56 protein-coding genes, 1 tRNA gene and 2 pseudogenes are annotated in these 54,419 nt (G+C 49.2%); 21 read left to right on the forward strand and 38 right to left on the reverse strand.

Annotated elements, in window-relative coordinates:
• The 9 genes and pseudogenes from C7B65_RS18270 to C7B65_RS18310 form a co-directional block, all read right to left on the reverse strand.
• Positions 1-495: pseudogene (locus C7B65_RS18270) on the reverse strand (hypothetical protein); the annotation flags it as partial.
• Positions 496-841: 346 nt separating this feature from the next.
• Positions 842-1,168, reverse strand: a complete 327-nt coding sequence (locus C7B65_RS18275) for a DUF5615 family PIN-like protein (RefSeq protein WP_073074120.1) — start codon at positions 1,166-1,168, stop codon at positions 842-844.
• Positions 1,152-1,376, reverse strand: a complete 225-nt coding sequence (locus C7B65_RS18280; RefSeq protein WP_073074121.1) for a DUF433 domain-containing protein — start codon at positions 1,374-1,376, stop codon at positions 1,152-1,154. Before C7B65_RS18280 ends, C7B65_RS18275 begins: the two co-directional genes overlap by 17 nt.
• Positions 1,377-1,482: 106 nt before the next feature.
• On the reverse strand, positions 1,483-1,953 hold the full coding sequence (locus C7B65_RS28435; RefSeq protein WP_219898639.1) for a hypothetical protein: 471 nt from the start codon (positions 1,951-1,953) through the stop codon (positions 1,483-1,485).
• Positions 1,954-2,228: 275 nt separating this feature from the next.
• Positions 2,229-2,753 (reverse strand): DUF421 domain-containing protein, encoded by a 525-nt coding sequence (locus C7B65_RS18290; protein WP_073074122.1) that lies wholly within the window; start codon positions 2,751-2,753, stop codon positions 2,229-2,231.
• A 201-nt stretch (positions 2,754-2,954) separates the two neighbouring features.
• Complete coding sequence (locus C7B65_RS18295) at positions 2,955-3,329, reverse strand: type II toxin-antitoxin system VapC family toxin (protein ID WP_244913234.1); 375 nt, start codon at positions 3,327-3,329, stop codon at positions 2,955-2,957.
• A gap of 4 nt (positions 3,330-3,333) precedes the next feature.
• Complete coding sequence (locus C7B65_RS18300; RefSeq protein ID WP_073074124.1) at positions 3,334-3,561, reverse strand: hypothetical protein; 228 nt, start codon at positions 3,559-3,561, stop codon at positions 3,334-3,336.
• A 45-nt stretch (positions 3,562-3,606) separates the two neighbouring features.
• Positions 3,607-4,122 (reverse strand): hypothetical protein, encoded by a 516-nt coding sequence (locus C7B65_RS18305; protein WP_073074125.1) that lies wholly within the window; start codon positions 4,120-4,122, stop codon positions 3,607-3,609.
• A 216-nt stretch (positions 4,123-4,338) separates the two neighbouring features.
• On the reverse strand, positions 4,339-4,827 hold the full coding sequence (locus C7B65_RS18310) for a hypothetical protein (protein WP_073074126.1): 489 nt from the start codon (positions 4,825-4,827) through the stop codon (positions 4,339-4,341).
• 450 nt (positions 4,828-5,277) lie between these two features.
• Here C7B65_RS18310 and C7B65_RS18315 point away from each other — a divergent pair, with 450 nt between their 5' ends.
• The 7 genes from C7B65_RS18315 to mltG all read left to right on the forward strand — a co-directional run bounded on the left by C7B65_RS18315 (position 5,278) and on the right by mltG (position 12,321).
• Positions 5,278-6,240, forward strand: coding sequence for an integron integrase (locus C7B65_RS18315; protein ID WP_073074127.1), 963 nt, complete (start codon positions 5,278-5,280; stop codon positions 6,238-6,240).
• A 295-nt stretch (positions 6,241-6,535) separates the two neighbouring features.
• Complete coding sequence (locus C7B65_RS18320) at positions 6,536-6,907, forward strand: hypothetical protein (RefSeq protein WP_073074128.1); 372 nt, start codon at positions 6,536-6,538, stop codon at positions 6,905-6,907.
• Between the two features lie 330 nt (positions 6,908-7,237).
• Positions 7,238-8,464, forward strand: coding sequence for a F420-0:Gamma-glutamyl ligase (locus C7B65_RS18325; protein WP_223257441.1), 1,227 nt, complete (start codon positions 7,238-7,240; stop codon positions 8,462-8,464).
• A gap of 4 nt (positions 8,465-8,468) precedes the next feature.
• Positions 8,469-9,857, forward strand: coding sequence for a GNAT family N-acetyltransferase (locus C7B65_RS18330; RefSeq protein ID WP_244913235.1), 1,389 nt, complete (start codon positions 8,469-8,471; stop codon positions 9,855-9,857).
• Positions 9,835-10,332 carry a Holliday junction resolvase RuvX gene (ruvX, locus tag C7B65_RS18335; protein WP_317615833.1) on the forward strand — a complete coding sequence of 166 codons (498 nt, stop codon included), beginning with the start codon at positions 9,835-9,837 and terminating at the stop codon, positions 10,330-10,332. Before C7B65_RS18330 ends, ruvX begins: the two co-directional genes overlap by 23 nt.
• Positions 10,333-10,460: 128 nt before the next feature.
• Entirely contained in the window at positions 10,461-11,024 is a 564-nt protein-coding gene (locus C7B65_RS18340) for a DUF3727 domain-containing protein (protein WP_073074131.1), read from the forward strand.
• Positions 11,025-11,211: 187 nt separating this feature from the next.
• Entirely contained in the window at positions 11,212-12,321 is a 1,110-nt protein-coding gene (gene mltG / locus C7B65_RS18345; protein ID WP_073074132.1) for an endolytic transglycosylase MltG, read from the forward strand.
• 62 nt (positions 12,322-12,383) lie between these two features.
• On the opposite strand, the gene frr is transcribed toward mltG, so the two are convergent.
• The 3 genes from frr to C7B65_RS18360 form a co-directional block, all read right to left on the reverse strand.
• Complete coding sequence (gene frr, locus C7B65_RS18350; protein WP_073074133.1) at positions 12,384-12,932, reverse strand: ribosome recycling factor; 549 nt, start codon at positions 12,930-12,932, stop codon at positions 12,384-12,386.
• Positions 12,919-13,647 (reverse strand): UMP kinase, encoded by a 729-nt coding sequence (gene pyrH, locus C7B65_RS18355; protein ID WP_073074134.1) that lies wholly within the window; start codon positions 13,645-13,647, stop codon positions 12,919-12,921. The genes frr and pyrH overlap by 14 nt, the downstream gene beginning before the upstream one ends.
• Positions 13,648-13,781: 134 nt before the next feature.
• Positions 13,782-14,330: a thioredoxin family protein gene (locus C7B65_RS18360; RefSeq protein ID WP_073074135.1), complete on the reverse strand. Its 549-nt coding sequence runs from the start codon at positions 14,328-14,330 to the stop codon at positions 13,782-13,784.
• A 152-nt stretch (positions 14,331-14,482) separates the two neighbouring features.
• Between C7B65_RS18360 and C7B65_RS18365 the strand changes: the two genes are divergently transcribed.
• Positions 14,483-15,376, forward strand: coding sequence for an alpha/beta fold hydrolase (locus C7B65_RS18365; protein ID WP_073074136.1), 894 nt, complete (start codon positions 14,483-14,485; stop codon positions 15,374-15,376).
• Here the strand turns inward: C7B65_RS18365 and pyrE are convergent.
• Positions 15,373-15,987, reverse strand: coding sequence for an orotate phosphoribosyltransferase (gene pyrE, locus C7B65_RS18370; RefSeq protein WP_073074137.1), 615 nt, complete (start codon positions 15,985-15,987; stop codon positions 15,373-15,375). The two genes, C7B65_RS18365 and pyrE, sit on opposite strands and share 4 nt — an antisense overlap.
• 119 nt (positions 15,988-16,106) lie before the next feature.
• Between pyrE and C7B65_RS18375 the strand changes: the two genes are divergently transcribed.
• Positions 16,107-16,499, forward strand: coding sequence for a hypothetical protein (locus C7B65_RS18375; protein WP_143162080.1), 393 nt, complete (start codon positions 16,107-16,109; stop codon positions 16,497-16,499).
• Positions 16,500-16,524: 25 nt separating this feature from the next.
• Here the strand turns inward: C7B65_RS18375 and C7B65_RS27920 are convergent.
• A tRNA-Ile gene (locus tag C7B65_RS27920) sits at positions 16,525-16,597 on the reverse strand.
• 142 nt (positions 16,598-16,739) lie between these two features.
• Here C7B65_RS27920 and C7B65_RS18380 point away from each other — a divergent pair.
• Positions 16,740-17,396 (forward strand): hypothetical protein, encoded by a 657-nt coding sequence (locus C7B65_RS18380; protein ID WP_073074139.1) that lies wholly within the window; start codon positions 16,740-16,742, stop codon positions 17,394-17,396.
• A gap of 81 nt (positions 17,397-17,477) precedes the next feature.
• Entirely contained in the window at positions 17,478-18,944 is a 1,467-nt protein-coding gene (locus C7B65_RS18385; RefSeq protein WP_073074140.1) for a hemolysin family protein, read from the forward strand.
• Between the two features lie 23 nt (positions 18,945-18,967).
• On the opposite strand, the gene C7B65_RS18390 is transcribed toward C7B65_RS18385, so the two are convergent.
• Positions 18,968-19,624 (reverse strand): TMEM165/GDT1 family protein, encoded by a 657-nt coding sequence (locus tag C7B65_RS18390; RefSeq protein ID WP_073074167.1) that lies wholly within the window; start codon positions 19,622-19,624, stop codon positions 18,968-18,970.
• 481 nt (positions 19,625-20,105) lie between these two features.
• Here C7B65_RS18390 and C7B65_RS18395 point away from each other — a divergent pair, with 481 nt between their 5' ends.
• From C7B65_RS18395 to C7B65_RS18405, 3 genes are all read left to right on the forward strand, one after another.
• Entirely contained in the window at positions 20,106-20,603 is a 498-nt protein-coding gene (locus tag C7B65_RS18395) for a GNAT family N-acetyltransferase (RefSeq protein WP_073074141.1), read from the forward strand.
• A gap of 186 nt (positions 20,604-20,789) precedes the next feature.
• The gene (locus tag C7B65_RS18400) at positions 20,790-20,978 is read left to right on the forward strand and encodes a DUF6888 family protein (RefSeq protein ID WP_073074142.1); all 189 of its coding nucleotides are present in this window, start codon (positions 20,790-20,792) and stop codon (positions 20,976-20,978) included.
• Positions 20,965-21,216 carry a DUF6887 family protein gene (locus C7B65_RS18405; protein WP_073074143.1) on the forward strand — a complete coding sequence of 84 codons (252 nt, stop codon included), beginning with the start codon at positions 20,965-20,967 and terminating at the stop codon, positions 21,214-21,216. Before C7B65_RS18400 ends, C7B65_RS18405 begins: the two co-directional genes overlap by 14 nt.
• 8 nt (positions 21,217-21,224) lie before the next feature.
• Here the strand turns inward: C7B65_RS18405 and C7B65_RS27925 are convergent, their stop codons facing one another.
• Together C7B65_RS27925 and C7B65_RS18410 are read right to left on the reverse strand one after the other, a co-directional pair.
• A complete protein-coding gene (locus C7B65_RS27925; RefSeq protein WP_181314434.1) occupies positions 21,225-21,365 on the reverse strand; it encodes a hypothetical protein in 141 nt (46 codons plus the stop codon).
• Positions 21,340-23,064 (reverse strand): succinate dehydrogenase/fumarate reductase flavoprotein subunit, encoded by a 1,725-nt coding sequence (locus C7B65_RS18410; RefSeq protein WP_073074144.1) that lies wholly within the window; start codon positions 23,062-23,064, stop codon positions 21,340-21,342. The genes C7B65_RS27925 and C7B65_RS18410 overlap by 26 nt, the downstream gene beginning before the upstream one ends.
• 438 nt (positions 23,065-23,502) lie before the next feature.
• Between C7B65_RS18410 and C7B65_RS18415 the strand changes: the two genes are divergently transcribed.
• Entirely contained in the window at positions 23,503-25,293 is a 1,791-nt protein-coding gene (locus tag C7B65_RS18415; RefSeq protein WP_073074145.1) for a hybrid sensor histidine kinase/response regulator, read from the forward strand.
• On the opposite strand, the gene C7B65_RS18420 is transcribed toward C7B65_RS18415, so the two are convergent.
• From C7B65_RS18420 to C7B65_RS18440, 5 genes are all read right to left on the reverse strand, one after another.
• On the reverse strand, positions 25,258-25,854 hold the full coding sequence (locus C7B65_RS18420; protein ID WP_073074146.1) for a hypothetical protein: 597 nt from the start codon (positions 25,852-25,854) through the stop codon (positions 25,258-25,260). The two genes, C7B65_RS18415 and C7B65_RS18420, sit on opposite strands and share 36 nt — an antisense overlap.
• A complete protein-coding gene (locus C7B65_RS18425) occupies positions 25,832-27,085 on the reverse strand; it encodes an urease accessory protein UreH domain-containing protein (protein ID WP_280523189.1) in 1,254 nt (417 codons plus the stop codon). Before C7B65_RS18425 ends, C7B65_RS18420 begins: the two co-directional genes overlap by 23 nt.
• A gap of 61 nt (positions 27,086-27,146) precedes the next feature.
• On the reverse strand, positions 27,147-29,087 hold the full coding sequence (locus C7B65_RS18430) for a DICT sensory domain-containing protein (RefSeq protein WP_073074147.1): 1,941 nt from the start codon (positions 29,085-29,087) through the stop codon (positions 27,147-27,149).
• Between the two features lie 40 nt (positions 29,088-29,127).
• Entirely contained in the window at positions 29,128-29,748 is a 621-nt protein-coding gene (locus tag C7B65_RS18435; protein WP_073074148.1) for a pentapeptide repeat-containing protein, read from the reverse strand.
• A gap of 399 nt (positions 29,749-30,147) precedes the next feature.
• Positions 30,148-31,230, reverse strand: a complete 1,083-nt coding sequence (locus tag C7B65_RS18440; RefSeq protein ID WP_219898640.1) for a Gfo/Idh/MocA family protein — start codon at positions 31,228-31,230, stop codon at positions 30,148-30,150.
• Positions 31,231-31,478: 248 nt separating this feature from the next.
• On the opposite strand from C7B65_RS18440, the gene C7B65_RS18445 reads away from it, so the two are divergent.
• Positions 31,479-31,799, forward strand: coding sequence for an ArsR/SmtB family transcription factor (locus C7B65_RS18445; RefSeq protein WP_073074149.1), 321 nt, complete (start codon positions 31,479-31,481; stop codon positions 31,797-31,799).
• Here C7B65_RS18445 and urtE read toward each other — a convergent pair.
• From urtE to ureG, 6 genes are all read right to left on the reverse strand, one after another.
• Positions 31,788-32,546, reverse strand: coding sequence for an urea ABC transporter ATP-binding subunit UrtE (gene urtE / locus C7B65_RS18450; protein ID WP_223257442.1), 759 nt, complete (start codon positions 32,544-32,546; stop codon positions 31,788-31,790). The two genes, C7B65_RS18445 and urtE, sit on opposite strands and share 12 nt — an antisense overlap.
• Positions 32,547-32,607: 61 nt before the next feature.
• Entirely contained in the window at positions 32,608-33,366 is a 759-nt protein-coding gene (gene urtD, locus C7B65_RS18455) for an urea ABC transporter ATP-binding protein UrtD (RefSeq protein ID WP_073074150.1), read from the reverse strand.
• Entirely contained in the window at positions 33,326-34,513 is a 1,188-nt protein-coding gene (gene urtC, locus C7B65_RS18460; RefSeq protein WP_244913236.1) for an urea ABC transporter permease subunit UrtC, read from the reverse strand. Before urtC ends, urtD begins: the two co-directional genes overlap by 41 nt.
• A gap of 58 nt (positions 34,514-34,571) precedes the next feature.
• Entirely contained in the window at positions 34,572-35,732 is a 1,161-nt protein-coding gene (locus C7B65_RS18465) for an ABC transporter permease subunit (protein ID WP_073074151.1), read from the reverse strand.
• A 387-nt stretch (positions 35,733-36,119) separates the two neighbouring features.
• Positions 36,120-37,436 (reverse strand): urea ABC transporter substrate-binding protein, encoded by a 1,317-nt coding sequence (gene urtA, locus C7B65_RS18470; protein ID WP_073074152.1) that lies wholly within the window; start codon positions 37,434-37,436, stop codon positions 36,120-36,122.
• 196 nt (positions 37,437-37,632) lie between these two features.
• A complete protein-coding gene (gene ureG, locus C7B65_RS18475; RefSeq protein ID WP_073074153.1) occupies positions 37,633-38,256 on the reverse strand; it encodes an urease accessory protein UreG in 624 nt (207 codons plus the stop codon).
• Between the two features lie 43 nt (positions 38,257-38,299).
• Between ureG and C7B65_RS18480 the strand changes: the two genes are divergently transcribed.
• The gene (locus C7B65_RS18480) at positions 38,300-38,515 is read left to right on the forward strand and encodes a hypothetical protein (RefSeq protein WP_073074154.1); all 216 of its coding nucleotides are present in this window, start codon (positions 38,300-38,302) and stop codon (positions 38,513-38,515) included.
• Between the two features lie 248 nt (positions 38,516-38,763).
• On the opposite strand, the gene C7B65_RS27930 is transcribed toward C7B65_RS18480, so the two are convergent.
• The 9 genes from C7B65_RS27930 to C7B65_RS29335 all read right to left on the reverse strand — a co-directional run bounded on the left by C7B65_RS27930 (position 38,764) and on the right by C7B65_RS29335 (position 48,582).
• A complete protein-coding gene (locus C7B65_RS27930; protein ID WP_181314435.1) occupies positions 38,764-38,904 on the reverse strand; it encodes a hypothetical protein in 141 nt (46 codons plus the stop codon).
• Positions 38,905-38,993: 89 nt separating this feature from the next.
• The gene (locus C7B65_RS27935) at positions 38,994-39,134 is read right to left on the reverse strand and encodes a hypothetical protein (protein WP_181314436.1); all 141 of its coding nucleotides are present in this window, start codon (positions 39,132-39,134) and stop codon (positions 38,994-38,996) included.
• Between the two features lie 53 nt (positions 39,135-39,187).
• Positions 39,188-40,855: a type I restriction-modification system subunit M gene (locus tag C7B65_RS18485; protein WP_073074155.1), complete on the reverse strand. Its 1,668-nt coding sequence runs from the start codon at positions 40,853-40,855 to the stop codon at positions 39,188-39,190.
• A gap of 8 nt (positions 40,856-40,863) precedes the next feature.
• A complete protein-coding gene (gene hsdR / locus C7B65_RS18490; protein ID WP_181314437.1) occupies positions 40,864-43,242 on the reverse strand; it encodes an EcoAI/FtnUII family type I restriction enzme subunit R in 2,379 nt (792 codons plus the stop codon).
• Positions 43,243-43,457: 215 nt separating this feature from the next.
• Positions 43,458-43,622, reverse strand: a complete 165-nt coding sequence (locus tag C7B65_RS27940) for a hypothetical protein (RefSeq protein WP_181314438.1) — start codon at positions 43,620-43,622, stop codon at positions 43,458-43,460.
• A 197-nt stretch (positions 43,623-43,819) separates the two neighbouring features.
• Entirely contained in the window at positions 43,820-44,314 is a 495-nt protein-coding gene (locus C7B65_RS18495; protein WP_073074157.1) for a hypothetical protein, read from the reverse strand.
• Positions 44,301-46,052, reverse strand: a complete 1,752-nt coding sequence (locus C7B65_RS18500) for a hypothetical protein (RefSeq protein WP_073074158.1) — start codon at positions 46,050-46,052, stop codon at positions 44,301-44,303. The genes C7B65_RS18495 and C7B65_RS18500 overlap by 14 nt, the downstream gene beginning before the upstream one ends.
• Before the next feature lie 835 nt (positions 46,053-46,887).
• The gene (locus C7B65_RS18505; protein WP_083583094.1) at positions 46,888-48,369 is read right to left on the reverse strand and encodes a helix-turn-helix domain-containing protein; all 1,482 of its coding nucleotides are present in this window, start codon (positions 48,367-48,369) and stop codon (positions 46,888-46,890) included.
• A gap of 84 nt (positions 48,370-48,453) precedes the next feature.
• Positions 48,454-48,582: a hypothetical protein gene (locus C7B65_RS29335; RefSeq protein WP_262983559.1), complete on the reverse strand. Its 129-nt coding sequence runs from the start codon at positions 48,580-48,582 to the stop codon at positions 48,454-48,456.
• Between the two features lie 712 nt (positions 48,583-49,294).
• Here C7B65_RS29335 and C7B65_RS18510 point away from each other — a divergent pair.
• The 4 genes from C7B65_RS18510 to C7B65_RS18535 all read left to right on the forward strand — a co-directional run bounded on the left by C7B65_RS18510 (position 49,295) and on the right by C7B65_RS18535 (position 53,733).
• Entirely contained in the window at positions 49,295-49,504 is a 210-nt protein-coding gene (locus C7B65_RS18510; RefSeq protein ID WP_073074159.1) for a ribbon-helix-helix domain-containing protein, read from the forward strand.
• Positions 49,497-49,853, forward strand: coding sequence for a GIY-YIG nuclease family protein (locus C7B65_RS18515; protein WP_073074160.1), 357 nt, complete (start codon positions 49,497-49,499; stop codon positions 49,851-49,853). The genes C7B65_RS18510 and C7B65_RS18515 overlap by 8 nt, the downstream gene beginning before the upstream one ends.
• 9 nt (positions 49,854-49,862) lie before the next feature.
• Positions 49,863-50,087, forward strand: coding sequence for a hypothetical protein (locus C7B65_RS18520; protein WP_073074161.1), 225 nt, complete (start codon positions 49,863-49,865; stop codon positions 50,085-50,087).
• 1,147 nt (positions 50,088-51,234) lie between these two features.
• Positions 51,235-53,733: a CHAT domain-containing protein gene (locus tag C7B65_RS18535; RefSeq protein WP_073074163.1), complete on the forward strand. Its 2,499-nt coding sequence runs from the start codon at positions 51,235-51,237 to the stop codon at positions 53,731-53,733.
• Between the two features lie 96 nt (positions 53,734-53,829).
• Here C7B65_RS18535 and C7B65_RS18540 read toward each other — a convergent pair.
• Positions 53,830-54,344, reverse strand: a pseudogene (locus C7B65_RS18540) (transposase); the annotation flags it as partial.
• Positions 54,345-54,419 lie beyond the last annotated feature (75 nt).

Raw genomic sequence — 54,419 nt, forward strand, 5'->3', positions numbered from 1 at the left:
CCCTTTGCCGTGCCAGATGCAGAAGCTCCAGGGCACTCGCCACTGTCCGATGACCAGATACAGCATGACTAGATGCAACCCCCGTTTGCCATTGAGTACCCGCACCCAGGGGTCAGTCTGCACCGTTGCACTGTCGTCTCCAACCTCCGATGGTAAACTCGTTGCCAGGTGAGCAAACTTGCCACACTTGGGCAGCGTCGTCAGGTCAAGGATCACTTTTAACGTGGTCATGCCGGGAGGCAGGTGCCGCAAAACTTGGTTGAGCATCGCGCGGCGCGTGGCGCGAATCACTCCTACCGTTGACCAGTCGTAGCGATTGAGAAAGCGACTCAAGGCACTCGCGGATTTGCTGGTGCAGTGGGCAGGGATGGCTTGTCCTTGGGCTTGTAGAAACAGTCCGAGCAGCGCTTCGAGACTGCTGCGCTGATGAGGACTAGGCATCAATCCGAGCAAGGTATAGACTAGCGATTGGGCGTACTCAAAGATGGTTTCCATAACCGTCAAACCAAATTACTTCTACGCCCTTTCTTTCAGATTTTCAGCCGTTTGGCAACCCCTTCTTGAGAATGGTGCAAGATCTGAGCTTAGCCACATAACCTAGTTGAGCCGCAACCGCAGGCGGTTGCGGCTCACTTACGAAGAATGCAAATTCGGTTGTCGGTTCCAACGCTAGTTAGATCGTAGCGTCACGAAGATTTTAGTATATAGTACAAGTGAACTAAATGGCGCTGTCGGTCTAACGTTCCGGCTGAGCGGCTGCAAGTAACTTTTGTATCTCCACCGAGATCTCCCTTCAGTCCGCTCCAGCCGGGTTGTTATGCCGCGATCGCTGACACAACTTTCAGGAGCCTCCAACTTCAATCACTTCTCCTGGAGCAACTGTATCCAACACGCTACGAGCATTTGGCATCAGGGGAAGTAAGTCAGAAAGTTTGTTACTGGATGCTACAAGAACAACAGCTGCCACTCCAGCCTGCTGTAGATTTTGCTGATAACGCAAATTTTGATCTGTAGTGAGGAGAATCGTGAAACCCTCTTGGCTCATAAGCCTCAGCAATTCACCGTTCTTTTTCCCTGACCATCCCATCTCAACAACTGTGCGTACCTCGTAATTGGCAAGCTCACGCTTTAACGGGCGTGGGGCACATTCATCAAGCAGGATTCGCATAGGCTGTCAACATTTCCTTGGCTAATTCAAGGGCTGCGATCACCTGTTCTCGACTGACACTAGGGAAATGGTCTAGAAATACCTCTAATGAATCACCAGCCTCAAGATAATCAAGCAGGGTTCTCATTGGCACACGAGTTCCTACAAAAACAGGAGTTCCCCCTAGAATATCGGGGTCGCTATGAACAATTCGGGATGTTAATGTCATAACAAATTCAGCCAAACGACTGCCAGTCTTTGCTTGTAATTATATCCTCAAATCACCTAGGGGCTATTGTTCGAATCGAGATTCGAATTTGGCTCATCTCACCGACTCACTTGACTACTCTACCTACATCTTGCCGCGCACATTCTTCTACAATACCTAACGCAGTCGAAATCACATTTTGAAGATCAGATGTTGCTGAGCCAGAATTCACAAAATCACACACAGCTTTGTTAACTACTTGGGTGGTATGGGCAATTTTTGATTGCTGATTTTTTGAACAATATATGGACACAGCAGATAACCAAACCAATATTTCGCTCAAATCATCAAACCATTCCTTTATTACATCCTTGCCCATCACACTTGTAAGAGTGCTACCTTCAATGGCAAGGCTTGATCGTTTATTTAGTGCCCTGACCAAATACCTGATTGTATTTGAATATGCTTCTACACGCTTATCGCGTATCCATTTTGCATGTTCTTGTTTCGCTTGTAGATAACTTGTAATCAGTGTTCCAGCCATCCCAGCTACTGCACCAATTGCAGCCCCAATCAAGCCTGCTATTGCGGCATCCATAGCTAACTTATTTTTAACAGCAAATCAACAACTCCGCCGCAAGCGGACGGAGTATGAAACAGCCGCTTTTTTTAGTACTTCTTACGCCCCAAGGGGCGGGGAATCTACCCTTGATGAGATTGAAGAGTGAACAAAGAGGCAAAGAGTTGATTCATTGAGGACTAAGCGGCACAACGGTTGTGTTCAACGGCGGCTAGTATTCTTGCATCCCTGCCAAGATCTTTAACACCGTCCGTTGCAATACAGTTGTTAGACGGCAATTACTTGGACTACTCTTATGCAGAAGGGGATGGATAATTATTGACATCATTAAGGGCAGTAGTTGCTGGTTGGGCAGTAGTACGAAGAATACTAAAACTACCATCAGTTTCCAGGATTACCGCCTCAACTTCACTCATCTGACTGATACCTTGGGTGCGAATGGCAGCACGTACTTCTTCAGGAGTTACCCGTTGTGAGCGGAGCGCACTCTGTAGCATTTGTCCCTGGTGAAATAAGAGCGTTGGCTCCGACTTGACTAGCTGTTGAATCGTGGGAAAACGCACAGATAGCCACGCTACGGTAAATTGGAGTGCAATCAGCAACAAGAGGGCAAGCAAACCCTCAGCGAGTGCTACATCTTTTGATAGGAGGATTGTTGCAAGTGTTGAACCGAGAGCAACAGTTACAACTAAGTCAAAGGCGTTCATCTTCGAGAGTGTGCGTTTCCCCGAAAATCGAAGAAAGATCACGAGTGCTGCATAAGCCAAAACGCCAACAACAATGACGCGCCCTAATCCCTGCCACGTATCAAAGAACATTCAATCTCCTGATGTAGGGTAAGCTGGCTCCATAGCAGAGCATATCAAATTGCACCTTCAATATAGTTATGTGAACACAATTACCAGGTCAAGGGCTGTCGATCTAACGTTCCTAGTCAGCGGCGGCAGATAACCTTGGCATTACCACCAAGATCACGATACCGTCCGCTGCACTAGGATTGTTATGCCGCAGGGCGATACTCACCAAGTTACTGTTTGCAGATTCTCGACCTCCTGAAAATGAGCATCACGTGTCACCAAAATCAGATTATGTTGTGATGCAAGGGTTGCAATCCAGATATCATTTTCAGGTAACGGACGACCTTTGAGTCTTAACTTGTTTTTGACCTCACCATACTGTCGAGCAGTTTCAGTATCACACCCAAGCACTGTACTGCTAGCAACCAGCTCATCAATTCTTGCTAAGTTTGCTTGGAATCTCCCCGATTTCCTTGCGCCATAACATAACTCACCAATGGCAATACTTGGAATAAAAACTTCGTTGGCTTGAGCAAGGTTGTTTTTGACTGCTGCTTCATCTGCAAAGAGAGCAATGATAATATTGGTATCCAGCAAGTACCTACCACTCATTGACATCTACCTGTTCACAGCCTTGCTCAATTGCCTCGCACATTAACTGGAGATCTTCAGGCGGTATGGAACCTGCGAAACGCAGCAGTTGCTGCCCTGAAGTACCTCGAACTTGAGATTTCGCCAGTGCTTGGGCAAATTCCAACACCCGCCATTGTAAGTGCTGCGGCATAGCTCTTAACTGCTCAATTACCTCGTCGGTGATGGGTATGTTCATTTTGTCTCCTCCTTGCCATCATTTTAACAATGACTCATTGTTTAATCAGTCCTTCAATTTGTTGATTTCCTCTTGTGATGCATTATACATAACTGTAAGGAGCTTACCACCACTGTAATGAAGTGTTATCACAGCATCATTGTTCTTCGGATCGCACCGAATTGTAGTCCCATCAGGAAGTTTGATATGAAAGTCTAGAATTTCCTCCTGTTTCTGCTTATCACAAAGTCTACGAATCATTTCCTTTAAAGGTTCGATAAACACTTCATCGACTGCCGCATCAAGAAGCTTGCCACCAATATAACCAAGTGCGAGGGTCACAGATGCCTGAAATGCTGGATTCGCGATGATAGCGATGGCAATCTCGACAAACTCATGGGGTACATCATCGTCGGTGTAACCCCAGACTTCTACCCTCCAATTAGGATCATCCTCAAGTGCATCATGAAGAGCTTTTTTTCGACGATTGTGCAATTCGAGCGCACGTGGAGAGTTGTCGCTCAACCCTTCAAATCTATTATCAAGCCGTCTGTACACACCAATCCATAAATTGGGACTCATATTATGGGTTCCTCTCTGTTAAACCTCAAGAATACTGTGTCGAAGAGTCAAGTGCATAACGGTGTTCGTCATCTGCCGTAGACAGCATTTCCATCAAACCGATCAACTCTCGCCAATCAGGCACATGGGCTTTGTTACACCGCATTCAAGTTTATTCAGTTGTGGAGATTAAATTGACTTCTACAATCCTAAATGACTTACTCCCAAGCCATTTCACTAGATTTTGTACTTGTTAGCTATTCTAATTGAATTGACACCTAATTCAATTGCCGAACTGTGAATATTGGCAAGATTTTGATTTTGAGAATCAATTAGTGCCTCAAGCTTTACAATTGTAACTTCAGGCTTTTGCTTATCAACATTTCTTTTAAAGTCAATCATGAAATTTCGATTGTAATCAAGACACGACGAAGATAGTGCCATCAGCTTAGAAGCTTTTTCTTCAAACCGAAATGCGACATCTAATGCAGCCGTCACTGAAATAACAACTCCCAAGCAAGTGTATATGATCATAACTACTTGCTTAACCGTTTCAGGGCTTTTTAAGTTTATCATTACTAATTCTGCAACCGTGTTGGTTGCTACCAAAGCTCCTAAAACAATAATTATAATTTTTGGTAGTTTTGCTCTTCCTAAAAGCGATTGTCCTTCTTTTGATAATAGATCAGCAAGAGCGGCACATTCTTGTTGACGGATTGACACCATATCTGCCAATTCCTTTAACTGATCGAAAATTTTTCGTTTTCAAAAATTGGCATGATTTTTGTAAAAATGCGAAGTAATTACTCAAAACGAAGTTTAACGAAGTTTATTGTCATTCTCTCACTACAAACCTCAAAGCCTCAAAGCACCCCCTTATCAACTACTTCACACTAACTTGACCTTAAACACCAATAGACAATCTTCCTGTATGTCCCCACAGATAACTTAAGGCGGCATAACAACTTATATCGAATTTTTTCTCAGTAATGTCTAGATTCAAGCATTATCGAGAAAATTTTCTTGTGATATCGCCGCTGAGGGACATTATCGAGAATTTTTGCGGATGATATTGCCGCTGTGGGATCTTATCGAAGACTTTTCCGTGAATTCTCAGAGCATCTTTAGCGAAGAGTATGTGATATTTACTACACAAATGGCTTATTGCAAATACGAATGTCTACCTCGCCCAAACTGTTTGAGCGCCTTCATGAAGAGTTTCGCCGTCGCCATTACGCCTATGAAACTGAAAAAAGCTACACTCGCTGGATTAAAGAGTTTATTCAGTTTCACCACATGACTCCCCCACGAGATCTAGGGCGCGAGGCAGTGGAAGCCTTTCTGACGCATCTGGCAGTTAATCAACGGGTGGCTGCTTCCACTCAAAATCAAGCCTTCAGCGCGTTAATCTTTCTCTATCGAGACGTGTATCAAAGAGACACCGATTGGAATCTAGATGCTCTCAGAGCCAGAACGACTCGCTATGTGCCGACCGTATTGTCGCGAGAGGAAACCTTCGCGATTCTCAACCAAATGAGTGGAGTTCCGAAACTGATCGTCCAAGTGCTGTATGGCAGCGGGTTGCGGCTCCGGGAAAGTTTGAACCTGCGCGTCAAAGACCTGGATTTTGCCCAACATCAAATCGTTGTGCGAGACACAAAAGGGCGGGAAAGCCGAGTCACGCCGTTGCCCGATCGGTTAATTGAGCCGTTAACTCAACACTTGCAAACGGTCAAACGTTGGCATGAGATGGATTTGCACCAGGGTTATGGGGCGGTGGTGTTGCCTTATGCGCTCGATCGCAAATATCCGAATGCAAATCGTCAATGGATTTGGCAATTTGTCTTTCCTGCCAAAAGCCGCAATCGTGATCCTCAGAGCGATCAAGTCGGTCGTTATCATTTCCATGCATCGAATGTGCAGAAAGCCCTCAAACAAGCAGTTGGTTTGGCAAAGATTCAAAAGCGCGTTAGTTGCCATACGTTTCGCCATAGTTTTGCCACACATTTGCTGCACAATGACTACGATATTCGCACCGTCCAAGAGTTGTTGGGACACAAAGATGTGAAGACAACCATGATTTATACGCATGTGCTAAACCGAGGTGGGCGCGGCGTGAGAAGTCCGTTGGATGCTTAACTGCACCTGCAAAAATTAAGACTTTAAAGATTCCAAAAAACAAAAAACTCCTGTAGAATACATCGCAGTGATGAAGTTGTGCCCCGAAGCCTGATCTACCAAATCAGACTCCGAGGACTTCCATCCCTAGTTAGAGTCAGTAACTCAGGAGGCGTTCATGATTGTACACCGTCGGCTTTGCTATGGGATCTTGAAAGGCTGGAATCAAGATCCTGCATACTCTTTTCATCCCAATGGAATGTCTGATCAATCAGCATTTTTGTCCTCTTTGAATTAACCAAGAGGACAAAATAATATGGGAGTTAGGACGATCGTTCCTGGCTCGATTTCGTTCACCGTTGAGTTGCGCTGCTCAACCGAAAAACGTTATCGAGTCAGTGTGACTTTGGATTTGCAAGAGCGTTATATCTTCCTTTCGTCTGGCATTCTCGTGAATGTGAGGGACAGCATTGAAGAGTTTGTTTCGCAACTGAGTGAGATTGCATCCAATCAGCTAGCATTGCTCAAATGGGATGGCACGAGTGACTTGACGACTGAATATCAGATTGTTCGAGTGTTGCCGGGCTATCAAGTTGAGCGATCGTTAGCGAAGTTCAACATCGTCTTGGGCAATGGTTCACTGATTCAAGTGGAGGAGTTGCACAACAAAATTACCATTCAACTCTAGAAAATTGGGCATTAGGGAACCGTTGATTATTGAACCCTTCATAGTCATACGGCTCCCTAACCACGCAAATCGTAACTGCAACTTAATTAGATAGCACGCCCTGGTAGGGCGACTTGCTAGACTGTCGCTTCGACTACTTGACTACCGCTGAAACAATTTTTGTTTTGACTCTTTCCCGATCGTTGCCCAAAAATCAGATTCTTGGGACTAACGTCTCCATCAATCGTTAAAGAAGTCATTGACGAGATTTTAGCAGGGGTGAGATTGAAACCTGAAATCTGAACCCTTTTGTTCTAGACTTTGTTACAACGTTAATTAGAGTCAGAACTCGTGGGAATCATCGAGAGCGTTTTCATTGGCATCATCGGCAGCGCGATCGCCTTAGTCATCCTGATCCTGGTAGCCCTCGAAGCGCAATATCGGCAGCGTCCCGGCAATGATTTAGAACTAACTGCTGGCAAGTGGGAGTTTGACCTCTATGAGCCGCAGCGATATCTGCTGGTAGGCAATCTAGAGTTTCGCAACCGCACCCGTCGCCTCGAAGTGATGGTGCCAGAGATTCGAGCCGAGGTAACGCTACTCACATCTGGCAGCTTAGAAGGAGTCACCACGACGACTCACATTATTCCTCGTCACACCGAAGCAACCGCTAGAAGTGATCACTATTGGGAAAGCCGGATCGTCAAAGTCGGGGGAGAAGACCCGATCGAGATCTCGATCGACGTTCAAGGACAAGACCTGAGCGACCTTAAAGTGGCCTGGGTACAGATTCATTACGTCACTTACGGGCCTCAAGGGCGAATTCCTAAAACTCGCCATATCGTAGTGCCGCTCAAGTTTCCTAGCACCGATGACTCTAAGCGCTGGCGACCTGCCGCTAATTCGGACGTTTTGCCGATTCGCACTCACCTGCTCACTGAGTTAGATGATCCCGTTGAAGTCGTGCGTCGTTACGTAGTGCCCCATGCTCAAGCTGGAGACGTAGTGACGATCGGAGAGTCGCCCCTCGCCATTATGCAAGGGCGATTTATTCACCCCAGCGAAATTCATCCTGGATGGCTGGCGACTCGCTTGTGCTATCTGTTTTTGCCGACTTCGAGTTTGGCGACTGCCTGCGGCTTACAGACTTTAATTAACATCGTCGGGCCCGGGCGCGTGTTTGTCGCCTTTGTCGCAGGCGCGATCGGGAAACTTTTTGGTCAACCTGGCTTCTTTTATCGGGTAGCAGGCGATCAAGCTCGACTGATTGATGACGTAACCGGAACACTGCCCCCCTACGACAAATTTATCGTGCTTGGGCCCGATAACGCCCAGGGAATTGTGGATCAAATTCAGCGCGAAACTGGGCTATCTGCTGCGATCGTAGACGTGAATGACTTGAAAGCAGTTAAGATATTGGCAGCGACCTCTAATCTATCGATCAACTTTCTCAAACAGGCGCTGATCACAAACCCGGCTGGGAATGCCGATGAGCAAACCCCTGTCGTCCTGATCCGTCCCACTGAGTCGCTGCTCGATCGCGCCTCTGTCAAGCCTGAGTCTGCTGGCACTCATTAGGGATTTGTCTAAATTTGGCAATGAATATCCCTTAGGGTTGACCCAGATTTTCTGCCAAACTCCTACCCTGAGGGTGAATAGCCGCTTTAACACCATGATTCGAGCCTTTCCTCAGACAAATAATATCGTGATTCGACCAATCCAATATCGCGATTTAGAATCGGTCGAGCAGCTTTGTGCAGAGGCATCAGAAGCAGAAAGCCCCAATTGCTCAATGGTGAGAGAAAAGCCATTAGCGATTCGGCGCTGGTATGGAATTCTCAAGGTTCTCAGTCTGTTTCCCAATCCTTTTCAAGATTCTTTCTGCATCCACGTCGCAGAGTTCAACCAGCAAATTCAAGGATTGATTCAAGTGTCGCCCTTTAACCGGACGGGGACGACTTGGCGCGTCGATCGCGTTGCCGTTGATCCCGTTATTCTGCAAAATGAGGCAGCATCCGAATCAGAAGTGCCGACCACCTCGTTGGTGACTTCTAGCGATATTGGCTCTCTGCTGCTGCGCTATTGTTTAGAAAAAGTTTGGCAAGCCCGCACTTGGATCTTAGAAATCGATATCCACGATAATTCTGCGCTGGCGCTCTATCGCAAAAATGGGTTTCAGCGTCTGGCCCACATGACCTATTGGGGCATCTCTCCTGAGCTTTTGCAAGAGTTGTCGCACCGAGAGCCAGATTTACCCAATCTGTTGCCCGTCAGCAACGCCGATGCTCAGTTGCTCTACCAACTCGACACGATGGCAATGCCGCCGCTCGTGCGTCAAGTCTTCGATCGGCACATTCAAGACTTTAAGACCAGCTTGTTTAGCTCAGTCGCCGAAGGGGTCAGACAGTTGTTTAGCCGCACTGAGTTTGTAAGTGGCTATGTGTTTGAGCCACAGCGCAAAGCGGCGATCGGATATTTTCAGGTGCAGTTGTGCCGCGATGGTTCTCAACCTCACGTTGCTCAACTGACCGTCAACCCTGCCTACACCTGGCTCTATCCTGAGCTAATGGCTCAAATGGCGCGAGTGACGCAAGAAGTCCCGGCACAAGCGTTGCACCTGTCATCATCAGACTATCAGCCTGAGCGAGAAGAATATTTAGAACGCGTCGGAGCCGATCGCATCGCCCACACGCTGGTAATGTCCCGATCGGTGTGGCATAAGCTCCGAGAAGCAAAACCTTCTGCCGTAGAGGGGTTACAGCTTTCTGACGTGCTGCAAGGGCTTCAACCCTCTCGCAAGCCCGTTCCTGGACGGATCTCACTGCTCAAGTCAATCAAGCGAGAAGAGTCTAAGCCAGATTCCACCCACCCTGCAAAACCACCCGCATCTCCCGAATCTGGCAGCAGCGTTCAAGATCTTGTCAATCGAGCGTCTAAAACCGAACCTCGTGGTGAAGATCCTTGCTGTTGAGCCGTCCTCCTGGGATCAAGGTATGAGTATGGAGTTTGTCTCTGCCTTGGGGCTAGATGTCGGTCAAAAGCGGATCGGGGTCGCGGGCTGTGATGGCACAGGACTGATCGCGACCGGGCTAACGACGATCGAGCGCAAATCTTTTCAACAAGTCATTGCTGAATTGCAGGCGATGATCCACGATCGTCAAGTTCAAATCTTAATTATTGGTTTGCCCTACACGATGGATGGATCATTGGGATTCCAGGCAAAGCAAGTGCAAAAATTTGCGAGAGCCATCTCTCACGCCCTTAACCTCCCGATCGAATATGTAGACGAACGGTTGACCAGCTACCAAGCAGAACAGCTCCTTCACGCCGAAAACATTTCACCTTCCCGTAATAAAGGTCTGATCGATCGCAAAGCAGCGTCCATTATTTTGCAACAATGGTTAGATGAACGGAAACTCAAAGAGCGGCTCGGAGCCAAAGCGTAAACAAACCTTTAACCTTTAGGCTCCACCCTTTAGAGAAGGTGCCATTCTGAGGGATACTTTTCTGAGAGCTAAGTGCGATCGCGCCAAGGATCATAATGCCCAAGTCGAATCGAGATAGAGAGAGTCCAATGGATGAAGATAGCATTGATATGGATGCTCCCACCGTCACCCTGACCGATGAGGCAGGGCTAACCCTGATCTGCTACGTCGAGCATTCCCTAGAGGTCGAAGAGCAGGAGTATGTCTTGCTGCTTCCAGTAGACTCTCCTGTAGAAGTTTTTGCTTGGCAAGAAGATGGTGAGGAAGATGAAGCCGTCTTAGTCGAAGATGAGGAAGAATTGAATCGAGTCTTTCCGACGGCTAGAGCGGTTTTAGAAGAGCAAAACCTCACGTTAAAGCGCACGGCTGTGGTGCTGACTGTTGAAGGCGATTTGCCCGATTTTATCGAAGATGAAGACGAATGGGCGGGCGTTGAGTCTGACTCAGAAGACGAGCAAGAAGAACTTCAACTTCTGTCTAGTTTTTATCACGAGGAGCAAGAATATGCCATCTATGCCCCGCTTGATCCCTTCTTCATTCTGGCAAGAATGGACGAAGACGGGCAACCTCACTTACTTTCTCCAGAAGAACTGAAAAAAATCGAGCCGATGCTGCCGATGATTGAAGATCAACTCTTTGATGCAATGGAGTAGTCTTCTGTCGAGGCTCGATCGAGAGCTTGTAGGGACGTTCTACAGAGCGTCCTTATGTTCTTAATAAAGGGCAGTCTGGCAATTTTAATCATTAGAACTTCTAATCAGTCTTGACTAGTGGTGACAGAGCATCGATTATTTGTTCTGACGAGGGCGATCTCTCACTTGTTCAATTCAGACAATCACCATGAAAGCTGTCCAGCGCATTGCAAAAGGGTCATTTTATCTGCTGATCATCTGCTCGGTGCTAGGTCTATCAGCATGGCGGGTACAGGCTTGGTGGAGCTGGGCAAGTGCGCCTGCGATCGAGTCTGCTTCTCAGCAGGGCAAACGAGTCATAATTCAAATCCCGCAGGGAACCTCAGCACAGCAGATCGGCCAAGAACTAGAGACCGCAGGGCTAATTAAATCGGCAAAAGCCTGGGAACTGTGGGCCCGATGGTTGATGTGGAAGCAGCCAGATGGAGGCTTTCAGGCAGGGAACTATGAGCTATCGACCGCCGAACCTCTGCAAGCGATCGCGCAAAAAATCTGGACGGGTGAAGTCGCTCAACGCAGTTTCACCATTCCTGAAGGCTGGTCGCTCAGACAAATGGCCAGTTATTTTGAGCAACAGGGGTTCTTCAAGGCGCAAGACTTTCTGACCGCTGCCAGCCAACTTCCAACGGGCAAATATCCCTGGCTGCCGACGGGTGTTGCGAGCTTAGAGGGCTTTCTTTACCCCGATACTTACCAAATTTCTGCTGGGGCGCAAGTTACGCCGACTGAGGTGATTACCCAAATGCTCGATCGCTTTGAGCAGGTCGCATTACCTCTCTATAATCAAGAGCGCGATCGCACCCAGTTCTCGCTGGCGCAGTGGGTAACCTTGGCTAGCATTGTCGAAAAAGAAGCAGTAGTCGCCGCCGAACGACCTCGGATCGCCGGGGTGTTTACCAATCGGTTAAAACAAAACATTCCGTTAGGATCTGATCCAACGGTTGAATATGCGCTAGGCGTTCAGCAGACTAAAGAGCAGCCGCTGACGCTAGAGCAAGTGAAAGTGGAGTCTCCCTACAATACTTATATCAATGCTGGGCTGCCGCCTGCTCCGATCGCGAGTCCAGGTCTCGCGAGTCTGAAAGCGACGTTAGCACCCGAAGTCACTGACTATCTCTACTTTGTCGCGAAATATGATGGCACTCATGTGTTTAGCCGTACGTTAGGTGAGCATGAATCAGCCCAGGGAACGATTCGAGATACGATCGACAAACGCGCTACAAAACCTCAAGAGAAGCCCAAAAAACCTGGAAATTAAAAAGCGGCAGTTGATTATTCATCACCTGACCGCTCGTAAATTGAGGCTTCAATCTTTGCAGATTAGACCGTTGTAATGTCTTTTTCTTTTTCTGCCAAAACTCTTTCCACTTCAGCGACATATTTGTCGGTTAGCTTTTGAATTTTGTCTTGAATATCTTTTGATTCGTCTTCAGATACTTCCTTGGCTTTCTCTTGCTTTTTCACCGCATCAACCGCATCACGGCGAATATTCCGAACCGAGACTTTGCCCTCTTCAGAATATTTAGTTGCCAGTTTTACGAGTTCTTTGCGCCGATCGCTCGTCAAGGGCGGAATATTTAACCGAATCGTTGACCCGTCATTGTTGGGCATTAACCCCAAACCAGACATTGAGATCGCTTTCTCAATGAGCGCCATGCTGCTTCGATCGTAAGGCTGAATCTGAATCGTGCTCGAATCAGGCGTACTGATATTAGCGAGAGCCTTGAGAGACGTAGGAGTCCCATAATATTCGACCGACACCTTATCTAAAAGACTGGTGCTGGCTCGACCCGTCCGAATGGTATTAAAAGACCGTTGAGTGGCTTCGATCGCCTTCTTCATATGGTCTTCGACATCAGCAAACTTCACACAAACCTCCGACAATCGTTCCGATAGATTCTCCCATCACAGCGCGGCGCACATTTCCTGTCACCGACAAATCAAAGACAACGATGGGAATATTGTTATCTTTACACAACGCGATGGCAGTGCTGTCCATCACTTTCAAATCGTGGGTCAACACATGCGAATAAGTGAGACTTTGAAAACGCCGCGCATTGGGGTTGTGGGCTGGGTCGGCATCATATACCCCATCTACTTTCGTCGCTTTGAACAGCACATCTGCGCTAATTTCGGCCGCTCTCAGCGCAGCCGTTGTATCGGTGGTGAAGAAGGGATTGCCAGACCCCGCCCCAAAGATCACGACCCGACCTTTTTCGAGGTGACGAATGGCGCGGCGACGAATGTAGGGTTCGGCGACTTCTTGCATCGCGATCGCCGTTTGCACTCGTGTGGGCACTCCAAGGTGCTCTAAGGCATCTTGCAGGGTCATTGCATTCATGACGGTGGCAATCATGCCAATGTAGTCTGCGGTGGCTCGATCCATGCCTGCTGCCGCACCTTTGACTCCTCGAAAAATATTACCGCCTCCGACGACGATCGCGATTTGCACTCCAGTGGCCGCGATTTCTGACACTTCTTCGGCAATCCCATTGACTACGGCAGGATCAATCCCGTAGGATAGGTCGCCCATCAGGGCTTCACCACTGAGCTTCAGCAGAATCCGCCGATAAGTTATTCCCATTTAACGATGACTTGCGTGACTTCAATTGCTTTCACCTAAAGATAGCAGTAGATTAGACGCTTTTATCATTTCTGCCTGCGAGAGCAATGCCCGACCCACACAATCTTCATGTCGAGCGATCGCGTCTCTGATTCCTAACTATTACGCCATTTAATAGAACAGCCGATCGGGTCAGTTGAGGTGGGAGCGATCGCCTCTCCAGCCAAAACTCTGGCGATCGCGTCTCTCAAATAGTTCGTTTTGACGGGTTTTGAATCTTCTGGGTTGTCATCGATCGCGCCGTTATAGCAAAGCACACCTTGCTGATTGAGCAGAAACACATGAGGCGTTTTCTTTGCCCCAAACGCATTCGCGACTTCTTGAGTGACATCTCGAATGTAGGGAAAATTGATTTGGTTGCCTGCCGCAAAGGGTTTCATTTTCTCAAAGCTGTCTTCAGGAAACTGCTCCGCATCGTTGGGGTTAATGCCAATCAGCGTCAAGCCTTGCCCCTCAAAATCGCTTTGAATCTGCTTCAGACGATCGACATACATCTTCACGTAAGGGCAGTGGTTGCACATAAACACCACTACAACGGCGTGAGACTGTTCGAGATATCGAGCGAGATGATGCACCGAGCCGTCGATTCCGGGGAGTTCAAAATCCGGAGCGTAACCGCCAATCTGAGTTCCGATCGTGTCCATAAACTCAACTTACAGGGTGAAAGAGTGAAACTTTATATAGTAATCGCATCCGATCGTGACACAAAAAGGTTCAAGGTTTAAAGGGCATCGAACTTAGCGCTTAACCGTTAAGCTAGACTACATAAAAGTTCATAATTTTCTGATCGAGTCCTATGGTGACTTCTGCTTCTCCCGCGATCGACAATAAAACCTGGATATGGAAAGGCTTTAAGATTGCTTACCAGGCTCAAGGCAGCGAAGGGCCTGCCGTCGTTCTGATTCATGGTTTTGGGGCCTCGTTTTATCACTGGCGCAAAAATACGCCAGAGTTAGCAAAAACTTGCCGAGTCTATGCGCTTGATTTAATTGGGTTTGGTAAATCAGAAAAGCCTGTGCCGATCGAGCAAGTTGACTATACGTTTGAAACGTGGGGACAGCAGATTGCAGATTTTTGTCGTGAAGTTGTGGGTGAATCAGCGTTTTTGGTCGGAAACTCGATCGGGTGTATTGCCGTGATGCAGGCTGCCGTCGATCACCCAGAAATCGCACGAGGATTGGCGTTAATCAACTGTTCGTTGAGATTGCTGCACGATCGTAAGCGCATTGGGCAACCCTGGTTCAAACGGGTGGGTGCGCCCGTCTTGCAAGGAATTCTCAAGCGAAAATGGGTGGGCGATCTGTTTTTTAAGCAACTTGCACAGCCCAAGACGGTGCGTAATATTTTGCTGAAAGCTTATGGACGATCGGAAGCCGTCACCGATGAGCTAGTCGAGTTATTGATGGGAGCCGCCCGCGATCAGGGTGCAGCAGCCGTTTTTGTCGCATTCACAGGCTATTCTCAAGGGCCGTTGCCAGAAGATTTATTCCCAAAGTTGCCTTGCCCAGCAATTATTTTGTGGGGAGCAAAAGACCCGTGGGAACCGATCGAGCTTGGTAAAGCCTTTGCAAACTATCCTCAAGTCGAGAAATTTATTCCGTTAGAAGGGGTGGGTCATTGTCCCCAAGACGAAGCGCCAGAACTCGTTAACCCGATTTTACAAGAATGGATTTTGTCACATTCAAGCTAGGCGTGGAGTTCCTGCCAGCGTTTTTGCAGATCTTGAATCGTGAAAACGGCTTGAAACTTTACACCTACTTTCTCGTAGAATTCTGCGCCGCCTTGCTGGCGATCAACCAGCGTAATCACTTCTTCAACCTGATAGCCTGCTTCTCGCAGCCGATCGACCGCTTTCATCGCCGATTGCCCCGTCGTCACTACATCTTCTAACACCACAACCGGGCTACCCTCTGGCAAAGTCAGACCCTCAATATAAGCCTGAGTGCCATGCCCTTTAACTTCTTTGCGAACGATCAACGCTGCCAGCGATCGCCCCTCATAAGCTGCGACCACACTAGCAGCAGTCACGATCGGGTCTGCGCCCAAGGTCAAGCCAGCCACCGCCACGGTTTCAGGTGAAATGTAGGGCAACAAAATTCGTCCGACTGCCAAACCGCCTTGAGGGTGCAGCGTCACCTGTTTGCCATTGATGTAATAGGTGCTTTTCTGACCCGAAGAGAGCAAAAAATCGCCTTCTCGATAGGCGACTTCACAAAATAGATCCAATAACGCTTGACGAAGAGCAGGCAACTCTGCGATCGCCCAAGGAAAGTTTGCAGAAGATTGGGACAGATTTGTCATAGGTAGGGCAAACTAGAGTTATTAATTATTGAGAAGATAGCGTTGCGAACCAGGTCAAGACTCTGGTTTTAAACATCAATCCAAAGTTAAACTTTAGCGGAATAGTGGAGACAAATTCTATGGATGTGAGGTCAAAGAGTGTGTTGAGCCTAATGGCTCTAGCGGCTGCTTCTACAGTTTCTACGGCAGCCATGGCTCAAGAAAAACCTGTAGCGACGTTTAAGCCTCTTGTAAGCATTCCCGATGCGGTCGATCGGGCGTTTTTTGGGTCGGCTGAAAGTTTTCAGGATGTCGGACGACAGACCGGAGCGCTGATTGGGGTGCCTAAATTTCCAGAGAATGCGATCGCTCGTGATGCCGCTCACGTTCATCGGATCTATCGAGATCTGCTATATCAGCAAGTCTCTAGCGGCCCGATTATTCGCACGGTAGATTTGCCAAACCCTTACAACACATCAATTTTGACCCTTCCTAAAACCAATGTCAGCAACCGCGTGATCGGCTCTGAGTGAGTGTTTGAGCGGTAAATCTCACCAATGCGCCGTGCTGGAATCGAACCAGCCTGAAGGCGAATTATGAGTTCGCTACCTCCCCAATCGGTCAACGGCGCAGACGGGTTTGTGTAACATTTTAGCTTGAGTTTCGCGGTTGTCTCTCAGCCGCGATATTTTTTTTTAATAGCGGGTGTTCTCGATCGTGTTTAGCGAATACAATTCAGGTCAAACCGCATTCACTTATCTTGATCACGATCGATGCGAATTAATTCTACAGTTGCCCTCACCTTTATTTTGCTGACCTTGATGTTTGGTGCAGGCATTGTGACAGGGGCTTGGGGGTTTGCGATCGGACGAGAAGCCCTGAAGGGAATTACGCAGCCCGATGCCCGCCCCACTAACAAAGTGGGCAAGAAAAATGGCTCGACCCGAACCTCAGACGCGCTAGTGGTTTTGCAAGAAGATGACATTATCAAGAAGGTGAAGACGCGCTTGAATGGAAATGCAAAGTCGGCAACTGCCAGCATTGCCCCGCCCAAACCAGAGCCAGAGAAACAGGTGACTAATTCTGCCAAGTTTCCGATCGTCAGTCAAGACAAGGGTGTGACCGTAGAAGTGAGCGGCGTGCGGCGGCGGGGAGACTCAGTGGTGTTTGATGTCTCGATGAAAAACGAGGGCAGCCAATCGGTTAAATTTCTCTACAGCTTTTTAAACATCACGGATGAACAGGGACGAGTGCTCAGTGCCGACACCGATGGTTTGCCAACCGAGTTGCCGCCCAATAATCAGAAATTTACTGGAACGGTTTCGCTTTCGACCGCCTTGCTTGACAAAGCCCAAAAAATCTCGATCCAGCTAACCGACTACCCTGATCAAAAGCTCCAACTGCGGATGGCTGACATCCCAGTCAAGTAAGCGCAAACTAGCAAGATTCGGAACGCCATCTAATTTTTCTGATTGCCCTCGCGGTGCATTGTTTATTGGTTTTCTTCGCAAATGATTGCCCCTTTTGCGGTCGGTTTGGTGTCGAGTGTTCCTCAAAGTCTGAGTTGGACTGAGGTGGCGCTAAGGTTTTTGTCGGTTTTGCTGCTAATCACGATTAATGCGTTTTTTGTGACAGCAGAATTTGCGATCGTCTCCGTGCGGCGATCGCGGATCAATCAACTGGTTGACGCGGGAGACGTTCAAGCTCGAACCGTGCAGAATTTGCAGCGCAGTATCGATCGGGTACTGTCTACGACTCAGCTAGGCATCACACTGTCGAGTTTGGCGCTGGGCTGGATCGGCGAAAGCACGATGGCAGTCATCGTCGCAAGCTGGATTGCTCAGTTGCCGTTTTCGCCCGCGGTCGTGCAAACGCTCTCGCACTCGCTGGCGATTCCCCTCGCGTTTTTGCTGATTGCCTATTTGCAAATCGTGTTGGGTGAACTGTGCCCCAAGGCGGTGGCGATGCTCTACGCGGAGGAGATCGCTCGATTTTTGGGCCCGTTTAGTTTGGCGATCGCTCGATTTTTTAACCCATTTATCTGGGTTCTCAATCAGTCTACGCGCTTGCTGCTGCGGCTGATCGGCATCCAATATACCGGGCAGGAGTGGTATAACCAGGTGACTCCTGAAGAGTTGCAGCTTATTATCTCGACTTCTAGCGAATCGACGGGGTTAGAAGCTGAAGAACGCGAGATTTTGAGTAATGTCTTTGAGTTTGGAGATGTTCCGGCAACTGATGTCATGATCCAGCGTCCGAGTATGACGACGCTGTGGGTGGATGCCACAGTTCGAGATTTGCTAGAAGAAGTGGCTCACTCTGGGCATTCTCGCTACCCAGTCATTGGCGACTCGCTGGATGATGTCTGCGGCATGATTCACTTTAAGGAGCTTGCAGAACCGTTAGTGCAGGGAACATTGACCTTAGACAGCCCGATTAAGTCGTGGATTCATCCGGCTCGATTTGTGCCTGAATATACGCCCTTAGGAGAACTGCTGACTTTGATGCAGCGATCGCGAATGCACATGGTTGTCGTGGTCGATGAGTTTGGTGGCACTGCGGGGTTAGTCACGATTCAAGACATTATCAGTCAAATTATTGGAGACAGCCCTGAACCGCAGGGTGATGGAGAACTTTCGATTCAGATTTTAGACGAAAACACCTTCCTAATTCAGGCGCAGACGAATTTAGAAGAAGTGAATGAAGAACTGAATCTAGACTTTCCCCTGGCGGAAGAGTATCAGACGATCGGCGGTTTTTTATTTTATCAATGGCAAAAGATTCCGGGGCCGGGAGAAACGCTGCAATATGGCAACTGTGAGTTGACGGTGATTTCTGCTGAAGGGCCGCGATTGCATCAAATTCAAGTGCGGCGGATTGAACCCTCAGATGGGACTCGGTCGCGCGATCAAAAACCCTCAAACCAAATCGAAACGAGCGTCAGAGAGTCGCGTCGAAGATTAGATGAATCACTCTAAAAAGATCCGTCATTAGAGCGTCTTTAAGTGCCCTCAAACCAAGCGACCCCCGCAAACAATAAAAACAAAATGCCTCCTAATTGGGTGACAGTTCGTTCTGAGATGCGACCAGCAATAAGTTTGCCACCGATCACGGCGATCGCGGCACAAATCGTGTGTCCAGCAATCGCGCCCAACGTCACCCCAACGGGATTGTGAGCAGCAGCCAGCGCGATCGTAGCGAACTGAGTGCGATCGCCCCACTCACCCACAAAAACCAGCCCAAACGCTTCTAAACAAATCGCAAAGGGCGTTTTCTTTTTGAGCTTGACTTCGGCTTGAGAGATGGCGGCGATCGCGTCTCGCTCTGCATCAGAAGCACACTCAAGATAGTCGTCATCGGCGGCTAGGGTGCGATCGCTGCATTCAGGCCGCATTTGATGAGCGTCGTAGAGCAGCTTGATGCCAAACGCGACAAACAGCACGATCGCAGCGTAATGAGTCAAGTCTCTGGGCAGCAGTGACACGACCCGTCCTAAACTAACAGACAAGATGGTCATTGCAGCAAGCGCAAGTACAGCCCCGGCAAACACATAGCGGCGACGGTGACGCATCGCTAAACACATGGCGATAAAAAACGTCTTGTCGCCCAACTCAGAGACGGTAATGAGTAATAAACCCGCAGTAAAGGCAGTTAACACGCTCTCAAGCTCCCCAGAATCAACAGTGTAGAGATTTTCTGAGTGGGCTTGATGAGGGTGCAACGACTCCACCAAGCTCACATCAGATGTGAACTCAGTGAAGGTCTCGCTTGCAAACTGGGTTTCAGGTTCGGGAAGAGTGAGCTTGTCTGCTCAATTCTTTGATCCCTAATCTCTGACCCATATTTGTCACTTGAACCAGGCTCATCACCAGTATGTTGATTCAAGTGGGCTGGTGTTTGTTGACCAGCAGCTACTCCCCTTCAAACTGATGTAATTATACTTGTCTTTGGGGAGATGCGCGATCGAAGTTCCGCTTTTTTAGAGCGATCTATGCAAATCTGGGGGGATCTGTGGAAGCCTTCCGTCTATCGATCGGTTTTAGAATAATAGGCAGAAACGTTCAGCCCAACAACAGTTATACTGCTGGCGTTTTAGTTGGGGCAGCATTTGAAGCTTATCTGTTGAGGAAGCCTGAATCATGGATGTAGAAATTGTTCCTTGCTCCGTTGAACACCTTGAAAAGTTGATTGAGGGCGCAGATGCTTTTCTAAAAGCTTACGGGCTTCAAGTGGTCGATGGGTATATGCCTTTTGAAGGGGCACTTCAATACATTTTGAACCAGATGCAAGGTTCGCAAATTTGGCATCCTTGGCTACCGTATCTGTTTCTTTTTCGTCCTGACCAGGCGTTGGTTGGGCTTGGAGGCTTCAAATCAGTTCCAGATTCTAAGCGCACCATTGAGATTGGTTACTCTGTCGCCCCAAATTATCAGGGCAGAGGGTTTGCAACTTCTGCGGCACGTCAGCTGATTGAGATAGCGTTTGGGTCAAAGTTAGTGGACTGTGTTTGCGCTCACACACTGGCAGAACATAATGCATCGACTAGAGTATTGAAGAAGTGCGGGATGACCAAAGGATCAGAGACTATCGATCCTGATGTTGGAAATCTGTGGAGGTGGGAGATTAGCGCCGTATAACAACCGTGGGGCAACGGACAGTAGGGAAGATCTTGGCGCTGAGTTCGAGGTTGCTTACCGCCGATGATCACTAACGTTAGATCGTTAATTCCCGAAATCTGGTTGACTTCTCGGATGTAGTCTTCGATCGCAGGGTTAACTAGAAACAATTGCTAAAATGAGCAGCAGATGGTGTGACTAATCAAAATGCCCACTGCTTCTCAACTGGCGAGTCTGTATCGGATCGGATATCAATTGACGTTTACGATGCTTCAACCCGTACATCTAATTTGCGTTGATATGCGAACTCGCAATGTGTACGTCCTCGCTGGATCTGACGAAGAGCTTGAGTTCCAAATTTTGCCCAACGGAGCGTTATCTGATGAGCCAGACTGATTATGATGCAATGTCTGACGCTGAATTGAAACAGTATTTTCTCAAGCATCGGGGAGATAAAGCCGCTTTTCAAGCCTATTTAGACAGAATTAATCAGCGTCCGCGCAGGATTATTGCGAGTCCCGATGACCCTGATTTCGATGAAAAAGTTCAAACGGCGATTCGGCAAAAGCTAGAAGCGGCTAAAAGCGGCAGGAGTCAGCAGCCTCCCCATGATGCATTGGAGCCGACCGATTAAAGTTTTTCCTAAGCGGCGCATCCTAGTGTTGAGACGGCGGCGATCGCACCCATCAAAATTCCTAAAATCTGGTTGACTTCTCGGATGTAGTATTCGATCGCGTTAATACGAACCGTTTTTCCTTTAATATTTGCGTTCTTGTGGCTCAAACATGTTAACAACAACGGGCACATAGTCGAGATCGATGCCAGCCGGAGAGTAGTAGGCGAGTGTGTGCTTGAGAAAGTTTCGATCGTCTCGCTGTGAGAAGTCTTCGCGGAAGTGTGAGCCTCGGCTCTCTTGTCGGCTGAGGGCAGACGTGAGGATCATGTCACCCACAACGAGCAGACTTCTTAGCTCCAAGGCTTCTGTGATTTCAGTGTTCCAGAGTGTGCCTTTGTCGTCGAGCCGAATTTGCGTGTATTTCTGCTGGATTTCTTTGAGCTTCGCCAGTCCGGTTCGCATCACTTCTTCCGTTCTAAAAACGCCGCAGTGGTCAGTCATGCAGTCTTGATAGGCTTGGCGAATTTCGGCGATGCGATACTGTCCGGGCTGGTCGAGGAGGGTCTGAATTTGAGTTTCAGTTTCGGTGATGTAGCGATCGCCATCCACCTCTGGCAATTTACGGGTTTGGATATATTGCGCGATCGCCGCACCCGTTCTGCGCCCATAAACCACGCACTCTAAAAGCGAATTGCTGCCCAGCCGATTTGCTCCATGCACTGACACACACGCCGCTTCTCCTGCTGCGAAGAATCCTTCGACTAGATCATTCGCACTGCTTCTCACCCGCCCGTCAGTGTTGACCGGAATGCCGCCCATTGAGTAGTGAACTGTGGGACGAATCGCCATCGGCTGCGTCACCGCATCAATGCCTAAAAAACGATGGGCTTCTTCCCAGCAGAAGGGCAGGCGGCTCATGATCTTTTCTTTCCCCATGTGGCGCAAGTCTAAATAGACAAACGAACCGCCCTTTGTGCCGTCGAGATTGACTCCTCGACCTGCGCGAACTTCGTAGGTGATGGCGCGGGAGGTGATATCGCGGGGGGCAAGCTCCATGCGAGAAGGGGCGTAGGTTGCCATGAAGCGATCGCCCTCGCTGTTAATCAAATAAGCTCCTTCTCCGCGCACGGCTTCGGAGATCAAAACGCCGACGGGCAATCCGGTCGGGTGAAACTGCACAAACTCCATGTCTTCGAGGGGCAAACCTGCCATAGCGGTCATGGCTAACCCGTCACCCGTCGAGGCGTAATCGTTAGAGGTGGTGTTATAAACGCGACCATAGCCGCCTGTGGCAAACATCACGGCTTTTGCTCTGACAACTTCCAGCGTTCCGTCTTGGATGTTTCGCATGACGATGCCTTTTGCCTGTCCTTCTTCGAGAATCAGGCGGGTGACATACCATTCTTCGTAGACTTTAACGCCGTGTTTCATCAAGTTGCAGATTAGCTCGTGCAAAATGGCGTGTCCGGTTTTGTCGGCGGCATAACAGGTGCGGTTGTGGGAGTGTCCGCCAAACGCGCGTTGAGCGATTCTGCCATCAGGGAGGCGAGAGAACAAGACTCCCATGTGTTCTAAGTCGATCACAACATCTGCCGCTTCTTGAGTCAGAATGGCAACCGCATCTTGATCAGCAAGATAATCTGAACCCTTGACCGTATCGAAGGCGTGAGCTTCCCATGTGTCAGTTGCATCCACATTCTTGAGGGTTGCTGCCATGCCGCCCTGTGCTGCAACCGAGTGCGATCGAATCGGGTGAGTTTTTGCGACTAAGCCGACGCTGAGACTGGGGTTTGTGCGAACAATTTCTAAAGCAGCACGAGAACCTGCTAATCCGCCGCCAACGATGATTACGTCGTGATCGATCATGATGAAGGGTAAAAAGTGAAACGCTAAAAGTCGAATATCCTGGAGGTAGATTACGCGATGTGCGAAGAACCCTCACCCCCAACCCCTCTCCTACGGGAGAGGGGGCTTTCAATCAATCTCTGGTTCCCTCTCTTTGGGGAGAGGGCTAGGGTGAGGCATGCTTTTGGGCGGTTTTAGGAAAGTCGTACATCGCGTTAGATTCTAAATCTACCCTTAATTTAAACAAAGTTGGTTCAGATTCTTTTAGTCCAGTCTTGCAGAATCTTATATCTCATGTAGCGATCGCCCTATACGGCACAGCATGCTCCTAACGACCCACGTTGAAAACTCTCTTTCTTAAAGTAGATAGAGAAGCATAGCCATTCACATTACTCTGCTCTTATTCGTCAGTTTCTCAAACTCTGCTTTGCAGTTTTAACTGATTTTGCAAAAGACAATATGTCTCCTGAAGAAGAAGCTAGTGCTATGGCCGATCATCAGTCCCTAACGCAAGAGAACGCTGATAGTATTGCTCAGTTAGAGGAACGTAACCGATCGCTAGCCGTCATCAATGAGGAGTTGCAGCTCACCTTTGAGGAACTGAAGGCTGCGGAAGAAGAACTGCACGAGCGAAATCAATCATTGGTAGCCGAAAGGCAGCGTTATCAAGATCTGTTTAACTTTGCGCCCGACGGTTATTTGGTGACAGATCAGGTTGGGGTCATTCAAGAAGCTAACCACGCGATCGTCACCTTGCTCTCTGTAGACTTAAAGTTTTTAATCGGCAAACCCCTGAATGTTTTTATTGCTCACTCAGATCGGCGAGCTTTTTATCAGCAACTCAATCGATTGCCAGCGCTTGAGCAGATCCAAAACTGGGAGTTGCAAGTGCAGCCTCGACAGGGTGACGCGATTCCAGTTGAGGTGACGGTGACTTGCATTCGCAGCGCTTTTGGAACGATCGAGGGTTTGCGCTGGCTGATTCGCGACATTCGCGATCGCAAACAAACAGAAGCACAACTTCTAGAGCAAGAGCGAGCGGCACGAGAAGCTGAGAACGCCAATCGTCTCAAAGATGAATTCTTGGCGGTGCTATCTCACGAGTTACGCTCACCCCTCAACCCGATTTTGGGCTGGGTTAAGCTGCTGCAAACCCGCAAATTTGATCAGGCAAAAACCACCGAGGCACTCGCCACGATCGAGCGCAATGCCCAACTACAAGCAAAGCTCATTGAAGATCTGCTAGATGTCTCGCGAATTTTGCGCGATAAACTCACACTCAAGCTGACTCCGATTAATTTGGAATACTGCATCTTGGCAGCGCTAGACACAGTTCGATTAGCCGCGCAAGCAAAAGAGGTTGACATTCAAACCGTGTTTGACCCCACGGTGGAAGTGATGGGAGATCCCACGCGCTTGCAGCAGGTTATCTGGAATCTGCTGTCCAATGCGGTCAAATTCACGCCTGAAGGGGGACGAATTGAGGTTCGGCTCAGGCGCACCGATACTCATGCCCAAATTCAGGTGATGGATACGGGCAAGGGCATTGGCGCAGACTTTTTGCCCAGCGTGTTTGACTATTTTCGACAGGAAGATGGCTCGACAACTCGCACCTTTGGCGGACTGGGGTTAGGACTGGCGATCGTGCGTCAAATTGTTGATCTACACGGCGGCACAGTCGAGGCAGATAGCCGCGGTGACGGGCAAGGGGCGACCTTTACAATCTGTTTGCCGCTCACCGAAAACTCTGCATCCTCGGTTGAGGGGTTGCAACCCACCGCTTCTCTGAGCCTGCAAGGAATGAATGTCTTAATCGTCGATGATGACACAGACTCTCGTGACTTAATCACCTTTGTGCTAGAGCAGTCAGGCGCCAGCGTGACCTCCGTCACTTCGGCTGAAGAAGTGTTGCAAACGTTGGCGCAGACTCCTCACCAAGTGTTGGTGAGCGATGTCGGAATGCCAGAGATGGATGGCTATGAGCTAATGCGACAAGTGCGAACTTTGCCGCCTCAACAAGGGGGAGAGATTCCGGCGATCGCGGTGACTGCCTACGCTGGAGACATCAACCAGCAACAAGCCTTATCGGTTGGGTTTCAATGGCATTTGTCTAAACCCGTTGACTCAGACGAACTGGTGGTGGCTGTGGCGAGACTGGGTAAACCTGATTTATCCGGCGAATCCCAGTCCTTTAGGACTGGGATTCGCCTCACTTTACTTCCGGTTTATCAGCCAAACACCGACTCCTAGAAGGGCAGCGATCGCAACTCCAGGCAATAGCCATCCATTTCGAGAGCCAGCCGTCTCAGTGGGAACTTGGGCGATCGGGGAGGGCGCGATCGAGGGTTGTGCCGCTTCACCTGACTGAACGGTGACACTATAAGACAATTCAAACGGCTGAAAGCTTTGTCCATCTCTAGCCGTGCCGCTTAACTCTAGCTCATAGATTCCCGCCTTCGGAAAGACGATTTCTGCACCTGGAACCCCTTGGTATTGTTCAGCAGAGATGGCTTTTAGCGGCGGTTCTAAGAGCGGTTCAGAGCTTTCTTTGTGCGGTTCTTGATGAACTTCTAACTTGCAGTTGCATTTTTCTAACGCAATTAGCTCTCCGCCCTTCCTAGTCAGGACGAACCAGGCGCGAGAAGACTGACCCGCTTTGGGATTGTGGTCTGGCTCGATATGAAAAAGCGCAGCCACGTCACTAGAGGTTTTAACGTTGTGCGCCTGAGCGGAAAGGATGGGCAAGAGAGCAGCGATCGACACTAGAGCGCCATAGCCGATAGTTCTTTTATTTGCGGGACGGTGCGACATAGAATTTTTCGAGAGATAGGAGTGACCAAACGAAGCGCGATCGGATTAACAACACGCCAACAACTGACACGCCTAACAAAATCACCCGTAGCCAGTGAGCCGCTGTGAGTTGCAGTTCGCCCAAATAGCTAGAGCCGACTAACCCTGTGTGGATCGCGACCAAAAGCAGCGCAGGAAGACTCAACCAGTGAATTTTTCGCCAGGTTTGACCCAGTTTTGTCATCATCACATCAAAGCTAGTGAGCGCCGCCGGGATCATCAATCCCAATGCTAAAATTCCTGCCCACATCCCCCACTGTTGCTGGGGCAGCATAAAGAAAATTGCCTGAAGATTCCAGTTGAAAGCGTGATCGACAAAGTGAGAAACGTGCGCCAGCGACAGCACAAATGCGCCAACTCCCAACGCTCGACGATAGCGCAAGGGAGCCGACCATAAACGGCTAATGGGTCGAGCAATCAGTGCCAGCAGCAGCAGCGACAGGGCGGCGTGTCCGGTGTAATCGACCATATCACCGCTTCGCAGCAGCAGCAAAAGACCGATCGTCAAACTTACCCAGCCTCCGAGTCGAAATAATTGACTGCGGCGATCGGCACTCACCAAAGCAGTCGAAACGCCAACCCCCAACATCATCGGTGTGGTTCCTAAGCCAAATGCCAGCATTGTCGCCGCACCCATCCACAGACTGCCAGTCTCGGCGGCTTTAATTTGAGCTGCATAGAGAAACCCGCAGGGAACCAAGCCCCAAACCATTCCTAACAAAGCCGGAGTCCACCACTGTTTGGCTTGAGAGAGGTGCATCATGGTACGGCTGAGGCGATCGTGCAGCTTCCCTGCAAATGGATGCAACACAGGCACATGCGGCAAAAATTTGGGATTGATATTCGAGAGTCCGAACCAGATTAGCAGCAGTCCTGTAAAAATCGCCAAGCCTCGACGCAGAGCGCTATCGATGCCCGCCAATTGTCCACCTGCGATTAAGACAGAGCCGAGTGCCCCGATCGCTGCCCCGACCAGCGCATAGCTCAACACTCGCCCTAAATTGAGCAGCAGATTAAACGTTAATTGGCGTTGCCACGTTGAGGATGCAGCCTGCCCCGACAGAGAAAAGGCAGCGGTCAACGGGCCACACATCCCCAGGCAGTGCCCAAAGCTTCCGAGAAACCCCAGGGTTGTGATAAGCAGCAAATCGAGCATTGTGGCACTGAAAAGAGACGATCGTGTTTCATCCATCGTCGCATACTCGATTAACGTCAGTTAATTCTGATAGATCAAGGCGCGGCATGCCATGCCCCTACGCGACTTTGACGGTGAAATGGAATTCACTGCCCTGGTTTTTGCCCCGCGATTCTGCCCAAATGGTGCCGCCCATCGACTCGATCGTGCGTTGACAAATTGCTAATCCTAAACCCGTTCCGCCTACAGTTCGCTGCAAAAATCCCTCTTCTTGTGAGAAGCGCTCGAAGACGGCTTCTAATCGATTTGGCTCAATGCCCCGCCCCGTATCTGCAATCACGATTTCTAACTGAACATTGGCTCGATCGCAGTCAGTCTTCTCTGCGAGTTGCGTGCGAATCGTTATTTTTCCATCAGCAGGCGTAAACTTGCAGGCGTTATCGAGAAGTTTGTTCAACACTTCGATCAAGCCGTCCCCATCCACCAACACTAGAGGTAGTGGATCGTCTATATCCAACACAATTTGAGGATGATCGCGACCAGATGTGTAACGACTCAAGACTAACTCTAGACATTCTTGACAAGAGATTGGCTCGACTAGCCAGCGCACGGTTCCACTTTCTAGCCGGGATAACGTGAGAAAATCTTGCACCAGCTTTCGCAATCGCTCTGAGTCTTCTAACGCCGTTTCGAGCATGACTTGCTGAAACTCGATCGGCATATCTGGCTCGGTTGCCAAACTCTCTAAGCAAACCCGAATCGTGGATAGAGGCGTTCGCAATTCGTGCCCGACGATCGCGATTAAGTTACTTTGAGTTTTCTCTAAGTCTGCAAGTTGATGATTGAGAGTTTCAAGTCGGCTATAGGCTTGAGCTTGCATTAAGGCGACCGCCACCTGAGTCGAAATCGTCTCGACGAGTGCCACTTCATCGGCTTTCCAGATATGGGCTTCGGGTTGGTGCAGTTCTAACAACCCCAGTGAGGTGCCTCGGTAACGAATCGGCACCATCAAACACGCTGCGATCTGATAGCTCTGAAGTTGAGCCTGGAGTGCGAGATCAGACTGAATGCCTAGATCTTGGCTGACATCGGCGATCGTAATCGTGCGTTCTGAATCCAGGGTGCCATTTTGGGTTTGCCCCGATGCCGCCTGAAACAAAGGATGAGCCGCTAATGACCAAACTTGCCCGCGCAGAGATACCAACCCAGGGGCGATCGACTCATATTCGACCAGCGGATAGTCGGATTGGTCGCGATGCAGTAGACATCGACTTGCACCAAAGACGCGCCCTAACTCAGTCACGGTGACATTGAGAATCTGTTCGGGGTTTAATGACCGACGAATTGCCGTGGCGATCGAGTTAATCAGTCGCTCTTTCTGTTCTTGGCTGGCGATCGTCCGATAGGCGTTGAGCAAGCGATATTGGCTCGCTTGCAGATAATTGACCATGCGATCGACAAATAGATTTGGGTCAATCTCTGTCTGAATCTGAGCTAAAGAATCTTGCTCTATCAATCCATATTCTCGTTCTGCAATCCGCACTTTTGGAGTCAACTCTGGTCGATAGACGACAATGCGCTCTAGCAGCAATCGAGCCGCCTGAATTGTAATGGACGGATCAAACGTCCAAAACCCTTGAAACTGTCTGACCTCATCTAACGAAGGTGTGCCGATCGGTGCGGCGTGTTCTCGGCACACTAGACAGGCAGAATAATGGTGACCTACGATGACCAGATGCCACTCCTGAGCGAGGTGATCATCGGGTGAAAGGGCAATCGTTGTGTAGGAGACTGCACCCTCGTTAAAGGCGGTTTCTGGCGCAGCCAACACATAGACTTGATCGGTTATTTCACCAATCTTTTGATAGCGTGGGGCTTCTTGACGATAAAAGCGCTCTTGTTGAAAGTTGGCAATCACTAACGGCTGATCAGTCCCAGATAGCACGAGGTCTTCCATCGCATGAGAGAGGGCTGTTAATGAAGCTTTGAAATAAATTTGCGATCGTAGCTGGGGTAAAGCTTGGCGCAAATCTTGCAATAAAGAATTTTGAGTCCTCATCACCAATGACGTTTGCAGTTAGAAAGGGGCGATCGTTCAGTTATCTTTGCAGGGTCAGCTCGGCGGTCGGCAGGGTGGCCTCTGTTAAAGTTGCCCGCCGCAGATCAACGCGAGTTAAACCAACTCCCGTCAAATTGGCTGAAAGAAGCTTGGTTCTAGTCAATATCGCTTGATCAAGAGAGGCTCTTGTTAAGTTTGCCTTGCTCAAGTTTGCCCCAGTCAAGTTTGCTTTGCTGAGGATTGCCCCGGTCAGGTTTGCACCAAACAAGTTCGCGTAGCGCAAATCGGCTCCGGTCAAGTTTGCGCCTGTGAGGTCGGCATAGCGGAGGTCGGCTAATCGCAAATCAGTTTTAATCAGAGACGCTTGCAGAAGTTTTGCTTTGCTGACTCTCGCTCGAATTAGGCTCGATCGGTTCAGGGTTGCCCAGGTTAGTTTTGCGCCCCGAAGATCGGTTCTCCACAGGGTGGCGGCGGTGAGATTGGCTTCGCTTAAATTGGCTTGCCGCAGAATAGTCTGAGACAAAAGGGCGTTAGCAAGATCCGATCGAGTCAGGTTGATGTCTGCTAGACAAACCTCGCTCAGGCTCGCGGTATGCAGGTTGGCTTGAAAGAATTCGCGCTCCCCCGATGCATAGCGTTCTAGAAGTTGATCGGCATTCATAACATTTTTCAAAAGATTAAACTTAAAGAAGTGTAAAGTGAACGAACTTAAAAAGCTGGAATCAGCGAATTTTCTTTTGATTTAGTCTCTTTATGTAAAGTAATGTAAATGATTTGTTACAAATTAGCAAGCGACCTTCAGAGATGAGCGTTCATCTTCTATCAGAATTGCCCACAAAAAAAGCGGACAAACTGCCCGCCTTGTGGAATGAAAAAACTGATTTAGAAGAATCTAAACTGACGTGAATTCGATGTAAGTTTCTCGTGGCGATTGCCAATCCGGGAACGCCCCCCTAGCCCCCCAATTCTGGGGGAATCGGAGTTCAAAGTCCCCCAGAATTGGGGGATTTAGGGGGCTGAAGCCCTGAAGAACGAAGCGAAAGAACTCATCGAACTGACGTTAAACTGCCATCGCTGGAGTGTCTAGCTCAACGACCTTGCTTTCTTTTTGCGTGTTCCAGGCTTTTCCATCGAGCGCCATCTGCTCAATCAGACTCGCCAGACGTAGCGCCTTTAAAGCCTGCTCTCCGCCAACTGAGGGCTGGTTTCCACCGCGCACACAGCCCACAAAGTGTTCTAACTCTGCGTGCAGTGGCTCGATATTGCTGGTGTAGACTTTTTCGATCAACCCGTCTTGACGATATAAAACTTGACCGTAGTCAGTCCTATAATTCGCTGTGGTCTGACGGTGAATCAAAATCTCGTTGTTGAGAAAATCAGCTTCGGTTAGAGAGTTTTTGCAGTGAGCCGCAATCCGCCGGATTTTGCGATGGGTGACTTTGCTAGAAGTCAGCGTTGCCACAATGCCGTTAGCAAAGCCCAGCGTTGCCGTCACATAGTCTAAGTATCCTGAATCGGAGGCACGACTGCCGCTGGCGGTGAGCTTGACGACTTGCGATCCTGCCAGCTCTAACATCAAGTCGATGTCATGAATCATCAGATCTAAAACGACCGAAACATCATTGGCCCGATCGGAATAAGGACTCATGCGATGAGCTTCGATCGCCAGCAATTCCTCTGTCTTCAAGACTTTGCTGAGTTCTTGAAAGGCAGGGTTAAATCGCTCAATATGCCCGACCTGCAAAATGCATCTACATTCAGCAGCAGCGTTGACCAGCGATTCGGCTTCGGCAATGCTAGCCGCGATCGGTTTCTCGATCAGCACATGCACTCCGGCTCTCAGGGCTGCCATGCCGACTGCGTGATGCAGTCGAGTTGGCACCGCAATACAGACAGCATCGACATGACTAATCAAATCATGGTAATCCTCAAAAAATCGGACACGATATTTACTAGCCGTGTCCAATCCGCGTTCTACATTAATGTCCGAAACTCCTACTAGCTCCACATCCTTGAGCATACTCAAGACTCTGGTGTGGTGCTGACCCATGTTGCCAACCCCGATGACCCCGATGCGAATGGGCCCGGGTTGATTTCGCTGTAAACATAGACTCGAATACCCGATCGGTATACTACCTTTCACTCGTGTTACTCCTCCACCACCGAAATTATGCTGATAAACAGCCGTAACGTCTCCTCAAACATCCAGATACTAGCACAGCAACAATAAGTATGAAGAATTTCAAAGATCATACGAAGTTCCCTTAAATCCTATGTTTTTTAGTTTGGAGGTTTTTACGCCTTTAGAGGTAATATTATCAGCCTTGTCTTCTAATAGTTCAACAATCTCGAACAACTGAACGAACCCTTGGTGTATGGCATAATACAGATATGAGATTATTTTATCACCCAGAGATTAAAAAGATTTCTTTAGCAGGGGTTTTATATGCCCTGGGCGACCCTGTGCGGCTAGAAATTGTCCAGCGGCTGGCAGAACAAGCAGAACTGCCCTGTGCGGCGCTGTGCATTCCGATCGCGAAATCTACCCTATCGCACCACTTCAAAATTTTGCGCGATGCTGGGGTTCTCCACTGCCGCAAAGAAGGGACGCAGCATATCAACTCGCTGCGACGGCAAGAATTAGACGATCGCTTCCCTGGCTTGCTAGATGCCGTCTTAAAATCTGCGGCTAATGAGGCGCTAGACCGCTAAGAAGCGCTGAACTACCTCGTTGCTCAACTCGCGGGTGGAACCCGATGCCACAATGCCGCCTTTTTGCATGGCGTAATACCAATCTGCTTGACGAACGAAGTGCAAATGTTGTTCGACGAGCAGAACAGAGACTCCGGTGGTGGCAACAATGCGCCGGACTGCCGCCTCGATTTCGAGAATAATCGAGGGTTGAATGCCTTCGGTCGGTTCGTCAAGTACGAGCAAACGGGGACGACCCATCAACGCACGAGCGATCGCGAGTTGCTGCTGCTGTCCGCCGCTCAGGTCGCCGCCTAATCGCCACAACATCGTCTTCAGCACGGGGAAGAGGTCGAAAATCTCATCGGGAATGTCTTGAGTTTTAGACTTACGGTCTGGCAGCGCTTCCATGCCTAAAATCAAGTTTTCTTTGACCGTCAATCGCGGAATCACTTCTCGTCCTTGCGGCACATAGCCAATGCCCATGCGGGCGCGTTGATCGGGAGACTTACCTAAAATTGGGATGCCTGTTAGCTCGATCGAGCCACTACGGGGTTTGAGCAATCCCATAATGCTTTTGAGCAAGGTAGTTTTGCCGACTCCGTTGCGCCCAATTAAGCAAACCATTTTGCCGGGATGGACGGTCATATCGACGTTTCGCAGAATGTGACTTTCGCCGTAATAAACATTCAGATCCGATACCTTTAGCATTGGGGTTCCGGTTGTCGGATTGATTGGTTGTGCAGTTGCACCGCTTGTTTGACTCATATTATTTTTTGGATTTTATGGTTTAGATTTTGGGCAGATTTCAGATTACCCAAGGCCTGAATTAGGCGGCTTCGGCTTCGTCTTGGTGTCCTAGATAGACTTCGATCACGTGGGGATCGGTTTGCACTTCGTCCATTGTGCCTTCACAGAGGACAGTGCCCTCGTGTAGGACGGTGACTTGACGAGCGATTTGACGCACAAATTCCATGTCGTGTTCGATGACGATAATCGAGTGGCTTTCTGCCAGTGCCATCAGCAGATCGCCGACTTTCTCGGTTTCTTCATCGGTTAAACCTGCTACAGGTTCATCAACTAGCAGCAGATCGGGAGACTGAGCCACGAGCATGCCAATCTCTAGACGCTGCTTTTCGCCATGAGATAAAAGCGCGGCTTGAATGTCGGCTTTGTTGGTTAGCCCGATCGTGTCTAGCAATCCGCTGACGGTGCGTCGTTCAGCGGTGGTGGGTTTGCCAAACACGGCTCCAATAATGTTTTTGCGTCGATTGCACGAGAGTTCTAAACCCTCGCGGGGGGTCAAGTTTAAATACACACGCGGCGTTTGAAACTTGCGACCAATGCCCATCCGCGCGATCTGATGTTCTTTCAATCCGCGCAGGTCACGATCTTTGAAGATCACCCGTCCGATCGTGGGCTGCGTTTTGCCAGTGATCGTATCTAAAAAAGTGGTTTTGCCCGCGCCATTCGGGCCGATGACCACCCGCAATTCACCTGGGTCGAGACTGAAATTAAGGTTTTTAATCGCCTTAAAGCCGTCAAAACTAACCGTCAGATTTTCGATTTGTAAGATCTTGTCGCTCATATTCCACATCCGGGTCTTCTTCAAGGCTGGGGTAAGTTGTGACTCGCTGCTTGCCTCTGAGGAGGGTGCGTGAATAATCGAGTCCATGCGTTCGGAGCCAACCGATCAAGCCACCCGGCAAGACCATGACCACAATCAAGAACAACGCCCCCTGGAAAAACAGCCAAACTTCTGGAAACTTCTCACTGAGAAAGCTTTTGGCGAAGTTGACAACCAGCGTTCCTAAAATCGCACCGACGAGGCTGGCACGTCCGCCCACTGCTACCCAAATCACCATCTCGATCGAGAACGCGATATCCATCACTTTAGGTGTGATGATGCCAGACTGCACGGTGTAAAGCGCCCCTGCAACACCTGCTAACCCGGCTGACGCGGCAAATACTAGCACTTTAAATGCAGTTGGGTTATAACCCGTAAATCGAACGCGCGGTTCGTCATCTCGAATCGCAATCAGCAACCGCCCCAAGCGACCACTGGTGAGCCAACGACAAAGGGCATAGGCCCCCGCCAACAGCACGACCGTCAGCACATAGAACGACCATTGCACCGCAGCCGAGCCAGCGGGTTGACCAAAAATCGTCGCGGTATCGGTCTTTAAACCGTTGGTGCCGTTAATTAGTTTTTGTTGACCGTTAAAAAGGTTGAAAAAGACAATCAATGCCGCTTGCGTCAAGATCGCGAAATAAACGCCTCGGATGCGATTGCGAAACACCAAATATCCCAACACGGCAGCCACGATCGTCGGAATTGCAACCGCCGCAAAAATCGTAAAGGGCAATGAGCTAAAGGGCTGCCAAAACGCAGGTAATTCTGTCACGCCATAGAGCGAGAAAAAGTCAGGCAACTGTCCGTTTGGCTGCAATTGCAGATACATTGCCAGGGCATAGCCGCCCAGGGCAAAGAAAAGCCCGTGTCCCAGGCTGAGAATGCCTGTGTAGCCCCAAATAATATCGATGCCTAAAGCGACGATCGCCAGTGCCAGATAACGCCCTAGCAAGTTGACGCGAAACGCCTGGCCAATGCTGACGAGAAACTGGGGAATCACGAAAATCAACAGTAGAACGAACACGAGCACGATCGCGCCTTCGATCAGCAAGAAGCGCCGTTTCTGCCAATCAAACCTCGGTTTTGTAGCGGTTATGTCCACTGGTAGCTCCCTTCACGTAAGAAATGGAAAATTATGAACTGTCGCGATTCATAATTCATCAGGCATCAACCGTTCGTCCTTTCTGCGGGAATAGCCCGGCTGGACGGAATTGCAGGAATACGATAATCAATGCGAAGACCAGCACTTTTGCCATGCTAGTGGTTGCAAAAAAGGTAAAGAAATCTGCAAGTGGCTGAATCGGCGCTAGTAAATTTGCCAGAACGCCAGAACCTATCAGGTAGGTCGTCGTGCCAATCACCAACGCCGCCACAATGCTGCCGACCAGTTTGCCCACGCCGCCCACGACTACCACCATGAACGTGTCTACGATGTAGTTTTGTCCTGTGTTAGGGCCCACCGAACCGAGGAGACTGACCGCACAGCCTGCGATGCCTGCTAACCCTGAACCGATCGCAAATGTGAGCGCGTCTACTTTCTGGGTAGGGATGCCGAGACAGGCGCTCATACTGCGATTTTGCGTCACCGATCGCATCCGTAAGCCCCACGTCGATCGATTCAAGAATAGATAAATTGCAACGACGCAGGCGATCGTCAGCACCATAATAAAGATGCGGACGTAAGAAAGTTGAAACCCTCCGATTGGGAGTCCACCGCGCAACCATTTAGGCGCAGTCACATCGACGTTTTGAGCGCCAAACCAGGGCTTGGTTACGGTGAGCTTATAAACCTGCCCGACCACAATTCCGGTTACGAGCGCGATCGCGGCTGATAATGGCAGCATAATCGCGATCACCCAGTTGCGGATGCGATCAAAATCAGGGCGACGAGACAGCAGCTTTAACGCCCCAAAAAATAATAAGCAAAACAGCACAATTCCAATCACTAAGACCCAGCTAACGCTGCGAACAAACTGCTGCAAAATTAAGCTCACGCCCCAAGTTGCCAGCAAAGTTTCGAGCGGTCTGCCATAGAGATAGCGAATCACACCCCGCTCTAACACTAAACCGAATAGTGCTGTCACCACAAACGCAGCGATCAGCGCAAAGAAAATATAAAGCTCAAACCACGCACCGCCGAATGATTTGAAAACGTTTTGCACCATGAACGTGGTATACGCTCCCAACATCATCAACTCACCGTGTGCCATATTGATCACACCCATGAGTCCGAAGACGATCGCTAACCCTAGCGCCGCCAACAACAAAACAGAACCAATACTGATTCCGCTAAAGATACCGTCTAGTAATCCTGATAGCATTCATGTTTCGGGTGAAGGACTACGCGAATGAACCATAGAGTCTCATGGCACTCAGTCAAAAAGTGTGCGCTAAGATGCAAAATTATTGAGGCAGGACGATCGTGTCAATCCGATTAGCTACGTTTTAGAGAAGATATTGCTTAACTTGCGTTTTAGACGATCGGCTTTGCTTCTAAATGAGAGTCTTGCGCTTCTGTGAAGCTCTAAACAGAGATACGATCGCGAAGAACGTTAAGGTTTGAGCTTTAAATCAAATGACACCACTTAAAGCTCAAACTTACGATCGCAGATTAAATAATATCGGTTACTTGCAGAGATAATGGGCACGGCAGTGCCATGCCCGTACGCAGATTATTCCGGCTTATTTAATTCACGATCGGTTAAACCTTAAGTGGTTTTGAACTTACCACCCTTAGCCGGGTCAGACCAATCGCAGGAAAAGCCTTTGGTGTCGGTCACAAACTGGTTCCAAGGTATGGGCTTCACCGCATCCTTGGTTTCACTAACAATCTTAAACAGACCGTCATCGGCGACTTCACCAATCCGCACATATTTAGACAAGTGATGGTTTGCGTTCATCGTCACCAATCCTTCAGGGGCATCAAAGGTTTGCCCATAAGCTGCCGCTTTCACCTTGTCGAGATCGTCCGCAGTCTTGGCTTTTTCGACCGATTGCTTCCACAGATACACCATGATGTATGCCGCTTCCATCGGGTCATTGACAACTCGCTCGGCCCCATATTTTGCTTTGAATGCTTCCACAAACTTCTTACTCGCCGGAGTGTTGACGGTTTGGAAGTAGTTCCACGCGGCGTAGTGACCCTTGAGATATTCCACCCCGATCGCTTTGACTTCTTCTTCGGCAATGCTGACCGACATGGAAGGATATTTATCAGGGCCCATGCCAGAGGCTTGCAGTTCTTTAAAGAACGCCACGTTGGTATCCCCATTCAAGCTGTTGTAAATCACGCCACCGTTGGGAAGCGCTTGTTTGATTTTGGCGATCACCGCTTTGACTTCGGTGTTGCCCAGAGGAATGTAGTCTTCCCCAACCGTTTTGCCGCCTTTGGCTTCGAGTTGGGCTTTGATGATGGTGTTTGCCGTGCGAGGGAACACATAGTCTGACCCAACGAGGAAGAATTCTTTGCCTTTGTTGTCAAGCAACCACTGCACAGAAGGCTCGATTTGCTGGTTAGGCGCGGCTCCGGTGTAGAAGATGTTGTTAGAACACTCTTGCCCTTCATATTGCACGGGATACCAGAGCAAGTGTTTTTTAGCCTCAAACACGGGCAACACCGCTTTACGGCTGGCGGATGTCCAGCAGCCAAAGACGGTTGCAACTTTATCCTGGTCGATCAGCTTCTTAGCTTTCTCAGCAAAGGTAGGCCAGTCAGAGTTGCCATCTTCGACGATCGCTTCGATCTGCTTGCCTAACACACCGCCCGCTTTGTTAATTTCTTCGATCGCCAGTTGCTCGGCATCCACGACGCTCTTTTCAGAAATAGCCATAGTGCCACTCAGCGAGTGCAAAATTCCCACTTTGATCCCATTGCCCGAAGCGGTGGTCGCAGCCGTGGTTGCTGCCGGAGAAGCTGAACTGCCTGCGATCGGAGGTGCAGACGGGGCACACGCCTTGAGAAGAATACTGCCTGTTGCAGCAGAGCCAAAAATCAGGAATTCACGCCGACGAAATCGCTTTGTCATAATTATAAGATCTTGCTCCCCACGAGCTATCGAAACAATTGCGCTAAACTAAGTCCAAAAAAATCACCTTGAGCCAGCAGGTGTTTAGAACAGTGTTGATTTCTAAAAACTCACTCAAAGACTAACTTAGCCATAGCTTTGTGATATTAGAACTTGGCCTCGCGGGGTAATTGTATAGTAGATTACAAAATTTTGACTAAGTTGTTACCTTTGTTTCCATGTTCAGCCCTGCGCGGGATTTAATAAAGTCTACGATCGCTCCTAAACCCTCCTGAATTTTGAGATTTGTAAACACAAAAGGTCTGTCACCGCGCATCTTTCGAGCATCGCGCTCCATCACGCCCAAGTCCGCACCGACATACGGGGCGAGGTCAGTTTTATTAATCACTAGCAGGTCAGATTTTGTGATGCCCGGCCCACCTTTGCGAGGAATCTTGTCGCCTCCTGCCACATCAATTACATAAATATTCAGGTCAACCAGTTCGGGGCTAAAGGTTGCGGCTAAATTGTCCCCACCACTTTCGACAAAAATCAGATTTAAGGTGAGAAAGCGATTTTCGAGGGTTTCGATCGCCGCCAAATTCATCGAGGCATCTTCACGAATTGCCGTGTGCGGACAGCCCCCTGTCTCGACACCGAGGATACGATCGCGCTCTAATGCCTGACTTTTCACCAGAAACTGAGCATCTTCTTGGGTGTAAATATCGTTTGTCACAACAGCAATGTTGAAGGTTTGTCGCATCGCTTTGCAGAGGGCATCGACTAACGCGGTTTTACCTGACCCAACTGGGCCCGCGATTCCGACTCGAAAGGCATTCATAAAATTTTGGTTCGTTAACGTTCAGCGTCTTGATTGTCCGATTGTGACGCTAAACTTGCAAGAACAGCATTGCAATCAGACGAGCGATCGTCGCATGATTAATTCCTTCTCCGGTCATATCGTCGATTATGAAGATAGCCGCGATCGAAAAACAGCCGCCGTTGCAAATCTGGAGGAGTTTCTCGATCGCGGTAAAGCAAATAGTCTTCCCAAGTGGCAGGTTTCCACAGATGAATTTGCGGCGTTTTCGACTGAGTGACCTGAGAAATGGAAGCAGTCATAAGCGAATGCAAAATCAGGACGTTAGATCAATTGTATCGAGGGCTGGCAAAGTCTCTAACTACCTTGACTTTGCCAGATCGCCCTCACTGAGTAGGAATGATGACTAAGATCGAAGTAACCGGAATGATGGGCAAGTAAAGAGATCGCATACCTTCAGAACAGGAGATCGCTTTTGCGTTTGGGGAACGCTGAAGCAGTAAAGTTCCGGTCAAACTATGAAAAGATTCATCGTCCTTGCTTTAAGCGGATTAGCGTTTGGAAGTTGGGGCTGATCCAGACGTTTGCAGGAGCGATCGCACCAGAGTTTCTGATCTCGGTGATGAGGGTCAGAAGGCGTTCTCGTTCTGCAAGAAGGTATTCACTCACGGTTTCTTGTCGGCTGGAATTTGTACAGACAAGAATACAAATAGATTTTCTTGTTGATCGAGCTTTTTACCGACAAGAATTAAATTGATCTACAATCCCCCAAAGACTTTGTTGAGAACTGAGGGTAGTAAGGCGTTAAGCTCGACTTCTGTTTGAGATTGCAGTTGCTTGAGTGCGTCTAGCTGACTGAAAGTTGAAAGAGCATATTTTTGTTGTTTAACAGTTGGCATCGGTATTTCCATTTTCAAAAATAGTTCTGGGCGTGTGCGTTCTCTCCGTCCTCCTAACCCTCTAGCCACCAGTAAAGCGAATCCCCTTTTGTTTGCTTTTGTTTAGCAATCTCCCGTTCTTGTCGTTCCTCTACCTGAGTTTGTTTCTGCTCTTCTTTCAGATCTTGAATCTCCTGCTTAACCTTGGCTTGCTGTTTAACAGATGCAAAATCGAGTAGAGAAGCGTTAATATTCTGAATCTGCGTCTCTAATTCCTTAACTCTCTTAGCGTTTCGATTCGCATTCGCTTCTGCTTTCCTCGCGGCATCCCAATGCGGTTGTGCCTCCGATTTTGCTTTGTCGTAAGCCGCCTTAAAGTCATACTTCCAAGCCTGAGTATTTTCTGTTCTGTCATTCCACCAGGCAAAGCAGCCATCAAAATCGCTTTCCTGCATCGGCTTCGTTTTGCTAAAACTCTTGCGCCCCTCTGGTAACGGCACTTCGTAATACCAAATCTCCTCAGTCGCCCCCGACGCATCAAAAAATAGCAAATTCGTCGGAATCGACGTGTAAGGCGCAAACACCCCATTCGGCAACCGCACGATCGTATGCAAATTATATTCAGTCAGCAGCTTCTCCTTGATCTTGGCAGAAACCCCATCGCCAAACAGCGTCCCATTCGGCACCACAATTCCCGCCCGCCCTGATCGCGACTTCAGCAACCGCATAATCAACTGAAGAAACAGCAGCGCCGTCTCTGCCGTCTGCATTTTGGGGTCAAAATTGTCCTTAATCTTCGCCTCTTCCTCACCCCCAAACGGCGGATTCGTCAAAATGACATCCACCTGATCCTTCACCCCAATCTGGTTAATCGGAGTCCCCAGCGAGTTTTTCCGCTCCACGTCTGGATACTCCACCCCATTCAGCAGCAAATTCATCTGAGCCAGCATCAGCGGCAACGACTTCGCCTCAATGCCAGACAAGCTCGACTGCAAAATCTTCCAGTCCTTCGGCTGACACTTCTCTCTCAGATATTTATAAGCCGCCACCAAAAAGCCAGCCGTCCCACAAGCTGGGTCGTGAATCGTTTCGCCCACTTGCGGCGCGATCGCCTTCACCATAAACGCCACCACCGCACGCGGCGTATAAAACTCTCCCGAATCTCCCGCCGCATCGCGCATTTCCTTGAGCATCGACTCATAAAAATCGCTGAGAATACTCACTTCCTCAGACTTATCAAAGTGAATCTCATTCACCTTGTTCACCACATCTCGCAGCAACGCCCCGCTCTCCATCCGGTTGCTAATGCCCCTAAACACTTCGCGAATAATGTCTTGGCGATCGCGCCCCGTTTTACTCTGAAGACCCCGCAAATAGGGAAACAACCCCAAACACTTCGTCCCATCCCGCAGCGTCGCCTCATCGTTACTGATGAATCGCTGCAACTCCTCCCCGCTAATGCCTTCATCATGACTCGCCCAATCTCGCCAGCGATAAGGCGGCTCGATCGTTGGTTTATATTTCGCGATCGTTCCCGCCAAAACCGCCTCTTCCTCTCGAATCCTCTCCACATCATCGAGCAGCTTGAGAAACAGAATCCACGTCAACTGCGGCAAGCGGTCAAGCTCCCCGTTCAGCCCCTTATCCTTTCGCATGATGTCCCGCGCTGACTTAATCACGCTCCCCAAACGCTGGGCAGTCGTCTGAGGCTTACTATTGCTGCTTGTCGTGCGCTTTGCCATGAATCAATCTACGCGGAATACAACAGAATTTGTAACTGGTCTACTGCCTGCTTCAGTTGGTCGATTCCCCCAAAGCATTCGGCAACCTCACGAACGTTACCATATTTCTCCTCTACTGCTTTCACCTTCAGCGCATCTGGGAGCGCAAGCTGCTCGACACCGCCCAGAGCATAGCTCTCGACCAAAATCTCTAAAATGTCTCTCGCGTCGTCGCCGTACTGCTCAAAAAAGTCCTTCCGCTGACGGCGCAATCGTTCTGCTCGTTGCTTACAGGTCATCACAGGTGCATCAAACGCAATGTGACACAGCAGATCAAACGGGTCAGCGTCCGGCTGATTTGTCACCGCTTTGAGATCCTCAAAATCAATTCCTCGATCGGCAAGCTGCTGCACAATCTCCGATCGCTGTTCAGAATTTGCCCACCGCTGCTGTATTTCAAACGTCGATCGATACAGCGTCCGAACCTGCTCCCCGGTGTAGTCCACTAGCTTAAAAGTCCGAAGCTGATTGCCATTCGGGTCAAGCTCATAAACGACCTCCCCAATCACCTCACATTGCCCTCCATCGAAGTAATATTTACGCGGCAGCGCATTCTCCTCTTCTGGAATGCCCGTAAAGCCAGTTGGAGCATCATCTTCAAAATCGATCTCTTCAATCTCCGGCTCAATCACTTCCTCACTGCCGTCAACCGTCTCTCCTACATCGTCGATCGCCTCAATCTCGATCCGAGTCGGCTCCGCATCAAACGCCGGATCAGCGAATAATCGCGTACTCGTTGTGTAATCCAAAATCGTAAACGACAGCTTCCCATCATCCTCATAGACACGAGTCCCACGCCCGATAATCTGCTTAAAGTCCGTCATCGACTTGATCACCCGCACCAACACCACATTCTTACAGGTCGGAATATCAACCCCAGTACTCAACAGCTTTGAAGTCACCGCAATCACAGGCGATCGCGTCAAAACGTCCTTAAACTTGTAAAGCTGTTCTTTCCCCACATCTCCCGCAGCCGACGTAATCCGGCAAACATAATCGGGATGCTGCTGCACCAAATCAGCGTTGAGATTGTTGAGCGCCTCCACCATTTCCAAAACGTGTTCTTCATCCACACAAAACACGATTGTTTTCGCAAAGCGATTCGTCTTCTTGAGAAAACTCGTAATGTGACGTGCGATCGCGCTTGTCCTCGCTTTTAGCGCCACCGATCGATCAAAGTCTCCCGTTTGATACTCCTCATCAGGAATTGTGCGCCCGTAGCGATCGAGATCATCAGGGCTAGGTCGCCATCCCAATGCATCGTAAGTCGTGCTGACCCGATGCACTTTATAGGGCGCGAGAAACCCGTCACCGATACCATCCTTCAGCGAATAGGTGTAAAGCGGCTGCTTAAAATATCGGTAGGTGTCAACGTTATCGTCCCTCAACGGCGTTGCAGTGAGTCCGAGTTGATAAGCAGGGTGAAAATACTCCAAAATCTCGCGCCAATTGCTTTCATCGCGGGAGCTTCCTCGGTGGCACTCATCCACCACGATCAGATCAAAAAAGCCAGGACTATATTGCCGATACAATCCAGGACGGTTCTTATCTTTGGCGATTGCTTGATAAATCGCGAAATAAATCTCGCGGCTCTTCACCACTTCGCCCTGAATTTTGTGCAGAACATCCTCGTCAAAGGCTGAAAAGTCCTTCAGCATCGGATCATCCACCAAAATATTGCGATCTGCCAAAAATAGAATTTTGGGTCTTCGATACTCTCCCGTCGTGTTCCATCTCATCGTCCAAAGCTTCTGGCAAATCTGAAAGGCAACTGTTGTTTTTCCGGTTCCCGTTGCCATTGTCAGCAGCGATCGCTCTCGTCCGACCAGAATCGCTTGAACTGCCCGATTAATCGCAATGCGCTGATAATAGCGAGGAATTTTGCCCCCAGTCAGATCAAACGGCGTGAGTAGATTTTCAGCAATCTCATCGCTCAACCCCTCCGACCGTCTCCACCGTGCCCAAAGCTCCTGCGGACTGGGAAACGAATTCATCTGCGTCATTAACCCAGTCGTGTAGTCAAACTCAACGATTCCCGCCCCATTGGTCGAATAAGCAAATTTCAGCCCCAACAGTTCGGCGTAGGTTTTTGCCTGTGCCAATCCATCCTGCGGCGATTTGTGCTGACGTTTCGCCTCGACGACTGCTAAAGGAAAATCACGAGTGTAGCAAAGCAAATAATCTGCGAACTTCTTCCGCCGTCGTCGCGTCCGTCCCCCGGTTGTCAAAATTCGACCCGCATCGATCGCATACTGCTCGGTAAATAGATGGGGATGCTGAGAGCTTTCTTCCCAGTCTTTGAGCTTAGGTAGAACGTATTTCCGGCAGGTATTCGCCTCGTTGAGCATGATCAGGCTTTGTCCTCAATGCTTCTTTCAGTGCAGTCGCTTCACCGTTTGCCCGTTCTCTCAAGGAGGTATCGTTTTACACTACGAGTCAGGGCTGCTCATAGCCTAACTCAGATTAATTGCAGTCACCTAGAAAGCGCGATCGTAACCGCTGGTTCTAGAACCAAACTTTTTATTGTCGGTTGATCGACGAGACGACAAGAAAACGAAAGAGGTCAGCCTTCTAGCTCACTGTCCATCTGTTGCAACTGTGCCAGCAGTTGAACCGCATCATCATACGTGACGTGTGCCGTGGTCTTCCGCAACTGTTCCATCACAAACCACTTGTACTGAGGCAACGACCATCCAATGCGCGTCGTTTCCCGAAAAATCGCTCTCATCACCGTTTCTTGCGCGTCCGTGTACTCAGGAGTGCGGTCTGGATAAAATGCAGGCGGTTGACCCGACCCAGAAAGCTGAAAAAGTTCCGTTGGGAATGGGTGCGACCTCTACCTGATACTAAAGTGACTCAAGCCTCCTGCTGATAAGGTTTTTGAACGATTTCACAGTAGTCTTTTTGATTATTCATTGATCAATTTTACAGGCACTCAAAACCCTTATGGAGCAAAAGGTAATCGGTTTTTTCCAATGTATCGGATGGAGGTCGCACCCTTGGGAATCGCTGAATCATTTGTTGAAGCGGAACGGGATCTTGATTCCAACGATCATCAGGGCAAAGATACCAATCAGCGGCTTCGAGGAGAAAATCAGGCGGTGGGGACGTGTAAAAGATTGCCTCCTGACCCTGTTTTTCTGGCGCAATGTACTCGGCTGCGGCAGCCTGATCGAGCCACTCTGTTTCGGCAGCGATCAGAGATCGTGCCTCCACTCCTTCTGGTAATCGCAATCGCAAAAGTCCGGCTTGCCACATCTCAACGCACGTATCGAGGTCAAGGTTTGGCATCCCTTGCCACTCAACCCGCTTCTTCGTTTCGTTTGCTTTTGGTTTGACCGAAGGCGGAGTGCCAAAGCCCTGAAAGTTAGCCATTGCAAGTTCTGGACGGTGGGTTTCTCCTGCATTATCCCATGTCACTTGGAGAGCTGCGATTTTGGTCTTCTAAAGGGGTTGAGTCTTGGAGATCGTTTTGAAGCAACTGCATCGAAACGTTCAACACTCTTGGATTGATTTCTGCCCATGCCAGTGCCTCTGCCATCAAGATCGGATCGCCAGACGCGAGAAACTGTTGCATCCGGGCAATCAGTTTTGCATTTGAAGCTTCACGCTTGATCTGTTGCTGACGTTGCCCCGCGATTTGAGACGCTTCCTGCCTTGCCGCTTGGTGTGCCTGAATATCTGCAAGGGTTTGCTGAACGAATTGAGCGCCGCCTAAAGACCCAGAACCCTCTTCTGATAAAGCATTACCATCTAACTCTGGCTGAATTTCGGCTAGAGAATCGCTAGAACCATTAGCTGGCAAGTCATTACCATCAAGGCTAGGTAATAAGCTTGTGAGACTGTGACAGTCGGATGCGCCCCCAGCGTAATCTGACTGTCCATCTTCTCTTACAGCGTTTCCAAGACTAAATTTATCCTCAGTTAAATAGTTGGGATGCCACAAGTCTCGATGGCGATAGAGAGATCCACCTCCAATCTTGTAGCCCAATAGTGTTTTGAATCGAGCCGTAGCATTAGAAGGCAGTGATCCCGTTTCCAGCAGATTTGCGATCGCACTTCTAATACGTTCTCTTGTTCGTTCTGATCTCTGTTGATTCCAGGTGGGAGCCTGCTCGATCGCTTTCTTCAACTCTTCAGAGGTGGCCTTGAATTTTCCTTTCTGGTCGCCGTAGTGGAAATAGTGACTACTCTCAATACACTTTGCCCATTCTTCTGCGCGATGCTCGATCTCATGCTGATGCTGACACCACTCCTGATAACCGGGAAGTGCTCTTGCCGTTTCGATAATGTCTTCAATTAAGGCGGTTCCTTCGAGGGGTTTCCCGCTAGAGAGAACGTGATGGAAGATGTACGATCGCATCGTGATGCGTCCCAACAGTCGGTTAGTTTGTCCTGAACCTGTCCAACCGAGTTCGATTTCAGCGTTGAGGTCATTGACGAACTTATCGGCTTTCCCAGAAATGCGGAAGAGGTTGCGTTTGGCTTGTTTGAGAATTTGCTTGAGGAGCTTGACGTCTAAATCATTGCGATCCTGTGCAAAGTTCCATTGTTGAACGAAGACTTGTTGGTTACTCCAGATGGGTTGAAAGTCTGAGTTGAGGAGATAAGAACCGGTTTGCATCGGGAGCCGGTGCGCGTTGAATAGGCTGGGCGCACCTTCGACGATGTAGGGTCGGGGGTTAGGAAAAGCTTCGAGTTGTCCGGGGTTGAGTTTGAAGCCAGCGTTTTCAAGAAGCGTTGTAATGGCGATCGCGATCTGCCAGCTACTCTGCGCTTTAGAAAATGGAAAATATAAATGCAAACCGCCGCTGTAGCTGGAGGTACAAATGAGATAACCTACCAGTCCTAGCGGTTCTAGGGCAGCAATGATGCGAGAAATGGCAAACGGATCATGATTGGGGTGATAAGGGCTGCCCGCGTCAATATCGAGCAAGCAGTAGCAAGTTTCTGCCCCGAAGCGAACGCCGTAGAGATAACTTCCCTGATGAATGACTCGATCGCTGAGAGGGTGACGAGTCTCAGTTTTCCACTCCACCTTTGTACTAGGGTTAGGATGCTCTGCCCAAATGTAGTCATAGCGATGCGGAAAGAGCGCAAGAAATTCGTCGCTCCATTCCTGAACATAGCGAGAAGGGGAAAAAGAGATCGTGCTCATATCTTTTCCCAACGCTGATTACAACTCAAGATTTGCTTTGATTGCGTCATGACTTTGCGCTCGCGCTCGGATCACGTTTGGTTATTGAACGATCGTTGTCTGATCGGGATCGGTTATAGCAAACGCCAAGTAGTGATCAGGCTCTAAAATCAAGCAATTCTGTAATCAATTTGATTACAGTAATCAATGTCTTCACCTCTAAAAGCTTGAGAACACGAGGATTAAATCACTCGATCGGGGGTAGGGTTCTAGAGGAGTTGGGTATGAGGGTCTAGAATTTTTGGGTGGGAGGTTCTAGAAGACTTAAAGGGGAGGTTTCAGCCTATTGGGGGTAGGGTTCTAGAGATAATGGGGATAGGGTTCTAGAGCTTTGGGAGTGGGGTTCTAGCGGGGTTTAGGGGTAGGGGTCTAGAAGATTTTGGGGATAGGGTTCTAGAATGAACTGTAATCAGTGCTGCTGTGGGGTAAGGTTCTAGAAAGCTGGTGTAATCACTCGGTTGGGGGTAGGGTTCTAGAAAGCGTGTAATCGTTTCTAAAGCCTTTCAGCGTCTGATTTTTAACAATTGTGATGAGTTAATAATCGCCAGCCTTGATTACTAAGTTCAAAGGCGGTCATTAGATGAACAACTGCTGAAATCCCTTGAAACATCAGTTTAGGGAAGCATCAAAGCCAAAAGATACGATCGCTCAGTTTGTAATCATCTGTAATCACTTTTTGTAATCACTTTTTGTAATCACACCCTGTAATCACCTGTAATCATGACTGAGTTTTGAAGTAAATCCGATTAACCTTGTAGGTCTGTCTAAAGGCTAAAACCATTGGTAACAAAAGCTTTTACTCGAAAATCCGATTTAAAATCTGCTCATTCTCAGAACTAATCGATCGTTCTTCGTTTTCAATCAATGAAATCAAACCTTGACTCAAACCTGACAGTTTTGCTAACTTGCGCTGACTCCATCCCTTAGCTTGCCGGAGCGTTTTAACTCGGCTCCCAGTCAATTTAGAATCGACTTCATTGGGTTGAGGCGTGTGCAAAGTTGCTGATGATTGAGATGACTCTGGAGAGGTTGCGATCCAGTCTTCAGAGGGAGTGATCCACAGATAGGCAGCGAGTAGCTTGTCAAAAAAACCTCGTGGGCGCTGCATATCGTCTCGCCCAAACCCCGGTGGTTGAATTTCTGGGAGATAGGTATTAGGGTCAAATTGGATTAACCAACCGCGATCGTGCAGTGCCAACAAGTCTTCATCCCAGGTGCTTGCTAGTTTTTTACGATACTCGCTGTTTGTTCTTGCTTGCTCAACTTTTTCGGCTCCGTAAGCCACTTCCATCACGACTTGTACATTCAGCGGCTCATGGCGATTAAACTGCGTTTTGAACAGTAGCCACACCATTAAACGGGCTGCACCTTCGCGGTGTTGCCACAAACTCATCACGCTTTCTAGCACAGCCTGGGGCAGATTTCCTTGCTGACAATAAGCACTGCGATCGCCTCGTCCTTCTTCGTTGAGAAAATACTTTGCCCACAGTCCCGCTTTGAAGATGAAGGTAATGTTAGTGAGTTCTTTATTGCCGAACAAATCTTCTTGATAGTGATAGTGAGTTCCCAACAAGTGCCACAGCCGCCCCTCTTCGACGGTGAAGCCTTTGATTTTGCCTTGAGTTGCCCAAGAGATAAAGGTTGTAATTTTGCAGGGCTGCTTGGCTAATTCTTCGATCAGGGCTAACTTTTCTTGTCGGTTTTTGTCGGTGCGTTTTTTGAGTCCCAAATAGGCTTCGATTTGACGATCGTCGATGATCAACTCTTGCTCCCAAGGGCGCTCCATCTGAGCTGCATAGATCAAGTGCATACAAGCAGCCCGAATATCAAACGTGTCGATGACAGCAAGCGCGGCTGCACCTGCTAAGGTTGCGGGGCGCTCATCCTCTAAATTTTCTGTCACCCAGAAGTGAATCGCGCCTTGCCCATCTCCAATATCTCGTGCGTAATAGAGTTTCCCATTGAGGTCATTATCCCAGGGGAGATGTTTGCGCTGCGTGAGAATGCTGCTTGCCTCCCAAATGGGTAGTGCCGCCGCCATTCGAGTCGTTTGACGATCGCCAAAGAGATTAGGACTCGTTTTAGGGTGTTCTGAAAGAGCGGAGGATTTTGTCTTTGAGGACTTCGCAACTTCTGGGTTAGGCTTTTGAGGTTTACGAGTGGCTGCTTTCTTTTTTGAAGGCGATTCTTTGGGAGTTGCATTTTGGGTCGATTGCTCCTCAACAGAAGCTTTCGCCAAGCTAGAACGCTTTTTATTGGCGTTATCTTGATAGGACATATTCAGCTTCCTTTGGCGATTGTCTCTGAGGCGCAACGCGATCGCTCGAATTATACAGGCTTACTTGCAACTTCGGAATCTGGCTTAACACTTTAAGCGGTTCTGAATTGGAGACAGAACGCTCAACACTTCAACGATCGCTCTACCTGTGGCAATGATAGCGCTAAAAATAAATCCCACAAAAAAGACTCGACAGAGATCGGGTCTCCACAAAATCTGTTTGGTGATCTCTCACAATCTACGCCACTGCCCGACCTTCCTTAAGCCGATAAGTGAAGTGAACTGCGGTATCGGGCACGATTTGGGCTGCTAACGCTTCAAACTGCTCATCAGTCGCATAGTTAGCTTCTAACTTAGAGTTATAGTCTCGCTGTTCGTAATGCAGTAGCGCGTAGATGCCAACCTGCGTACTGTCACCATGCCAAGTTCGGTAACGTAGCTGTGGCTCAAAGCCAAGGCTCTCTGCTAACTAATTTGATCGCGTCGATCGACGATATATTCTTGATCCGGTGCAAGTCCAGATAAAGCATAATTTCTCCTGGCTTTAGCGTTAACGGCATTTCCTAGATTTGAGAAGTTGCACGGTTCATTGGGTTTCACTCCTGAGTCTACGGACAAATTTGAACGTTCCATTTTTGGATGGAGTGCGTGTAGCCTGTTGTGGTCTACCCTGTATTGTTACCAGTGTTCCGCCTTGCCACAAGCAAATACGGGTAAGGGAATCAAATAATGGGAGGGCAATCGAAATTAAGCCCAAACCCAGGCATTTGTTTGCCATGATGAGAATGCCTTTACGAATGTAGCTAGGGGGAAGATTGTGAGTCAGACCCCTAGTTTTTGTGCATCTAGACAGTAACGCACTCTCACGCATAGTGAAGTACTCTGTAAACAAATGCAGTGAATTAACGCTAGGAGGGTACGATCAATGGCGGTATCAGAAAATGAGTCTGTGGCAACGAAAAAGCCAAAGTTAACGGCATACGTGGAAGAAGGGGTGGACAAAGCGATTGATCGTGAAGCAGCCAAGGAACGGCGTTCTCGATCACAGATGGTTGCTTTACTCATTGAGGAAGCATTGAAAGCGAGAGGATACGAGTTTCCGACTGATTCTTCTTTGGAGTCGCAAGATGAGTGAAGCGCTCAAAGAAGAAGCACGGGAGATTCTTGAAACTCTTTCGCTAACCTCATTTGAAAGTTGTTATCCACTCAGTCGCGATTTTGAAACAGTGCCCTCTAATCCAGGGTTTTACGCCTTCCGTCATCGTAGGAAGGGAATCTTATATATTGGAATTGGCAACAATCTCAGGCGACGGTTTCGGAATGGGCATAAAGCATTAAGTTGGGCATTTGTGGATCGACTTGATTCGGATGATGTCAGGATTGCTATCGTAGAGATGGGACGGCGAACCCCTCTAGAGGTTGAATATCTCGAAACACGGATGATCCAAAGTGCTCGACCAGGCTATAACACTCGTATGAAGTAGGAGGAATCGATGCAAACCACTACAGACCATCTCACACCTGAAGCAGCTCAGACTTTCCTAAATATGCTTCCAGACAAGATCAGGCTGGGACTCCAGACCTATGCGGCTCAAATCGAGCAGCCCATCGAAGCGGTGATTGAGATGGCGATCGCAGGATTTCTGGATGAAGATTCGATCAGCTTCACAGGTTGCCGTCCTTTAGCGGGTATGAGTTTCAGCAGGAAAGCGCATTAGAAGCCTCGACCTTCATTATCTGCGATAAAACTGCCGTTCTCCAGCCATTAAGCAGTAAACGATCGAGCCTCGATCACCTCACCGTTTCGCTGGTTTTCCAGGCTTTCCACATAAGCCACAGCAACTCGATCGACTCAGCAATTCTCATTATGAAACGAGTCTATTGGGCTTCAGCGATTTACGAGTTTGTGAACAATTGTCAAACCTCTTTTCTGTAAGGGTTCTAGAGACCCTATTTTCCATAATGAGAATTGCTGCGATCGACTGGCATTCAACTGGTTGCGGGTTTTGTTTGAAAGCTGCTGTGAAATCTTGAATAACAAGGTCAAATTGAGCTTGTAAAGCAACAGCACGATCGTTTTTAGTCGTTTCTTTGCTGCTTTTGCTCATAGTCCCGATTTCAAGGCAGGACTAGTTTGGGGTTCTGCCACTGAAACCTCAAAAGGGATGAATCACAAAGGAATTAGCCCTGGCAGAAATGCCAGAGATTGATCAGACTGTATGTCAAGGGTTTCAAGCCGTAGTGCAACTGGCTGAAGCGCTCAAAACGTAGCCATAAGCGCCGGAGTTTACCCTCCCACGCGAACACTCGCTCGATGGGGCGAAAGCGTTCCTGAAAGATTGCCGGGTTGAAGATCGGCTTACGTCCCCGCTTCGGAGTCTTTCTAGCCCGCGGACTCGCCGGAATATTTGCAACTATGCCGCGATTGAACATAACAAACTACGATCGTTCCCCTTCGGAACTCAAGGTCTGTCGTTTGAAGCACGGTAGCTTCAATTCACCGCGTGTTCGTCCCCGTTCAGAACTCGAAATTTATTGTTAGGAAAGCGATAGCTTCGCTTCCCGTAGGGTGCGTTCCTCTTTAAAGCTCAAAAATTTTTGTCTGAAACACGATCGCTCCTTTTTCAAGCTGGAAATTTGTCGTTTGAAGTGCGGTAGCTTCACTTCCCGTAGGGTGCGTTCCTCTTCCAAACTCGAATGCTGAAGATTAGAGGTGCGATCGTGGACAAATAATCTCTATGCATCAATAATTTTGTGAGCGTGTTCGATCAAATACTTTGTGAATCGGAGTTACTGAGCTTGAGATTTGCATATGTTTTGGCGATCGAGAGCGATAACTCACTACAGACGTTTTTACCTGGTGCTATGACTTCTCAACGTTGCCCGATCGTGTCAAAAATGGCTTCGACTTTGCTTTCGCTGGGTCTGTTTGCTGCCAGCATTGGCGTTTCTGCGAGTGTTGTGCTGCCTGTTTTGGGTCAGGAGGGTCGATCGTTTTCTGCCGAGAAGGAAACTGCACTTAAGGAAGCAGCACGGCTCAATCAACAGGTAGGGCAGCTTTACCAGCAGGGCAAGTTTAATGAGGCAATTCCCCTGGCAGAACAAGCATTAAGTATCCATAAACGAATTCTGGGTGAGAACCATCCCGATGTTGCCGCCAGTCTCAACAATCTAGCATTGCTGTACCAGAATCAGGGACGCTACGCTGAGGCAGAACCCCTTTTCAAACAATCGCTGGAGTTGAACAAACGCCTCCTAGGTGAGAATCATCCCGATGTTGCCACCGGCCTCAACAATCTAGCAGGACTGTACCAGAATCAGGGACGCTACGCTGAGGCAGAACCCCTTTTCAAACAATCGCTGGAGTTGAACAAACGCCTCCTAGGTGAGAATCATCCCGATGTTGCCACCGGCCTCAACAATCTAGCAGGACTGTACCAGAATCAGGGACGCTACGGTGAGGCAGAACTCCTCTACAAACAATCGCTGAAGTTGAGAAAACGCCTCCTGGGTGAGAACCATTCCCTGGTTTCTACCAGCCTCAACAGTATGGCATTGCTGTACTGGAGTCAGGGAAATGCTGGAGATGCGACCGACCTCTTCACTCAAGGGCTGCAAATCGAAGAACGTAACCTGGACATCAGTCTCACTGTGGGTGCAGAGGCACAAAAGAAATCATATCTCGCTACTATTGCCGGAACCACTGATGCTACTATTTCCCTGCACCTGCAATCTGCTAACAACAACCCCAACGCCGCCCGTCTCGCCCTCACCACCCTCCTGCGCCGCAAAGGTCGCATCCTCAATGCCCTCACCGATGGAACGCAACGCCTGCGCCAAAACCTCACCCCCGCCGATCAAAAGCGTTTTGACGACCTTGCAGCCGTCCGCACCCAACTCGCCACCCTCTACTACAGCGGACTCGGCAAACTCACCCCTGAACAATACAAAGACCGCATCACCCAACTCCAACAACAAGCCACCCAACTCGAAGCCGACCTCAACAACCGCAGCGCCGAATTTCGCACCCAAAGCCAGCCCATCACCCTCGAAGCCATTCAAAAACAAATCCCCGCCGATACCGCTCTAGTAGACCTGATCCGCTACCAACCCTTCAACCCTAAAGCCAAACAATCTGAGCAATGGGGCAAACCTCGCTACGCCGCCTACACCCTCACTCCCCAGGGCACCATCCAAGCCATCGATTTAGGAGAAGCTGACGCGATCGACCAACTCGTCGCCAAATTCCGTCGCCTTCTGCAATCATCCAACATCGACCCCAAACCCGTCGCCCGTCAACTCGATGCCCTCCTGATGCAGCCCATCCGCACCAAACTAGGCAACACCCGCCAACTCCTGATCTCCCCCGACAGCCAACTCAACCTCATCCCCTTCGCCGCCCTCGTAGACGAACAAAACCGCTACCTCGTCGAATCCTACGCCATCACCTATCTCACAACTGGACGTGATCTATTGCGTTTGCAAACCCATTCACCCAGCCGTCAGCCACCCATAATCGTTGCCAATCCCGACTACGATCGTCCCGGTGATCCCAATTCCACCGCACAGCTTCGCAGCAGCAATTCTCCCATCGTTGCTCAAAAATCCATTCAGCCAATCTCCCCCTCACAGCGTAGATCGGGCCAGCGATCAACCGACCTCGCGACCCTCAAATTTGATTCCCTTCCCGGCACTGCCGCAGAAGCCAAAGCGATCTCTCCCAAACTCCCTGACGCGATCGTTCTCACAGGCTCTCAAGCTACCGAAAACGCGCTCCAACAAATCCAATCTCCCCGCATCCTCCACATCGCCACCCACGGCTTCTTCCTGCAAGATTTCCCTTCACTTACCCCCAACAAAACCCGCGCCAGCGCACTCCCCCTCTTTGAAGGAACCTCCACCGCTCCCGCGATCGGACTGGGCGAAAATCCCCTGCTGCGCGCCGGACTTGCCCTCGCTGGATTCAACCCCCGCAAAAGTGGCACCGAAGACGGCATACTCACTGCTCTCGAAGTCAGCAATCTCAATTTGCGCGGGACTCAACTGGTCGTTTTGTCTGCCTGCGAAACCGGACTTGGTGACATTGCCAACGGTGAAAGCGTTTATGGGTTGCGCCGCGCCCTCACCCTCGCCGGAGCCGAAACCCAACTCATTAGCCTCTGGAAAGTCAGCGACGACGGCACCAAAGACCTGATGGTAAAGTACTACGATCGTCTGCTCAACGGCACCGGACGCAGCGATGCCCTCCTCCTCACCCAGCGAGAGTTCCTTAATGATTCTCAGTATCGCCATCCCTACTACTGGGCATCCTTCATTCCCTCTAGAGATTGGCGACCTTTGAATCTGACTATGGGACTGGGCTAACGCTGATGGGGCCGTCAGAGGTGATTGCAACCAGTGCGATCGCTTCATATTACGGCGTGACGTTTGATTATGATCTTGAGTTTAACGGAGTTAGTGTCACGAATTATTCGCGGAGGCTTTTCGGTTGTGTTTGGCATGATCGCGCTCCAGCACCATACAAAACACAGTCAGACAACTCGTTTCATTTGGAAACGCACCAATCTCATCGGACTTCGCCCGAAACTCACGGAACCATCGCTCAAGATGATTCGTAGTCCGAACATGGCAGTGTAGGTCGTGAGGGAATTGATAGAACGTCAGCGTTAATTCACTATCTTTGAGGAAGGTACGCACCGCATCTGGTTCGAGCAATTGCCACTTTTGAGCAAAGTCTTGCAACGGTTTCTGTGCTTGATTGACATCGGTTGCCTCGAAAATATCATCCGCATCACTCGTGATTTCAAACCGTCGTTGTTGCTTGGCATCAGTCAGTTTGAGCGATTGTTTTTGTGCGTCTAGTTGCGGTAATTGCTCATAGTTTAAATGCCGTGCGATGCCTCTAACTTGTGTGTAATACAGCGTTGTTGGTGGGCATTCGGAAAGTAAGCCGCAATTGCTTGAGGTAATCCTAAACGGGTGCGACCTTTATTTGATACCCTTAGAGCGCAATGGAAAAGCCATATTGATTCAGCTTGTTCCAGAATTGA

It is taken from the genome of Phormidesmis priestleyi ULC007, from assembly GCF_003003695.1.
In the GTDB taxonomy this organism is placed as follows: Bacteria; Cyanobacteriota; Cyanobacteriia; order Leptolyngbyales; family Leptolyngbyaceae; genus Phormidesmis_A; species Phormidesmis_A priestleyi_A.

Bases quoted from the DNA above. Each gene is read 5' to 3' on its own strand.
- C7B65_RS18420 (WP_073074146.1), bottom strand. From the start codon at position 25,854: ATGTCGCACCGTCCCGCAAATAAAAGAACTATCGGCTATGGCGCTCTA.
- C7B65_RS18465 (WP_073074151.1), bottom strand. From the start codon at position 35,732: ATGCTATCAGGATTACTAGACGGTATCTTTAGCGGAATCAGTATTGGT.
- C7B65_RS28435 (WP_219898639.1), bottom strand. From the start codon at position 1,953: ATGGATGCCGCAATAGCAGGCTTGATTGGGGCTGCAATTGGTGCAGTA.
- urtE (WP_223257442.1), bottom strand. From the start codon at position 32,546: ATGAGTCAAACAAGCGGTGCAACTGCACAACCAATCAATCCGACAACC.
- pyrH (WP_073074134.1), bottom strand. From the start codon at position 13,647: ATGGGAATAACTTATCGGCGGATTCTGCTGAAGCTCAGTGGTGAAGCC.
- C7B65_RS18280 (WP_073074121.1), bottom strand. From the start codon at position 1,376: ATGACATTAACATCCCGAATTGTTCATAGCGACCCCGATATTCTAGGG.
- C7B65_RS18365 (WP_073074136.1), top strand. From the start codon at position 14,483: ATGGTGACTTCTGCTTCTCCCGCGATCGACAATAAAACCTGGATATGG.
- C7B65_RS18320 (WP_073074128.1), top strand. From the start codon at position 6,536: ATGGGAGTTAGGACGATCGTTCCTGGCTCGATTTCGTTCACCGTTGAG.
- C7B65_RS18385 (WP_073074140.1), top strand. From the start codon at position 17,478: ATGATTGCCCCTTTTGCGGTCGGTTTGGTGTCGAGTGTTCCTCAAAGT.
- C7B65_RS18375 (WP_143162080.1), top strand. From the start codon at position 16,107: ATGGATGTGAGGTCAAAGAGTGTGTTGAGCCTAATGGCTCTAGCGGCT.
- C7B65_RS18410 (WP_073074144.1), bottom strand. From the start codon at position 23,064: ATGATCGATCACGACGTAATCATCGTTGGCGGCGGATTAGCAGGTTCT.
- C7B65_RS18290 (WP_073074122.1), bottom strand. From the start codon at position 2,753: ATGTTCTTTGATACGTGGCAGGGATTAGGGCGCGTCATTGTTGTTGGC.
- C7B65_RS18505 (WP_083583094.1), bottom strand. From the start codon at position 48,369: ATGTCCTATCAAGATAACGCCAATAAAAAGCGTTCTAGCTTGGCGAAA.
- hsdR (WP_181314437.1), bottom strand. From the start codon at position 43,242: ATGCTCAACGAGGCGAATACCTGCCGGAAATACGTTCTACCTAAGCTC.
- C7B65_RS18340 (WP_073074131.1), top strand. From the start codon at position 10,461: ATGGATGAAGATAGCATTGATATGGATGCTCCCACCGTCACCCTGACC.
- C7B65_RS18405 (WP_073074143.1), top strand. From the start codon at position 20,965: ATGAGCCAGACTGATTATGATGCAATGTCTGACGCTGAATTGAAACAG.
- C7B65_RS18415 (WP_073074145.1), top strand. From the start codon at position 23,503: ATGTCTCCTGAAGAAGAAGCTAGTGCTATGGCCGATCATCAGTCCCTA.
- C7B65_RS18485 (WP_073074155.1), bottom strand. From the start codon at position 40,855: ATGGCAAAGCGCACGACAAGCAGCAATAGTAAGCCTCAGACGACTGCC.
- C7B65_RS18315 (WP_073074127.1), top strand. From the start codon at position 5,278: ATGTCTACCTCGCCCAAACTGTTTGAGCGCCTTCATGAAGAGTTTCGC.
- C7B65_RS18360 (WP_073074135.1), bottom strand. From the start codon at position 14,330: ATGGACACGATCGGAACTCAGATTGGCGGTTACGCTCCGGATTTTGAA.
- C7B65_RS18430 (WP_073074147.1), bottom strand. From the start codon at position 29,087: ATGAGGACTCAAAATTCTTTATTGCAAGATTTGCGCCAAGCTTTACCC.
- C7B65_RS18510 (WP_073074159.1), top strand. From the start codon at position 49,295: ATGGCGGTATCAGAAAATGAGTCTGTGGCAACGAAAAAGCCAAAGTTA.
- C7B65_RS18535 (WP_073074163.1), top strand. From the start codon at position 51,235: ATGACTTCTCAACGTTGCCCGATCGTGTCAAAAATGGCTTCGACTTTG.
- C7B65_RS18300 (WP_073074124.1), bottom strand. From the start codon at position 3,561: ATGAACATACCCATCACCGACGAGGTAATTGAGCAGTTAAGAGCTATG.
- C7B65_RS18520 (WP_073074161.1), top strand. From the start codon at position 49,863: ATGCAAACCACTACAGACCATCTCACACCTGAAGCAGCTCAGACTTTC.
- C7B65_RS18305 (WP_073074125.1), bottom strand. From the start codon at position 4,122: ATGAGTCCCAATTTATGGATTGGTGTGTACAGACGGCTTGATAATAGA.
- C7B65_RS18515 (WP_073074160.1), top strand. From the start codon at position 49,497: ATGAGTGAAGCGCTCAAAGAAGAAGCACGGGAGATTCTTGAAACTCTT.
- C7B65_RS27940 (WP_181314438.1), bottom strand. From the start codon at position 43,622: ATGAGAGCGATTTTTCGGGAAACGACGCGCATTGGATGGTCGTTGCCT.
- urtA (WP_073074152.1), bottom strand. From the start codon at position 37,436: ATGACAAAGCGATTTCGTCGGCGTGAATTCCTGATTTTTGGCTCTGCT.
- C7B65_RS27935 (WP_181314436.1), bottom strand. From the start codon at position 39,134: ATGCCAACTGTTAAACAACAAAAATATGCTCTTTCAACTTTCAGTCAG.
- urtD (WP_073074150.1), bottom strand. From the start codon at position 33,366: ATGAGCGACAAGATCTTACAAATCGAAAATCTGACGGTTAGTTTTGAC.
- C7B65_RS18425 (WP_280523189.1), bottom strand. From the start codon at position 27,085: ATGGATGAAACACGATCGTCTCTTTTCAGTGCCACAATGCTCGATTTG.
- C7B65_RS18310 (WP_073074126.1), bottom strand. From the start codon at position 4,827: ATGGTGTCAATCCGTCAACAAGAATGTGCCGCTCTTGCTGATCTATTA.
- C7B65_RS18500 (WP_073074158.1), bottom strand. From the start codon at position 46,052: ATGAGCACGATCTCTTTTTCCCCTTCTCGCTATGTTCAGGAATGGAGC.
- C7B65_RS18445 (WP_073074149.1), top strand. From the start codon at position 31,479: ATGAGATTATTTTATCACCCAGAGATTAAAAAGATTTCTTTAGCAGGG.
- mltG (WP_073074132.1), top strand. From the start codon at position 11,212: ATGAAAGCTGTCCAGCGCATTGCAAAAGGGTCATTTTATCTGCTGATC.
- C7B65_RS18400 (WP_073074142.1), top strand. From the start codon at position 20,790: ATGCCCACTGCTTCTCAACTGGCGAGTCTGTATCGGATCGGATATCAA.
- C7B65_RS18380 (WP_073074139.1), top strand. From the start codon at position 16,740: ATGCGAATTAATTCTACAGTTGCCCTCACCTTTATTTTGCTGACCTTG.
- C7B65_RS18395 (WP_073074141.1), top strand. From the start codon at position 20,106: ATGGATGTAGAAATTGTTCCTTGCTCCGTTGAACACCTTGAAAAGTTG.
- pyrE (WP_073074137.1), bottom strand. From the start codon at position 15,987: ATGACAAATCTGTCCCAATCTTCTGCAAACTTTCCTTGGGCGATCGCA.
- C7B65_RS18435 (WP_073074148.1), bottom strand. From the start codon at position 29,748: ATGAATGCCGATCAACTTCTAGAACGCTATGCATCGGGGGAGCGCGAA.
- ureG (WP_073074153.1), bottom strand. From the start codon at position 38,256: ATGAATGCCTTTCGAGTCGGAATCGCGGGCCCAGTTGGGTCAGGTAAA.
- C7B65_RS18275 (WP_073074120.1), bottom strand. From the start codon at position 1,168: ATGCGAATCCTGCTTGATGAATGTGCCCCACGCCCGTTAAAGCGTGAG.